Raw genomic sequence first — 57,671 nt, 5'->3', positions numbered from 1 at the left:
GGCTTTGTGTCGCCGAGCATGTATACGGACTTTATGGAGGCGATTGCGGCAACGGGCAACACCTTCGATGTGCAAATGGAACACGGAAGCAAAAAGTACGTGCCGGTTTACGACGACCCGACAAGGCCGGATACGTTTCGGGGCAGCTACGAAGTGCACTACGACCTATTTTACAACGCGCAGATTTTGCCTGTGCTGTTCCCGAACAGCGCGGCCGCAAAAGACGATCCGGCGAGACGCTACAAACTGCGGGTCGGCGATACATTTGCGGTCACGGTTAAAAATACGAACCGGACTCCCGGCACGATCCTGTTCGATTTCCTGAACCAGGCCATCAGTCCGAACGAAAAAATCTTCATTCCTTACGGCGGGGTGGTGCGCAATGAGGCTGATTGAATGGGCCATTGTCGGGGCGCTCATTTTCCTGCCGTTTGCGACCGTGAACCGGATTGAAGTCGAAACGCAGCGGAAGGCGCTACTCTCCGAGCTGCGCTATAACACCGCGCTGGATGCGGCGGTGGATGACGCAGCGCGGATGTTGACCGTCAATGCGAATCAGCAGCGGGAGACGCAATACGAATCGGCCAAGCGGGTGGCGCTGAACAAGGACGAAGCGATTGCCGCTTTTTATCGGACGCTGTACGCAAGCTTCGGCATTGCCGACGATCCCGTTGCCCAAGGCGTACTGGGTCGGTATATCCCGGCTATTGCGGTGATTGGTTACGACGGTTTCTACGTCTATGCCGAGGAGGAGTGGACGGGAGCCGACGGGAGCACGGAACGAAAACCGGTTTGGGGAGCAAAGAGGCCGTATGCCTACGCCGATTCATCGGGTAACAGCCTTTCGTTCACGCTGGACGATTTCGTCCTCGCTTACGATGCGGGCAGCCGGAGCTGGCACGAAGGCTTGCGGGCCGACGTCGGGCAGCAGACGAATATTGCGCTATTAAAGGATGCGGAGCGATTTGAGCAGGTGCGCCGGAGCACCATCGTCCGCGCAATTGAAGACGAACTCGCCTACCGGATCAATAAACACAACGAATCGGTTTCCCGATACGGCTTTTCTTACACCTTCACGCTGCCGACCATTTCGCAGGAGGAATGGCACAATACCGTGAATGATGTCGGGGTGCTTGCCTTTATCCAAGGCATTCCGATGGGAGGCAAGTTTTACAACCATTATGCGCTCGGCGGAAGCCGCGTGCTCAAGAAGCCGGAGATTGTCGGGGCCAGGAAAGGAAGCATGAAGGTGTATTATCGCAGCACATGCGGCTTTGCTTATCCGGTGGAAGAGACGTTTTCCAGCGAACAAGCGGCCGCGCAAAAAGGCTATATGCCGCTGGACTGTCCGGTCCCGCCATCTTAACGAGACGGCGGTGATTTCGGAAAGTGGACACGCCGTCAGATCGGCTCTATGATGAACCTGACAGTAGAAATCTTCCAAACTTGTCATGACCCCTATTAAGAGAGGAGCGAATGGCGTGAGAAAATGGGTAATTGCAGGACTTGTCGCCGCGATGCTTTGCAGCTTGTTCACCGTAACGGCAAGCGCGGCGAGCCGACTTCCGTCCTTTGTCGGCGTCGTCATGGACGGACAAAAAATCTGGTTTCCCGATGCGCAAGCATTTGTCGATGAAAACAACCGGACGCTCGTGCCGGTTCGATTCATCGCGGAACAGATGGGCGCGAAAGTTGGATGGGAGCCCAAAACCATGACCGTTCCGATTGAGCGGGACGACCTGCATATTGTGCTTACGATCGGCGAAAGCAAGACGCTCGTCAATGGTAAAGAAGTGGCCTTCGATTCGAAGGCGATCACCAGCGGCGGCCGGACGTTTGTCCCGCTGCGTTTTGTCAGCGAAGCGCTGGGGGCGGAAGTGAATTGGGATAGCCCGACATCGACCGTCTTCATTTCCACACAAGAAGACGCCAATGCGAAGTACGATGAATGGGGCCGCCTGATTCGCACAACCAACCTGCCCAAGAATGCGCAAGATTATCCTTATATACTTGCCGATGTGCCGAATGAAGCCTATGAGATGGCCTATCCCTACTCGCATCCTACGGACAGCAAGGTTTCTTCGGTGCTCTATTCGACCATACCGGAATTCAATAAGAAGAACGTGGACATTTGGATGAGCCGACTGAAAACGTTTGGTGCACTCTGGCTGAACGTGGATTACAAAACGATTGACGATACGTGGGCGCAGGCGGTATTTGCCACGAAAGTGCAAAGCTCCAATGCGGAATTGAAATATATCCGGCGGTATGCGGAGTGGGTGAAAGAAAACAAGATTCAGATCGAAGGATACCTTGATCCCGAGCCTTCCATGATCTACCGGAATGGATTTGGCGATAATTATGTTCGTGCCAAATTCAGAATTAAATTTGTTTCGTTTAAGGAAAACAAAGACTTAATTTACGATGAAAGGTTCCCCAATCAACAAACTTTTGAAAAAGGAGTTTGGTACGAAGGCTACACCGACATCTCGATGTCTACGAATGTGGGAGGCAACTGGGGACCCACGCTAAAAGTAAGTCCGAGTGCAAGTTTATTCTACAACCATACGATGAAAAGGATGGAGTAGAGATATGAACAAATTGCATAAACGATTCTTGAGCATGCTGCTGGCATGCTTATTTTTGTTTTTCTCCATTCCAACCTCTGTTTTCGCGGGACCTCCCGATGTCAGAACTGAAAATGGCACCATCAAATTTAAGATCACCAGTACGGCTGCAACATCGTCCATTAAATACAGAACCGTGGGTTGGACGGTGCGCCGTGACCAATTATGTACGAATTCGACGCCCAAGCAGTGCGGCGATCCGAGAAGCGGCCAACACGCTTCTTTTTTGGACCAGCAAGTACGGCAAGTCGGCCAAGAACCGAATCCGCCCATCCCCGGCCAGCCTGTCACGACCTATTACGAAGTCAGCGAGGCGCTTGTCACGGAAGGCATGTGGAACGCGGGCATGGGCGACATCAAAGACAACGACGACTTATATTTGTATGCCATCATGGTGTCCATCGACGGAAACGGCAACGTGCGCAAAGGGCCATTTTATACGCTGGATGAGATCAAGAGGGCCGAACCTTGGGCGCATCCGGACGACTTGGACGATTATTTCGGCATTCATGTGCCCTATCGAAGCGCGGAATTTCCCGTCGATGTCATTGCGAAAACCGTAGGTGGAAAAGTCATTGAGCAACCGCAAGTTACGTTTCAAAAGGGCAAGTTCAAAGTCGGGGAAACGATCAATCATGAATTTCCCGAAACGATCGAGGATAACGGGAAAACGTATAAAATCGTTCGTTCCTATTTGTCGCCCAAGCAGGACCCGACGCGGAAAGACTGGCTGCAAGAAGACCCGGACACCAATCCGAAGGTGCGAACGCGAAGCTTTACGGTGCATCTGGGCGGAACGGACGCGGTTGCCGAATATGCGGAGAACAATCCGGTGAAAGCCATATATCAGAAGGAAGACGGCACCAAGCTCAAGGAAATGGACAAAGGCGTTTTCGCTACCGGGGATGAGGCGAATCATACGTTCGAAGAGCAAGTCACATATGGCGGTCAAACGTACGAGATCATCCGATCTTACATTACGAACAATAACAAACCCGACGAGAAGCTGTTCATTCAGGAAAAAGGCGACCCCAAACTCAAAGAGCGTTCCATTCTGGTGGGATCGGGCGGCTCCAACTTTATCGGCATTTACAAAATTCCCTCCTCGGTAACGGTCACGTCCCGGATTGAAGCGCCGGAAACGGTCGACCAAAACGTGACCGAAGTGGACGGGAATTTTGTTTTTGAAGTCAAGTCGTTAAAAAATTTGCAGTCATACGAAATCACGGATATTCGAAATGCCAGGCTCGTTCAAACGGGCGACAAAACCGGAAACCTCTCCGGCACGTCAACGAGTAAAACGATTCCGATCAAAATCCCGTTCACGTCCGGCGACAAAGTGAGCGTGCAAATCACCATCGTCGTGAAGGATGTGGACGGCAATACGGGGGATTCGACATCGGACCATACGGTGCGTAAAGGCGACGGGGGCGGAGAACCTCAACCGGGCGATTCCCAGCAGGACGAAGCGATGGAGCCAAACGTTTCTGCCGTCATTCAGGCGGATGCGCGCGGCGCAGAAAAATTTGATGTGCTGCAAGGCATACCGACTTCAGAGAGCCTGTATGTGAACGCTTTGGCCAAATCGTACTTGTATCGCAACACGTTCACGGAAACGACCGGCACAAAGCAGTACACGATTCAGGTGAGTAAAACATATACCCTTACCTGGACGGAGACGCAATCCGGCCCGCCCGATGCAGATGGGAATCCGACGACCATTACCGTTCCGCGTTCAGATACACAGACGGTCACCAAAAACTATTCGATTGAACGCAAGTACAGCTTCTGGACGATTCAAAATCTCGAAGTGTACGGCATTCAGAAGGCGATTGTCTCCAATTATGCGCTTCCGTCGGGAACGGTGACGCTGGAGCCGAATGGCTATGCGCCGCCAACCGTTTCCGCCGCGCATGATGCGTCGCTCAACGCGCATATCATCGATCCGGTCTATTCGAATGTGACGCTTCCCGGACAAACGATTTCCGGCGGTTCCAGCCGGCCTTCCGTACCGAACGAGGACTGGAGGTCAACTGCAGAAAGCGCCATCGGCAAGATCAAGGTGAAAAACGACTCGTTCATTTTTAACGGAAATACAATCATGGACAACCGAATCGTTGAGGAAAAAGCACCGACGCCGGGAGCGATTCCGGCTCCCCCGATGATCGGTCAGGATGTGCTGTACGGCTCTGGCTATGTCATTGATGCCGGAAAAACGAATAAAGCGAATCAACCGAGCACTGGAACCATCTTTTATACACTGGTTAAGGGCATTGGCGGCGGAGAAAACAAGAGCTATCCGATCGGCGGCATTAATCCGGTGACGGTGCATACGCCGGTGGTGAACTACGCCTCGGTGTCGGACGATCAGGCCCACAACCAGAAAACGCAGCCGACTGCCGGGCGATCAGCGCTCATTCTGGACCGGCCCTTTACCGTGATGATTCCGACAAGCGGCCCGCACAAGGACATCAAGGGCTATGGCAATCGGGATTATGCCAAGTATGTGAGGGACAAGCAGGTACGCTTTCCGTTCGATGTGTACAAAGCGGATCGCACAGCGCTCGTCCCCAAGGACACGTGGGTGTCCATCCCGGTCGGTCAGTTGCAGACGACTTTCTATTTACCCGTTTGGGTGGACGAGGGCAATTACGACGTGTTATTCCGAACGTTTGCCGAGAATAGTCCGGCCTCCTTTACGTCCCAGATGAATGCCAATCTGGACTTGTCCAACCATGTGGCTACGCAGGTGGTTCCAGTGGAAGTGATTGGCCGCCTCTATGATTTCCGCATCACCGACATTGCCGATTTTGCATGGGAATCGGTGTTCCGCACCCAAAAGGGCAGCGCGACGCCGACAGGAAATGCCTATTGGGTCGGCACGAAAGGAATTGACGGCGCACCGCGCGGCAATACCCCACCTTACGTGCTGCCGGTACGGCAAGGCAGTCATCCCGAGAGCGGCAAGAAAAACGTAGCGGTCAAAACGGGTTACCATGTCAAATTCGAAGTCATGACGAAAGGCAACATGTTCGGTTCGGGCGACGGGATTAAAGTCACGCCAACTTTTTACTTCGTGGACAGCAAAGGCCGTAATCGGCAAGAAGTCGATCTTTACTATCATTCAGGCAGTCAGCGGTTTATTCGTATCGGCTCCAGCGACGATGCGGAGAAACGGTATGTGACGCTCGACGCTCGCCTGCGCAATGTGCCGAAGCAGGAGTTGACCGACACCGCCGCAACGCTTTGGGCGCTAAACGGTTCGCCCGGAGCGAGGCAGACGTTTATCGATCAATATGTAAAGGATGCGCAGAAGCCGACCTATGTGGGCGGCTACGATATCATGCTGCTGCCGCCTCGGCTTCGGACGTTTGTCGGAAGCATGCAGGTGCCCTCCGGCATCGATGCGGCCCGCGCCAACGCTTCGGTGCAGAAGTGGTTTGGCGAATACAGCTTGCCCGCCGCGCCGTACGTGGTGCCGAAAGGCTTCAATCTGGCCGAGTACGGCCGCACGCACCGGCTGGACGACCATGCGCCCGTATTTCTGAAGGATGGGTACATCATCGTCAATTTCAACATCGAAACGATCCGCAATCAAGACTTGAACCACCCGCATCTGCAATATAAAAACGCGCCGCTGGACAATCAGTGGCGGATGGAAGGGTTTCAGCGCAGCTTCGTCGATCCATACGGGGCAACGTTCTCCCTGCTGGACGGCGACGTCGTCTTTTATCATGCCGATTTGTCCAGCTACGACGACTTTGGGACGGGAGGCACCCATTAAATTCACCGGACGGGAGGGATAAACATGTTGGAAAAGCTGCAAAGTGCCGCGCCAGAGGATACGGCTTATTTTTATTCCGCCTCTGCCGCAGAGGAGATCGAACGTGGCTGCATCGGCCACCTGCGAGGTTATTTTGGCAGCAGCGGCGAGACATTCTGGGCAAACTGGTTCGAACATTTGCCAACGCTAAAAACGCCGGCTTTCCGGGCGGAACTGGATGCGGTTGTGCAGGCATTGACGGAGCAGGGATGGCTTCAAAGCCGCAGCCGAATGCATCAACTTTGCCTGTCGCATCCGGAGGCCCGATTATCGGGGGCGTGGCATTCCGGCGTATACGGCTTTTGTTTTCAAACCGCACACCATCGGTACTACCTGCGTTGTTTCCCGCATGCGGGAGACTACAATTTCTATCTGTACTGCTACATCCGGCCGGAGCGTTTGTCGGAACGATCGCCGGGGCGATAGCGTCTGCCGAGGAGGAAGTTTATGAACGATCTCACCCGGTATCAACTGCTGGCCAAAGCGAAGGTATCTCCTGCCGCAAAGCTATTGTACAGCTACCTGATGGACCGCGCGGGCGGGCGGCACGGCTGCGTCTTGTTGTCCGGCAAAAAGCTGGCTTTGGAGGTGGGTCTCTCTCCTTCCACTGTCCGCCGAAATCTGCATCGCCTGCAACTTATTGGACTCATTCGGATTACGGCCCGTTATTCGGAGGAAGGCATTCGCCTCACCAATCAAATAACGTTTCGGTAAGGGAGGTGCTCTCGTGACAGCCAAGTTGCAGCGCATCGTCGAACTGGCTGCCGGCACGGCTCGCACGGTAACGAATCAGCCTGAGCGGTGGGCGGATTTTTTGCGGACGGCGGCCTGGAACTATAAATATCCGTTTCAGGATCAACTGTTGATCTACGCCCAACGTCCGGACGCAACGGCCTGCGCGCCGATTGACGTCTGGAACAAGCGGCTGGATCGCTGGGTGAAACGCGGCGCAAAAGGGATTGCCCTGATTGAAGACCGAGGCAACCACCTGGGCCTGCGCCATGTGTTTGACGTATCGGATACCCAAAGCAGACGCTAGCCGCAGGTGTCGCTTTGGCGGTTGCAGGACAGCGACACGGCTCATGTGATCGAAACGCTGGAAAATGCGTTCGGAGCGCCGGACGAGAGCGAACGGCGTGCGGATCTGCCTGCCGCGTTGCTCGCTGCTGCGCGGAATGCGGTGGATGACAACAGCGCCGATTATGTGGCGGAGTTGATGAAAGAGCGGGAGAACAGTTTGCTGGAGGACCTGGACGTTCCGCATGTGGAATTGTTGTTCAAACAAGCGTCTGAAAAAGCCGTCGCTTATATGGCCTTAACCCGCTGCGAGTTGAATCCCGAACTTTACATTAGCACCGAGGATTTGTCTTCCATTGGTTATTTCAATACGCTTCCAGCATTATCCCACTTGGGCGCAGCGATCAGCGATGTGTCCGAGATGATGCTACGGGAAGTGGAATCGACCGTCCGAGCACTGCGTCGGGATGCACAACATGCAAATGAGGGGCAATCGTTTCATACCCTTGCAAGACCCGATTCCTTGCCGCACAATGAAGCTACTCGACAAGAAAGGAAGGATGAACATGGAACTGACGTACTCGCCGCAAGGGGATTATCTGCTGCCCAACCTGACGCTGAGCGAAGCGGAGACGACCATCGGGAAGTACGGGATGATGCGCAAGACGTTCCTGAAAACCGAGCGGAAGGGCATGTACGCCCATCTGATGTTGTCGGGGCAGTTGAACCAACATCTGGCGGAAGTCGACCGGACAGCGCGGGAGCAGATCGACCGGACGATGCAGGAGCTGCTCGCGTCTCACCCGGCGCCGGACAAGGCGAGCGATCCGCTGGCCTGGACGGGACACATGAACAACCTGAAGCAGCAGGCGGAGGAACTGATTCTCGCGGAACTGATTTATCATTAAAATGGTACGACCGGGAAACGGAGGACCGAAGTCTTCCGTTTTTTCACGACCATGCCCTCATTAATGACATGCTCCGAGCCGCGCCGCTGCGGGAGAGCAAGTCGGACATCGCAGCATTTTTCCTTGCCCATGAAGACGAGCGCGAGCGCATGTTGTATGTGCGCGGTTTGTTTCCGTCAGGCATCACCGAACTGACGCTGGATGAAGGCGTACGAGCAGGATTTGAACCGTACCGAAACGTTTTGCATCTGTGGACAGGGACGGCGGAGGAACGCACGGCGCAAAGCTTTTACGATTGGGGCGTCATCGCCGGGCATATCGCCAGCATGATACTGTTGAACGAATTTGACTTGACGCGAAAGTTGGAACCGTCCATCGAGCAACAGACGCTGTGGATGGAACAAGCGGAGGACGCAAAAGCCTCCGCTTTTTTCATGCCGCAAGCGGTCATTGACGCCATTTTGCAAAACGGCAGCGGTTTTGAGAACGGCAAGTATCGCATCGCGCTGCATTTCCAGCAGTCGCTGTCCGCACAGGAGAACGCCGATTTCCTGAAACGGGAATACGGAACCGGCGGGCGTCTTCCCGCGCTGATCGGCACGGATATTCACATGAATTATGACAGCAAAGGCATCACGCTGACCCGCGGCTCCATCATGAACCCGGATACGCAGGTGGTGCTGCCGTGGATGAACGTGCAGAAACGTATCGGCGAACTGCTGGCAGCGGGTCGTTACTTGAACCGGCAGGAAGCCGAGCGATTGCCCGCTTTTGCAGAGGAACAGGAGGAAAAGCGGAGACAGCAGGCGGCGGAAATGGCCAGGAACGATGTGCCTCAGTCGGATGCATCGTCGGGGCTTTCCCCACGAGACGCACAGGTGGAACCGGAACAAACGCCGGTGAACCGGGAACGAGCGCGCTACGGTTTTGATACTGGCAGTATGGTCTGGATTGGTGCGGACGAATATGAAATTGTTGAACTGGCGCAGCGAACGGTGGTGCTGCAAGACCGGCAGTTCCCGCTCTTCATCAAAGAGGTAAATCGCCGGGATTTTGAGCGGATGCTGCGCGAAAACCCGCTGAACGATCATCTGATTACCGGAGAGCAGGAGCCGGAATGGATTGGCGAAACGGCATGGGAAACGGCGGAAGATGCGGTTTTACCGGAAGAGCCGGTGACGGAGGGGCCAGAAACCGTATCGCAGCCAGACACTTCCCTTTCCTCTGATGGTGCGGCCGGCCGCACCGCGCCAGCCCGTCCGTCTGTCCCGGCTGTCAACTACCGGATTACGGATGATGAGCTGGGGCATGGCGGCGCAAAAACGAAGTTCAAATGGAACATGGAAGCGATTCGGCTGCTGAACAAGCTGGAGCAGGAGCAGCGGCAAGCGACAGCGGAAGAGCAGGCGGTGCTGGCTCGCTATGTCGGATGGGGCGGCATTCCGCAGGCATTTGACGAAGCGAACACGCAATGGGCAGCCGAATATGCGGAACTGAAAAATGTGCTGGAGCCGGAGGAATATGCATCCGCTCGCGCGTCAACGCTGAATGCCCATTATACGTCTGCGTCCGTCATCAAGGCGATGTACGACTGTCTAGAATCGATGGGCTTTCGCAGCGGCAATATTTTGGAGCCGTCCTGCGGCATCGGCAATTTCTTCGGACTGGTGCCGGAGTCGTTCCAAGGCTCGCGGCTGTTTGGCGTGGAACTGGACAGCATTACCGGCCGTATTGCCCGGCAGCTATACCCGCAGGCGTCGATTGCGGTCAGCGGCTATGAACAGACGAATTTGCCGGACAGCTTCTTTGATCTCGCCATCGGGAACGTGCCGTTCGGCGGTTATGGCGTGGCGGATAAACGTTACGACAAACACAAGTTTCTCATCCATGATTACTTTTTCGCTAAGACACTGGACAAAGTGCGTCCGGGCGGCATCATCGCCTTTATTACGTCCAAAGGCACGATGGACAAGCAGAACCCGGCGGTTCGCAAATATATTGCGGAACGCGCCGAATTGCTCGGAGCGGTGCGTCTGCCGAGCAATGCGTTTCTGGCCAATGCCGGAACCGAAGTAACCGCCGACATTATCTTTTTGCAGAAACGGGATCGCATGGTCGCCGTCAGCGAGCAAACCGAAGCATGGCTATCCCTTTCCGAGACAGCGGACGGTGTTCCGGTGAATCGCTATTTCGCAGAACATCCCGATATGGTGCTCGGCACCATGGTTTTTGACGACCGGATGTACGGCAACCGGCAGGAAACGTCCTGCAAGCCATTCCCGGACGCCAATCTGGATGAGCTGCTGCGCGAAGCGTTGTCGGGCATCCATGCCGAATGGGTGGAGCTGGAACGGGAAGACCAGCCGGAGGAAGAAGACCCTTCTCTCCCTGCTGATCCGACTGTGCGCAATTTCAGCTTTGCGTTGGTGGATGGACAAATCTACTATCGGGAGAACAGCCGGATGCGGCGCGTGGACACTTCGGCTACGGCGTCAGGCCGCATCAAGGGAATGATTCTGCTGCGGGACACCGTGCGCGAGCTGATCGAGTATCAAACCGAAGACTACAGCGATGAGATGATAGAGCAGCAACAGCGCAAGCTGAATACGCAGTATGATCGGTTTACGGCGCAATACGGCCTGATCAACAGCCGCGCCAACAGCCTTGCTTTTTCGGACGACAGTTCTTACTTTCTTCTTTGCTCGCTGGAAATCATCGACGAGGAAGGGCGGTTGCTGCGCAAGGCGGATATGTTCACCAAACGCACCATCCGGCAGCGCATCCGCGTGGAACAGGTGGATACCGCTTCGGAGGCGCTGGCCGTTTCCATCGGCGCAAAAGCCCGTGTCGATCTGCCGTATATGGCGGAGCTAACCGGCTGGACGGAAGAACAATTGATAAAAGAGCTGCGCGGCGTCATCTTTCCCAATCCCGAAAATTTGGATGAGGAAGGGAAGCCGATCTACGAAACGGCGGATGCGTACTTGTCCGGCAATGTGCGGGAGAAGCTGCGGGTGGCCAGACAGTTTGCCGCATACGATGCCGAACGTTACGGCGAAAACGTCAAAGCGCTTGAAGCGGTGCAGCCGAAAGACCTGGACGCCGCCGAAATCGATGTCCGCTTGGGCGCAACCTGGCTCCCGCCGGAAGACATTCGGCAATTTCTGTTTGAACTGGTGGACACGCCGCCGATGTACCAGACCTACATCAATGTCATGTATTCCGAATATACGGCTGCCTGGAACGTCAAAGGCAAAAGCGATGACCGCAGCAACAATATCAAGGCGAACGTCACGTACGGCACCAACCGCGTTAATGCGTATAAAATTCTTGAAGATACGCTGAATTTGCGGGACGTGCGCGTATTTGACACTGTGTATGAGGACGGCGTGGAAAAGCGTGTGCTGAACAAGCAGGAAACGGCCATCGCTCAGCAAAAGCAGGAGATGATGAAAGAAGCGTTCCGCGACTGGATATGGCGAGATCCGCAGCGGCGTGAACGGCTGACAAGGCTGTACAATGACCGGTTCAATGCCATCCGTCCTCGCGAGTACGACGGCAGTCATATCCGATTCACCGGGATGAACCCGGAAATCCGGCTCCGCCAGCACCAGGTCAATGCGGTTGCCCGGGCGCTGTACGGCGGCAACTCCCTTTTCGCGCATTGTGTCGGTGCAGGTAAAACCTTCGCGATGACCGCCGCGGCGATGGAGAGCAAGCATTTGGGGCTGTGCAACAAGAGCATGCTGGTCGTTCCGAACCATCTGACCGAACAGTGGGCGGCGGAGTTTTTGCAGCTATATCCGTCGGCGAATATTCTGGTGGCGACCAAGAAGGACTTTGAAACGAAAAACCGCAAAACGTTTTGCGCGCGGATTGCCACCGGCGATTATGATGCCATCATCATTGGCCATTCGCAGTTTGAGAAAATTCCGATTTCGACGGAGCGGCAGCGGCAGCAACTGTACGAACAGATTTCGGAGATTACAAGCGGCATCCGGGAACTCAAGGAAGCCAGAGGCGAACGCTATGCGATCAAGCAGCTTGAAAAAACGAAAAAGACGCTATAAACCAAGCTGGAGAAGCTGAACGACACCAGCCGGAAGGATGATGTCGTCACCTTTGAGGAACTGGGCGTAGACCGGCTATTCGTGGACGAAGCCGATTCGTACAAAAACCTGTTTCTTTACACGAAAATGCGCAATGTGGCCGGACTGTCGCAAACCGAAGCGCAGAAGTCGTCGGACATGTTTGCCAAATGCCGCTATCTGGACGAACTGACCGGAGGCCGGGGTATCATCTTTGCGACGGGTACGCCGATCTCCAACTCCATCACTGAGATGTATACGATGCAGCGCTATTTGCAATACGAGCGGCTCAAGCGGCAAGGATTGCAGCATTTCGACGCCTGGGCGTCCACGTTCGGGGAAACCGTCACCGCCATCGAATTGGCTCCGGAAGGAACGGGCTATCGGGCGAAAACCCGGTTTGCCCGTTTTTACAATTTGCCGGAACTGATGAATATGTTCAAAGAAGTGGCCGATATCCAGACGGCTGACATGCTCCAGCTTCCCGTGCCGAAAGCCCACTTCCATAATGTGGCCGTGCCGCCGAGCGACTTTCAGCGCGATATGGTCGCGGATCTTGCCCGCCGCGCCGAGCGGGTGCGGGCGAAGGAAGTAGAGCCGCATGAGGACAATATGCTGACGATCACCAATGACGGACGCAAACTGGCGCTCGATCAGCGGCTGGCTAATCCCCTGCTTCCCGACGACGAAGGCAGCAAAGTCAGCGCCTGCGCGGACAATGTCTTCCGGTATTGGGAGGAACATCAGGAGACGCGGTTGACCCAGTTGGTGTTTTGCGATTTGTCCATTCCGAAACAGGATGGTACCTTCAATGTGTACGACGAGCTGCGGCGCAAGCTGATGGAGAAAGGTGTCCCGGCTGACGAAATCGCCTTTATTCACGACGCTAATACCGAGATCAAGAAAAAGGAATTGTTCGCCAAAGTACGCAGCGGACAGGTTCGGATACTGCTTGGATCGACATTCAAAATGGGCGCGGGAACGAATGTACAAACGAAGCTGATTGCCCTTCACGACCTCGACTGCCCTTGGCGTCCGCGCGACCTGGAGCAGCGCAGCGGGCGCATTATCCGGCAAGGCAATCAGAACAGCGAGGTGCATATTTTTCGCTATGTGACGGAGAACACGTTCGACGCGTATTTGTACCAGACACTCGAAAACAAGCAGCGCTTCATTTCGCAGATCATGACCAGCAAATCGCCTGTCCGTTCCGCCGAGGATATCGACGAGACGGCGCTCTCCTATGCCGAAGTGAAGGCGCTGGCGACCGGCAACCCGTACATCAAAGAGAAAATGGACCTGGACATTCAGGTATCCAAATTGAAGCTGCTCAAAGCCAACCACTTGAGCCAGCGCTATGCGCTGGAGGACCGGCTGCTCAAAGTGCTGCCGCAGCAAATCAAGTCCACGGAGGAACGAATTGCCGGCTATGAACAGGACGTTGCTTTGTATACACGTTCTCTGGCATCCGAGGCGGATGGGGCAGATAAATTCCCCGGCATGACGGTCAAGGATTACACCTATTCGGAGAGGGCGGCGGCGGGCGCGGCTTTGCTCGACGCATGCAAGGGCATGACGTCGCCCGATCCGCAAGCAGCGGGAAGCTATCTTGGCTTTTCCTTGTGGCTGTCCTTTGACAGCTTCCATAAGGAGTACAAGGTCACGCTGCGCGGCGCCCTGGGTCATACGGTGACGCTCGGAGCGGATGCAGGCGGCAACATAAGCCGCATCAACAATGCCTTGTCCGACTTGCCTGTAAAGCTGGAGCATGCCCGCGAGCAGCTTGCCACCTTGCGGCAGCAAATGGAAACGGCGAAGGAACAAATCGCGGCTCCATTTGAGAAGGAGCAGGAACTGCAAACGAAAGCGGCGCGGCTTGCGGAATTGAATGCGCTGCTCAACATGGACAAACGGGAAAACGAAGCCGTGGACAGCGTGCCTGACGATGAACCGGAAGCGCCGGAACGGCGGGTGGTGGGCCGTGAGCGATAACGGTCTGACACCGTCGTTCCTACCCCTGAAAGGGAACTTCTTGCTGACCATTACGGAAAAGAACATGGTATCGGTGCGAGCATTTCACAGATCGAAGATATGCCCGTCCGTTAAAGGTAAAATCACATGATGAATTGGACTCCAGCTTCGGGGTCCTTTTCTTATTTCCGGAGGAATGAACATGTTGTATGCCGTCCCAAGCGGCGGATGCTTTTGTCCGATTTTGCCGCCTTTTGGTTACGGAACCGGCTTGATCGAGGAGGGAGAAACCGTGCCATCGTTGGAGTTGATATCCAAAGAGAAAAACGGATTTGGCGACACGTATTATTACATCCGCGACTCAAACGGGGTGACCAGTCAAGTTCATGAAGGCGATTTAGACGCATTCATGAAAAAGAAAGGCGTTACGAAGTTGAAGGAAGGCAGAGCTTATACGTACCCCAAAAAGAGGGGTAAGGCACGATGAACCATATACCCATCGGATGCTGCCTGGATTTCCAAATGGAGCTGCGGCAATGAGCTACGTAAACAAGGAACAGATCGAACGCGCCAAAAGACTGGATTTGCTCACGTATTTGCAAATGTACGAGCCTGCGGAACTGGTACGCTGCTCCCGCAATGTCTACACCACCCGAACACATGACAGCTTGAAAATTTCCAACGGCAAATGGTACTGGTGGTCAAGGGGGATTGGCGGGCGCTCGGCGCTGGATTACCTGATCAAAGTGCGCGGCATGCCTTTTCTCGATGCGGTGCTGCAAATGGAAGGCGTTCATCCCGGCAACATGCTTACGGTTTCGCAATCGTGCCAACAACGCACATCTACGGCGCGGTTGGAGCTTCCAGAACCGTATGAAAACTCTCATCGCGTCATGGCTTATTTGAGCAAACGGGGCATCCACCGCTCGGTGATCGACTACTGTCTGGAAACGGGAAGGTTGTATGAAAGCCGCCGCTACCACAACGCGGTATTCGTCGGATTTGACCAGGAAGGGACGCCGCGCTATGCGGCGATACGCGGTACGACAAGCACCCGTTATATGGGAGAAGTTGCCGGCAGCGACAAGCGGTATTCATTTTCCATTCCGGCCTCGGAAAACAGTACGGAACTGCATCTGTTTGAGAGCGCCATTGATCTCTTATCCTACTGTACGCTGAAACATCTCGCCGGCCGGGATTGGCGGCAGGCGCATAAGCTGTCGCTGGCCGGAATATACAGGCCCAGGACAAATGGGGAGGACTCTACTCCCCCGTCTGCCCTAACGCATTACTTGCAGTGCTTTCCCCAAGTAAATCGACTTGTTCTGCACCTGGATAATGATGAGCCGGGGCGATTGGCGGCAGCCACGATACAGAGGCTCCTCTCCCCCGCCCTTCTCATATCCGATGAGCCGCCTAAGTTCGGAAAGGATGTAAACAACGAATTGATGGAATTCCGAAGAAGACGCGGTGAACCATCCCGATAGCGGTAGACGCTGAACGGTTGGTGTCTTTTTTTATGGGTTACGGAAAATTTTCGCAGCATGTGGATAAGATGTGAATAGATTGAGGATAAGCGCAACTGCATTGATTGTATAGCATGTAATAGGTATAATAAAATCAATATACAGCTATCAAGGAGTGACCAAGATGATTATCAAGCCTTCCGCCAGTATCCGGCAAAACTATAATGAAATCGCCGATCTATGCAAATCGTCCGGGGAACCGGTGTATCTGACCAAGAACGGTGAAGGCGATCTCGTCGTGATGGACATTGAGACGTTTTCCCGTCGCGAGAAGATGTTAAAGCTGCGCGAAGAACTGCTCGCTGTGCAAGAGGATCGTTTGGCGGGCCGTGTTGGTGTGACGCCGGATGAACTGGACGCTTACCTGGAGGGCATTATAGACGAGGTTCAGCATGGAAAAGATGCCCCGTTATAAGATCGTCGTTTCCGATCGCGCCCGCCAAATGCTGGCGGTTCATGTGCGATTCCTTGCGGAAAAAAATCCGGATGCGGCGCGAAAAACGAAAAACGAATTGCTGCAAGCGATACGTTCCTTGGCGAAAATGCCGGAACGCTATCCTTTTCTGGAAGCTGAATTTATTCCGTCAAACAAGTATCACAAGATGTTCGTGGAAAAATGGTATCTGGTGTTGTATCAGATTCAGGATGAAATCGTGTATGTCGATTTCATTGTAGACTGCCGCCAGGATTACCGCTGGTTGGTGCGATAACAAAAAAGTTCTGAGGAAGACGCTGAGCGAATCGGCGTCTTTTTGTGTTTTTGGGGTCCTCTCTTTTTCCCGGCAGGTGCTTGAAGGCGACGCGAGACGGATGTCTCGTGTTGCAGCAAGCACTGAATTTGGATATCCAAATTCGCTTGTTAGTGGCACAGCCCCTAAGACCCCGTTCGCACGATGCAATTGTTTGATGCTCGATTTGATCCGCGGCGATGAGATTTTCTGTCGGAAGCTCATGTTCGGAAAGGGGTGATGCAAATGAGGAAACGACCAATCTCTTTTCTGGTTCGCTTAAATGAAAGCGAGCATGCTCGCCTTATGACAGAAGTGAAAAAAACGGGACTTTCTCGGGAAGCGTACATTCGGGCATTGATCAATGGGTATATTCCCAAACCGCTACCGCCCCTGGATTATTACGCGATGATGCGTGAACTGAACGCTATTGGGAATAACCTGAATCAACTCACTGTGAAGGCCCATACGACTGGACATCTGGAACGGGCTGCATTTCAGGTGGAAGCCGACCGCTTACGTCACGCAGTCCAGCAGATTCAACAGGCTGTAACCGAACCGGAACGAAGACCACCAGTGCATCCAAATGTGCATCCGCCGTAAGGGGGGGGGATTTCACGTGGCAACGACCGCAATCTGGGGGGTGACCGACAGGCTTAAGCGGGTGCTGGATTACGCCGCAAATCCTGACAAGACAGCAGAACGTAGCGAAGGTGGTTTGGAGCAGGTACTCGCTTATACACAGGCGGATGCCAAAACGGAGAAGCAACTATATGTCAGCGGTGTCAACTGCGATCCGTTAACGGCTTATGAGCAGATGCAGCGGACGAAGCGGCGGTTTTTTAAGACGGACGGCATTTTGGCCTTTCACGCCTATCAAGCGTTTGCGCCGGGGGAGACAACGCCGCAAATCGCTCATACCATCGGTGTTAAGTTAGCGCAGGAGTTGTGGGGGGAGCGCTTTGAAGTCGTCGTATCGACCCATTTGGATAAACAGCATGTGCACAATCACTTTGTGTTAAACTCGGTCTCCTTTGTGGATGGGAAACGGTATTACGACAACAAAGCTTCCTATGCTCTGCTGAGGCAGACATCCGACCGGCTTTGCCAGGAACATGCGCTATCGGTGATTGAGCATCCCGAACCGAGCAAAGCCAAGCATTATGGAGAATGGAAAGCGGAACGTGAGCGAAAGCCAACATGGAGAGGGCTAATCCGGCAGGACATCGATCAGGCTATTGCATCTTCCATGACGATGACACAGTTTTTTGCCCATTTACAAAAGCAAGGTTATGAGCTAAAAACGGCGGTTAAACATATGGCGATACGGCCGCCTGGAAAGACACGCTTTGTCCGTTTGCGCAGTCTAGGCGATGGCTATACCGAGGAAGCGATCAAGCAGCGAATATTGCGAAACCGAATACCTGAACGGGAAAGGCCATCCCATGTCCGCAGACGACGTGCCATGTGTAAGAGCCATGTTCGGTCTGGTCGCAAATTGCGCGGCTTGCAAGCTTTATATATCCGCTACTTGTTTGAAATGGGTGTGCTTCCTAGAAAACGAAAGCCTGTCAAAAAGCCATCCTTTAGACTTCGGGAGGATTTGAGACACTTGTCGGTATTGATGGAGCAAACCAAGCTGCTATGCAAGTATCGCCTCACCCATCAAGAGGAGCTTCTCGCTTTCCGTGACAGGTTGGAGGAACAGATCCAATCCCTGCACCTGAAGCGCAAGTCGTTGTACAACCGAATTCGCCGCTGCAAGGATGCTGGCCAGCGAGAACAATACAAAACGCAAATTGCTGTTTGTTCTAAACGGCTTGCCTCGCTTCGAAAGGAGGTGAAGCTGGTTCAAGGCATTTTGGAGCGATCAGGAGAATTACGAGAGACGTTAAACAGAAGTGGCGCACAGGATCGAAAGGAGGAAATTTTCGATGAGTACCGAAACGGAAGCCGCCAATCAGGTTGTCAACATGAGCTTGAAAAGCATCGAAGTCATGGCCAAGATTTCCGGCGAAGGCGCTAAGCATTTGGCGGTATATTTGTTTGCGGCCTTGCAAGGACAAAAACGAACAAAGGGCAGCATCCGGTTGGAGAGTTTGCTGCGCAGTGGGAAAGAATTAAAGGTATTTGCGGTCAAGAACGAAGACCTGGCAACCTTCTGCAAGGAAGCCAAGCGGTATGGCGTGTTGTACTGTGCTTTGCGCGACAAAAAGAACGTGGACGGGATGTGCGATGTGATGGTCCGGGCGGAGGATGCGTCCAAAATCAATCGGAACGTGGAGCGTTTCCACTTGGCCACTGTGGATACCGCCAAAATTAAGAGTGAAATTGAAAAATCCAATGGAATGTCCGAAGCTCCTGCTGTGGAACAAGGACATGAACCAGGTCACGAGCAAGTTCAGGAACAAGAGCTGTCGAAGGAAATCGCAGAAGAAAGGAATACGGACGACTTGTTGGATGAATTGATGGGAAAGTCCGAACTGCCGGAGCCGACTCCATCGGAGGACGACCATTCAACAGCGGAGAAGGAACCGGCGGAAACGTCCCATCCGTCCGAGAATACCTTCGAGCGCAACGAGGTTACCGCAAGGGATACTGATCCACCTTCTCGTCAAGAGCCGGAGCGAGTGTCCGTCCGTCAATTATTGCGGGAAATACGCGAAGAGAACCGGCAGCAAAGGATATGGGAGAAAGACAGACAGCCGCGGGAACAAGCGGAACCGTTGCCGTCTCGAAAGGAGCGGATAGCCGCCGATAAACAACAAGCCAACAAAGCAAAAGGACGAAAGCGAGGGAAAGCCAAATGAGCGAACTGGATGATTTATTCCGACAGGATGCTGCGGCTTCCTCTTCTTTCCGTACAACCGAACCATCCTTCGATAAAGAAGCATGGGTGCAAAAGAAACAGGAGCTGCGGCAATGGACATATGATACGATTGATGCCACCACCTTGTCGGTGATGCAGAACGGTGAGGCGTTCCAGCAATATTTGGATGTCCAGAGCCGCTTTGACCGCTATAGCGTGGCCAATGCGTTGCTGATTCTGGCGCAGCGGCCAAACGCGACTCGCATTGCCGATTTTGACACATGGAAGGAACAAGGGGTATTCATTCGTCGAAAGGAAACAGGGTTTTACATTCTGGAACCGGACGAAACCTATCAAAAGCAGGATGGCAGCACCGGTATCAGCTACAATCCGAAAAAGATGTTTGATATTGCGCAAACGACCGCCGCGTTGAAACGGGAAGAACCGGCATTCCCGGATGATCGCGCCCGTATTAAAGCGTTAATTGACCTCGCCCCTGTTCCGATTGGCATTGGTGATGCGTTGCCATCGGTAAAGCACGCGTTCTATCAGCCAGATACAAAAAACATTACCATTCGTCGCGGGCTTGAGGCCGGCGATATTTTTCGAGCGCTTGCCCAAGAACTGACACATGCTGAACTGGATCGTGGCGATGGACGGTACAACCGCTCAGATAACGAGTTTGTTGCCTACTCCGCTTCTTATATGTTGTGCAGGCAATTTGGTGTTGCAACCGACACCTTCCGCTTTGATCGAGCGCCGGAGAAGTGGAACGGGTTGGAACCGCAGCAAGTTCGTGCCGAGTTGACGCTCATGAAGGAAGCTTTTCAACAAACATCCCAGAGAATGAACCGGAACCTGTCACAACAGCGCCAGCCTAAACGATACGATCCGGTTCGCTAAGTTTTGTCTGGAGGGAGTGCTATGAAAAAACAGGAACGAATCTTGTCTTTGAATCATTATGAGCACGGGATAGTCGTCCATGCGCTGAATGCGTTACGAAATGACTTAATCGGTGAGAAACGACCGACGGATGCCGTGGATGATTTATTGTTAAAAATGATTGATGCCCCACTTCTAAATAAAAAGCGCTGGAGGCATTATGAAACGCGATGAAGCCGCAAGGAGTAATTTGATACTCTTTGCGGCTTTTTTTATTCCCGTCATCTGGTTGGCACTGTTGGTTGCTCCCGCATGGTCAGAAGGATTGCCGAGTATGTTGGTCCATCTCAGCACGGCGATGCGCCAGCCGCTTAACATAGAGTGGGTGGACGATACGCCCCGCTGCTTGTTGATTTTTGCGCTGATCTATGGGCTTTGCGCTGGGGTTTATTTGGCGACACCACGGAATTATCGTCGGCGGGAAGAGCACGGCAGCGCCCGCTGGGGCCGAGCGAAAACCGTCAATGCCAAGTATCGAGACAGACGGACGGAACAAAACAAAATTTTGACGCAGCGGGTCAAAATCGGTCTGGATGGCCGCAAGCATCGCCGGAACCTGAACGTGTTGGTTGTCGGCGGCTCCGGCGCGGGCAAAACACGGTTCTATGCTAAGCCGAATGTGATGCAAGCCTCGACCTCTTATGTCGTTCTGGACCCAAAGGGGGAAATATTGCGGGACACCGGTCATCTGCTTAAAGCCAAAGGCTATGACATCAAAGTGCTGGACCTGATTCACCCGCATCGTTCGCATGGCTATAACCCGTTTGTCTATTTGCAGGACGACAAGGATGTCTTGAAATTGGTGACCAACCTGATTCGCAATACGACACCCAAAAACAGCAACACGAACGATCCCTTCTGGGAGCGTTCGGAAACAGCGCTGCTGGAGGCGCTTATGTTGTACTTGCTTTATGAAGCGCCGCCGGAGGAACAAAACTTTCCGATGATTATGGAAATGATCGCCGCGGCGGAAGTGCGGGAGGAAGATGAGACCTATCAGAGTCCGCTGGACGAGTTGTTCGAGCGGTTGGAGATGCGCGACCCGGAGCATTTGGCGGTCAAACAGTACAACATTTTCAAATTGGCTGCCGGAAAAACGGCCAAATCCATTTTGATCGGGCTTGGCGTACGGCTGGAGAAGTTTAATCTGACCAGCATCGCGGGCATGAGTACGGTGGATGAATTGGACTTGCCCCGCATGGGTACGAAAAAAACTGCCTTGTTTGCCGTCATCCCCGACAACGACAGCAGCTTTAACTTCATCGTCGGCATGCTGTACACGCAGCTTTTTCAATCGCTCATGTATGAAGCGGATTACCGGCATGGTGGGAGGCTGCCTACGCATGTTCATTTTGTAATGGACGAGTTTGCCAATGTGGCGTTGCCAGATGAATTTGACAAGCTGCTGTCGACCATGCGGAGTCGGGAAATTTCGGTGTCGATTATCCTTCAAAACCTGGCGCAACTTAAAGCGTTGTACAAGGATGCCTGGGAGTCGATTGTCGGCAACTGCGATGTGTTTTTGTACTTGGGAGGCAATGAACAATCCACACACAAATATGTGTCGGAACTGCTCGGCAAGGAAACGATTGACACCAACACCTATGGTGAGAGCAAGGGGCGCAGCGGTAACTATTCGATCAATTACCAGCATTCGGGAAGAGAATTGTTGACCCCGGACGAAGTGCGGATGTTGGATAACCGCTATGCCCTGCTCTTTATTCGTGGAGAACGACCGATACAGGATGACAAGTATGATTTGCTGCGGCATCCGAACATCGAGCTTACAACGGATGGCCAGGCTTCGCCGTTCCAGCATGGAGGTACGGATTATGCCATCGACTGGTTATCGGTGCAGCTTCATGAAGACGGAGATTACGAGCTGTTGGCAGAGGATGAAGTGGAGTCATTATTTTTAGGAAAGGAATGATGAACGTGAAACATCGATGGAAACGATGGATGACGCTGTACATGGTTTGCGTGCTGGTGGGGAGCTTTGCTACACCTGCATACGCGAATGATCCGATGACTACCGTGAATAATTTGTCTGATTTTATTTTTGGCCTGATCCGGGCTGTGGGCATGATTATTTTGGGTTTTGGCATTGTGCAGATTGGTTTGTCTTTCAAGTCTCACGACCCTACCCAAAGAGCTAACGGGTTCTTAACACTCGCCGGTGGCGTGGTCATTACCTTTACGAAGGAAATTCTCAACCTGATTGCCGGATAAGTACGGGTATTCGCATTCGGGGAATAAGCCAGCGGTTTGTTCCCCGAATCTGGGGGGAGGGTGAATGTGTCTAAGAACAGTTGGATCATCGACAATCTCGAAAATGCATTAGAGACCTGGAATGATAAAATGTCGGAGATTTGGGAGTTGGTCACCGAGTCGCCGGCGGATTTTAAAGGCGGTGGTATATGGCGCGTCATCTTAGATATTCACGGTGCGTTGCAAGCTACGGGATTGGCCTTGCTGGTATTGTTTTTTGTGATTGGCGTGATGAAAACGACCGGTAACTTTGCGGAAATGAAACGACCGGAGGTTGCCGTGAAGTTATTTGTTCGATTTATTTTGGCCAAGGCGGCGGTCACGTATGGTCTGGAATTGATGATGGCGCTATTTTCGATTGTACAGGGCATCATTGCCGCCATGATTGGCCGGTCGGGATTTGGTTCATCGGACATGATGACACTGCCGGATACGATTGTCCAAGCGATTCAAGATGTGGGCTTCTGGCAAAGCATTCCGCTGTGGGTGGTAACGCTGCTAGGCAGCATGTTCATCACCGTTTTATCGTTTATTATGATTCTCTCTGTTTACGGCCGTTTTTTTCGTCTCTATATTTACACAGCCATTGCTCCTGTCCCCCTCTCATCGTTTGCTGGGGAGCCGACCCAATCCATCGGCAGGTCCTTTTTAAAGGGATATGCCGCCGTTTGTTTAGAAGGGGCGATCATTGTGCTGGCTTGCATTGTTTTTTCGGCATTTGCTACCGCGCCATCGGTCGTGAACGAAGGCGCACAGGCGGTGACCATGGTCTGGACGTACATTGGCGAACTGATTTTCAACATGCTGGTTCTCGTCGGCATGGTGAAAATGGCGGATCGGATCGTGCGGGAGATGATGGGGCTGTAATCGAAGGCATGCTGACGGGAGGGAAGGCAGTTCGGGGAGTATTACCGGATGGCTGCCAAAAAGAGCCTCAAAAGCGCCAGGGCATCGTTTCGTTGCTTTTCAGTACATTGGTTTAGTGCAGCTAAAATCAGTTCGGTATCATTGCTTTTGCTATTTGTCTCTTGCTCCAGCAACAACTCATTTGGGGATAGTTTCAGCAGGGTACAAATACGAAGCATGGTTTCAATGGACATGCCGGCTTGTCCGCGTTCAATATCGGCACAGAATCTGGGGACTCTCCCAATATACTCGGCCATTTGTTCTCGCGAGATATCCAAAGCTTCTCGCTGTTTCCGAATGCGCTGTCCTACCTTCTTTCTATCGTACACACTCATCATTGGTCACCCCTTTACAATCAGGTTCAGTTTATAACTCCTATTATGGAGGAGCACATAATTGACTGAAATGAGTTTAAAAAGTACTATCAGGGTAGTTTTTCCGATGACAACATGCTAATGCTTCATGATAGAGTTGCAAACAGAATGAGGAAGAGGAGTGCAAATGAGTGGATGATCTAGTAAGAAAACTGGAGAAAGAGATGCAAAAATTAAACGAGCTTGGCGAAAAATCGTTGATGCAATCGATTCCTTTATCCGACAATCAAGAGGTTCAGGAACAGAGTAGGAGGGTAGACGAGTTGATGGTGCAATATCAACGAATGAAGGCCAAGGATAGGCAACCGATACGGTAAAAGAGGGATGAAAGGGGCAAGGTCATGGGATTTCCAACGTGGTTCCGAGGAGCCATTCAAAGGCGATTGGATGAGGTTTCGGCACAAATCGAACATCATCCAGAGCTGAAAAAAATTAGGGATGAAGAAGATGAGGCGTTTCACACTATATTTTCGGGGCTGATCATGGCTCAAACACCTGAGTTTGAAGACTGGGAGGACAAGTATATTCTCAAGCAAGCCATGATGAATGAACGGCTGTACATGCAGGGATTGACAGATGGCATACAACTTGCCACTGCTTTACTGAATCATTCCGCTTTGCCGCCACATGAAACGCCGGTTACATTCAGTCACGAAAAGGGCCAAGCGAAGGCGAAGCCGTAAGAACAGGAAGCAATTGGGAGGGATGACATGTGGAAGTGAAAATCAACCGGGAGATCCGGGAATATACGGAAAGCATCTTTTTTGGACTGTCCTTGCGACAGTTCTTTTTTTCTGTTTTGGCCGTAGGTGTGGCGATAGCGCTGTACTTTATGCTGCGCAGTCGTTTCGGCATTGAGACACTCAGTTGGGTATGCGTCTTAGGTGCGGCCCCCTTCGCCGCCCTGGGCTTTATCCGGTACCACGGTATGAATGCCGAGCAATTGCTATGGGCGTATATCAAATCGGAATTTTTAATGCCGCGGCGCTTGGTCTTCCACTCGACGAACACGTATGCGGCGGCGTTAAGCAAGACCATAGAGCAGTATGAAAAAGGAATGAAGCGCCATGATTAAGACGTTAAGTCGTATCATCAAGCAGGATAAGGAACGATTTGTTATACCGAAAGGCGTACAACAAGTGATCCCGATTCGCTCTATTTGGGCGGACGGGATTTTTTTAGTTGGCAACAAGTTTTCCAAGACGTATCGCTTCGAGGACATCAATTATTCCGTCGCCTCCCGCGAAGATAAGGAAGCGATGTTCCTGTCGTATTCCGAATTGCTCAATTCCTTTGATAGCGGGGCGACAACGAAAATCACCATCCATAACCGGAGGCTGAATCGAGCGGATTTTGAAAGTTCGGTCTTCATTCCGCTTCAGCAAGATGAGCTGGACGAATATCGACAAGAGTATAATCAGATGCTGCTGGAAAAATCCGTTGGGGCCAACGGTACGATTCAAGAGAAGTATATAACGATATCCATTGCCAAACCCAATATCGAAGAAGCCCGGCATTATTTTTCTCGAGTTGGGACCGATCTGATCGCCCATTTTTCTCGTCTCGGCTCCAAATGTACGGAACTGAACGCCACTGAGCGGCTGCGTATTTTTCACCATTTCTTCCGCCAGGGAGAGGAAACGGACTTTCGTTTCGACTTGTCGGAAACGATGCGCAAAGGACATGATTTCAAAGATTATATTTGTCCGGATACGTTTGAGTTTGAAAAGGATCATTTTCGGATGGGGAAGCTTTATGGCCGGGTCATCTTCCTGCGTGAGTATGCCAGCTATATCAAGGACAGTATGGTATCCGAGCTTTGCGACCTGCATCGCAACCTATTTCTGTCCCTTGACATCATTCCGATACCAACGGATGAGGCGGTTCGCGAAATCGAAAACCGTTTGTTGGGCGTAGAGACGAATATTACGAACTGGCAGCGGCGGCAAAACAATAACAACAACTTCTCCGCCGTTATCCCGTATGACATGGAGCAGCAGCGAAAAGAGAGCAAGGAATTTCTGGATGACCTGACGACTCGCGACCAACGCATGATGTTTGGCTTATTGACGATGGTGCATGTGGCCGAAAGCAAGGAGCAACTCGACAACGATACCGAAGCGATATTGACGACGGCCCGCAAACATCTGTGTCAATTCTCGCCTCTTATGTACCAGCAGATGGACGGTCTAAATACCGTGTTGCCTTATGGTTTACGGAAAGTACATGCTTTGAGAACGTTGACGACAGAAAGCACAGCGGTGTTTATCCCGTTTCGGGCGCAGGAAATCATGCATGAAGGCGGTATTTACTACGGACAAAACGTCATCAGTAAAAATATGCTCATTGCCAATCGCAAGCAGTTGCTCAATGGAAACAGCTTTATTTTGGGGGTATCGGGCTCCGGAAAAAGCTTTACGGCAAAAAGAGAAATCGTCAATCAAATACTGGCCAGCGGCGATGACATTATTCTGATTGACCCGGAACGTGAATATTCCGCCCTAGTAGAAGCGCTAGGCGGAGAGACCATTCATATCTCGGCCACGTCACCTAATCATATCAATGCGATGGATATAAACCGGCAATACGGTGACGGAGCAAATCCGATCATTTTAAAATCCGAATTTGTTCTTTCGTTATGCGAGCAACTGATCGGCGGTTATCAGTTGGGAGCGAAGGAAAAGTCGATTATTGACCGTTGCACGGCCAGTGTGTATCGAAAATATCTGCAAAGCAATTACAAAGGGCAACCGCCTACCTTACAGGATTTTCGAGCGGAACTGCTCAAGCAATCCGAGCCGGAGGCGCAGGACATCGCGCTGGCGATTGAACTGTTTACCGCTGGCAGCTTGAATACGTTCGCCCAGCCGACTAACGTCAACGTTCATAACCGGCTGATCTGCTATGATATTTTGGATTTGGGCAAGCAACTGTTGCCGATTGGCATGCTGGTTGTATTGGACAGCATTCTGAATCGAATTACACAAAATCGCGCCAAGGGGAAAAACACGTTTATCTTCATCGATGAAATTTATCTGCTTTTCCAACACGAGTACAGCGCCAACTTTTTGTTCACGTTATGGAAACGTGTCCGAAAGTATGGCGCTTTTTGTACGGGGATTACGCAAAACGTGGATGATTTGTTGCAAAGTCATACGGCCCGAACGATGCTGGCCAATAGCGAATTTATCGTGATGCTGAATCAGGCCAGTACGGATCGCAAGGAGTTGGCGGAACTGCTTAATATTTCGGATCTCCAGCTTTCTTATATTACAAACGTCGATGCCGGGAATGGGCTGTTAAAGGTCGGCAGTTCTCTCGTGCCATTTACAGATAGCTTTCCACGGCATACAAAACTTTACCGTTTGATGACCACGAAGCCGGGAGAATCGCTGTAAACCCTTGGCAAGCGGCTGATGAGATGCTTCATCAGCTGCTTGCCAAGGTATGTAGATTCGACTGGTCACAGCCGTCTGAGACAAGTGGTACTTGCTGGCTAATTGAGTGATGGTTAATTGGAGATGGAAGTCATTCCGGCGTGCAGAAAAAGAATTGACCAGGGCTTAATATGAAGAGTAAAGGTATATTTTACTATTCTATCGCTAGCGCACGACTACAAGACTATTTAAATTACTCTAGTCCTACGACTGTCGGGTTAGTCTGTTTCCCATTGAGAGGAGTTGTTTCATTATCGGTCTTTCAAAATACGGATGGTAGCACCTAATCTGCATACATAACTGAACAACAGGGCTTGCTTCTCATCATGGTGTTGCCATGAGAGCGGGAGTTGATATTGTTGGTTAATATCAAGTCGCGTGCAGCTCGTGCTGCCAGAGAACAGGCCCTAACTAAATTCGCTATCAGGCTCATTGAAGATGTGCCGCTGACAGGATTGCCATGCTTGCGGAATGGTGTTGCACGTTCAGTGGATCAATATTCGAACCCTTTGTGTGTACTTTCGAAGGGTCTTTTTTGTTTTCCTTTATTACGCATTAAGTTTAAAGGCGACACAGGCTGCCGTTCGCCTCCTCCTTGTTTTGGCTTGCTTGGCAATCAAAACAAGGGAGAGGGATGAGAGTGAAAAAAATCAATCTTCGCGATATGTATCCTTTCTATCAAACGGATGTCTGGATCAAGGTGGATGAGGAGATCGTACAGGAGATGCGACGTTTCGAGTTGCTTGAAAGCGCTTATAAATTGCGCGCTCATCGTCATCGGGCATATTACTCTCTGGATCGAAACGATGGCATCGAAAACGATATTCTGTTTCCTTCTCGTTCTACTGAAACAGAGTATGAAGAAATGGCCTTTCGAAGAGAGCTTTACGCAGCGATGTGTCGATTACCGAAAAAGTCGTTTCGACGTATTTACTCACATTATTTTTTAGGGATGAGTAAGGTCGCTATCGCTCGTGTAGAGCAGGTGGATGAAAAGGCTGTACGCAAGTCCATCGAAAGCGGGCTGAAGAAGTTGAAGCAAATTCTCGGGAATAAGTGATTTTGAATCATAGGGTCCGATTTTATTCCCAAAATGAAAGGGCTATTAGAGGGTGATGTTCAAGGCGACGATTGGCGGTTATATGACTAATCGTCGCCTACTATGAAAGGAGTGCCAAAGTTATGTTTCCCGGTATGTTTCGTGATGTAGAACACGAAAAGTTTTACAGCGATATGCTGAGCCGTTTTTATCGCCAAGATGTCTATCATCGTGCGTTGTTTTACACGTTAGGCTTGACGCGAGAAACGAGGACGCATGTTCAGGACTTGTTTGACTTTTCAAACGACAGCATCCGACCGAAAGGTTTAAAGGCTTCCTAGCAAACAGGTACTTCCCTTCGAGCAAGCCGCTTGGCCTTTAATCTGTGGAACGGATGGGCAGAAGAACAGCAGGAACGGGATTCCACGCCGCACGAGTTGTTTGATTGTCGTTATGCGCCTTATTTCTTTGAGGCGATTCGCTTGCGTTATCCGGAATATTGCAGGAGCCATGACCGGGTTCCCCAACGTATGAACGGTCCAACCCGTTAATGGATATGCCAGGAGGGCAACTTTGATGAAGGATATAAAGACAAGGACACGGGTGAAGAACATTAAGAAGCTGGATCGCTTCTCCAACTTGATGGCAAAAGCAAAGTCTGTCGATGTACGTTCCAAACATAAGTCATCTAATCGCCATGATTCGGAATCTACAGGTTCCTCTGTGGTGTACGCGCAAAATCAATCCGTGAGGGCGGCAAAAACCACGCTGCGCAAGGGGATGCGCATCATTCCAGGTGTGAGCAAAGGAGCAATTCGTCTTCTTCGGAAAAAACGGGAGCGCTTGATAGGGACGGCGAAGGAGAAAGAAACCATGCCTCAGCAATCGGGGGAAACGGCGAGCGGTCGGCGTTCACGTAAGCGAAGCGGCATTCAAGTGAGCAAACGTTCGGTTGTTTCTGATAAACAACAAGCGCTGTCCGCCCATTCAACAGGTGCCATACAAGGAAGAGATAATCGTCAGGCTGTACATTCATTTTCCCAAACCAAGCGTCCATTGCGTTTGCGGAAGCCTGTTGGCGGGAAATATCCTTTGTTTTCCGAAACAGTGATAGGGAAGCAACGCTATATTCATCGAATGGTGCGGGCCAGGATTGTCAGTCGGAAACAAGCTCAACAACCCCAAGCTCAAGCTAAAAGTGAAACCCAGTCAAACCCGATGTCAAAACCTGTCGAGAAGCGTGTCACGACCACGAACACCCTATTCAAGACTACCGTGCGTTCTCGTGACAAACGTTCGAGTCTACAACCCGGCGAAATGACAATCGGGAGGAAACGAAATCCCGCCCCCGTTCGTTCTTCCGCTCATAAGCTGGTGAAGCCGCATGCAGGTGTATCCGGGCGTGTCAAAACGGGCGGCAAAGTCATCAAGGTGCTTTCCCATTCAGTAAAACCGATTCATCAGTCTAGCCAAGAAAAAGGACAGGTCCATAATCCAACAGATAGGATGAAACATAAAGCCAGGGAAGCGTAAAAAGCAGCCTTTCGATTGATGACCATGCACCGTTCAAAGCAGCGGCTGCAAGCTGTTGCCAGATGGAACATTCGCATGATTCGTGTAGCGGAGAAAATGACTGCGGTACTCGCCAAAGGCATGATCGCTCTTTTAGGTGTTAGCGGTACGGTGATCATCTTGCTATGCATCATGATGGCTGTTGCTGCGGTTGTATCATCTCCTTTTGGCATCTTTGTCTCCAGTGATAATACGGATAGCGATGTATTGCCGCTTTCTGACATCGTACAAGACATCGACAACGAATTTGCTGTCCGACTGGAGGACATACGTCGGGATGCAGGCTCAGTGGATCGTGTAGAAATCCATTATCTCGGAAGCGCTGATAATACTCGCATCGATAACTGGATGGACGTCATCGCGGTCTTTGCGGTTCGTACCGTAATGGACAGCGAAAACGGCATGGACGTAGCCACACTGGACGCCACTCGGGTGGATGTGATTCGCTCCGTCTTTTGGGACATGAATCAACTGGACTCTTACGTGGAAACGATTGAACACAGGGAAACGATTACGGTGGAACATGAAGATGGGAGCACGAGTAAGGAAACGATAACCTGGTATGAATCGGTATTGCACATTACAGTTGCCAGTCATACTGCTGGGCAGCAGGCCGACATCTACGACTTTACAATCGAACAAAGAGAGATCATGCATGAAATGTTGTCGGCGGAGTTCCGCCCGCTCATGTTCGCGCTTCTCGGTAAAGATATGGATGTTGGGTTAACGACTGAGCAGCTTGAAATCGTTTATCACGATCTGCCGAAAGGGGAATGGGGCGGTGAAGCTGTCCGCTTGGCATTGACTCGCTTGGGCGATCCATACAGTCAAGTTTTGGCCGGGCAAGACCGCTATACAGATTGCAGTTATCTTGTTCAATGGGTGTACCGGCAGTTGAGCATTCAGTTGCCGCGGACGGCGGCTGAACAAGCCAGACATTGTGTCGATAACGGGTGGACAATCCGTTTTGAAGATTTGGCTCCGGGCGATTTGGTCTTTTGGAGCTATGCCAGCAATGGTCGGTTTATGGACATTACCCATGTTGGCATCTATGCCGGAAACGGCAAGGTCGTCGATGCTTCATCCACTCGCGGACAAGTGGTTTACCGGAATTTGTTTGACGCCGATCAACAGGTGCTGTATGGGCGGCCGTTTCAAATGAACGTACAAAATGTTTATAGCTAAAAACAAAGTAACCCCGGGGAAAACTCTCCCGAGGTTACTTTGACCGATGCTTTCGGATTATAATTTCATTATAAACGATTATTGTCTCTACCGCTACTATTGTCTATTTCTAATGGTTCAAATAAATAGTTAGTATTTTACTTGGGCCGAGGTGCTAGTTGCGGTTTCTAAAATTCTGTTCCTCTCTTTGATAGTGGCTGTTGTCACCACTCTGTAGGTGTTGCCCGAGGTAACGTAATATTCTTTTTCAAAACTAATGACAATGTTTGTTCTGTAACGGGCATCCAATCCGCAAAAAGCGACTTCATAAGAATCAGAAAAGATAGTAACATAATAATTTTGATCTCTTCTGTTACATATTCTGATTTCAATCGTCATCATATAGTAGACAACATGATATTGCTTCAGTATCTTTTTCTGATAGCTATGAAATTTAATGGGAGGGAAGGGTTATGTAACTCAACTTTCGCAGCATGAAATGGGCAAACAGGCCTTGATGTAGCTGGGTAAAGTTGCAATCCATTGCTGGAGTTGACGTTGAATCAGAGCCGAAAGCTTTTTTCCTGCTTTCGTAGTGATTTCGTTGATCAGATCGAGCAGTTGCTGCAAGGCGATGGCCCAGTCCAATGTGCCAACTTCGTCGCACAACACATAAAACAGACCGCCGAACGAGCGAGCATCCGTACTTTGCCGATGCTGCCAGGCCAGCAAAATATAGCGGGAGAATACAATCGTCGTATGGCTGATCAGTAAATCATAGGAGCGGCCTTGAAACTCCTTCTGCAAACGAAGCAGCGACTTGGTGCACTTGAAGAAGACCTCGATGCCCCAGCGGATCCCGTAAATACGGATCACGTCCTCCACGGAGAGGGAAAGATCCGTCGTCAGCACCGCGAGCCATTCGTTCTTCTTCGTGCGATGACGGACGAATACCACGTGAACCGGTATGCCGGAGGCAAGCTCGGTTCGAATCGAACGAAGGATGCCTCGTTTCTTGCTTTGCACCGGAGACGCTGCGGTGTATAGTTCTTTGAGCGACAGCTTCCGGCCTTGAACAAGGAAACGCTTATTGTCGTTCTTGACCATGCCGATCACGTCGAGCCCGCGGGAGGCGATCTCGCCAATGAGGGGCGCGTGCGTGAACCAACTGTCCATCAAGACATAGGAGGCCGTGGCTCCGGCGGCAAGCGCGCGATCCAACATCGATACAATCACCTGCGGAGCCGACAGGAGTGCTTCTTGACGTCGCTTATACCCGTTCGTCCGTTTGTCGATCTTCTCGTTCATGCCGTTAATGGCAGATTTGCCGGAACTGAGCAGCGCGAAGTCCAGCGGCAGGAAGGTATGGCCGTCGGACCATCCCATGGTGAGCATACGAAATCCCTTGTAATAAGCGCCGGTGGCATGATCTTTGAACCTGGCCAGCAACTCAACGGCTTTGCTGCGGTTGCGTTCGAACATGGAATCGTCGACGATGAAGACGGTGTCCGATCTGCCGACGTAAGCACGCTGACCTTCTGCACCGTCGCGACGCTGAGCGACGTCAGAAAACGACGCCAGGCAAAGCCTGCATGGTTGAGGAAACGATAGACGGCATCCTTGCCGGGAAAGGAGTCGCCCTTGCTGCTCTCGAGCAGTCGAAACCAATTCTTCTGGTGAAACAGAAGGACAAAGACGAGTTGGAATAGCCGAGCACAGCTAAAGCCAAATCGCTTACGGAATCCGGCTTGTTGAAGATGTTTCATCACTTTCAGTTCTTGAAAAGCAGGCTTTAATTCGTTTGGCAGTTGATTCAGATCGGGCTGATGGTCTATCATGATGGTTCTGTCTGGTAGTGATGGCTTGACACTCTCACTTTACCAAACGAAGTGGTGTTTTTCTATTTTGGCAAGCTGGCTATTCAACAGACCGTAAGACCGTTCTACAACTGGTTTTACATTGATTTTCTAGGTGCAAAAGTTGAGTTATGTAACATAAAAGAAAATCAAGGAACTCCGTTGCCTACTGTAATCGCTTACTCTTTTGTTAAAACAAAAAATGTTAGGAGCTATTCCTGTAATGAATTATATTGAACTTTGAAAAAGAAGAGTACCTCCAGTATTATGGGGTTCGGTCGAGTAAGCACAAGGGATTCGGGATTTGTATGTCGAAATCATATGCAAAGGAATCTTCGGAAAACAGCCCAAAATCCTTGCAGAAGGAGCGATGAAAATGTTCAAGACGACAGCACACCTCGACAATCAATTGATCCTGCCTGGCGATTTCTTTCTTCCCTTCGGCGGAAAACTGGATGAAGGGAATCGCTGGGTTCAGTTGGCTCAGTTGGTGTCGTGGGCGGCGGCTGAACAGAAATACGGTCGTTTCTTCAAAGACACCTTCCGCGGTCAGCAAACGATCAGCCTGCGGATGGGCTCGGCGCGCTGATCATTCAGGAGCGCATGCAGTTGACCGATAGAGAAACCCTGGCGTCGATCAGCGAGAATCCCTATATGCAATACTTCATTCCTTTGCCCGGATTTGTCATGAAGCCGCCGTTCCACCATTCCATGATGACGCATTTCCGCAAACGTCTGACGGACGTGCTGGCCGAGCTGAACGAGATCATCGCCACCGAGGGCGCGAAGGAAATGAGAGACGATGACAACGATCCAAGCAACGTGATCGGCGGCGCCACCGGAAGCGTCCGAACTTGAGACCGATGAGGCCATCGATTCCACCGCGGCGTCGGAAACGCCAGAACAACCGAATCAAGGGACACTGTTGGTGGACGCCACCTGCGCCCCGGCGGATGTGGCGTATCCGACCGATCTGAATTTGCTGAATGAAGCGCGGGATAAAAATCGTTCAGCAAACCCGAATCAGGGCCCCAAATCGCGAATGCTGTAGAACAGTTATTCGAGTACGAGAAAAGAGGCACGGTGTGGCGAGCGGAAGGCATTGCGCCGGTCGACTTTAATATGAGTCCAAAATCGCCCTAATCTGTACAACTTGCTGCCTCGCTTTTATGACACAACGAAAGACAAAATCATCGTTTAAAAAAGCGAGCTCCCTTTCTCTACATGGGGCTCGCTTTTCGAGATTCGCAGCTGAGCAAAGTTCAACGATCGTTATCCGTGAGGAACTTAATGCTGCTACTGTCGCCTGAATATTTGCATCTCCTCGCCCCATGCTTTATTATATTTTCATCGACAAATTTGCAGGTCTAAACAAGGAGGTTCATTCGTCCATGTGCCCCCGTACCAAAGAACAAAATGAGCTGATCCGCATGCAGCGCAGAGAACAGATCCTGGACGCCGCCGCGCACGCCTACTTCCGCACGGGAGGCAGCTTTGATATTCGCGACGTCGCCCGCGAGGCCAAACTCGGTTACGGCACGGTATACCATTATTACCCCAACCGACATTTATTAATCGAAGATGTGCTGGATAGCGGCTTCGAGCGATGCGAGCAAGCCCTGGCAGAATGGGCGAATATCAGAGGCGGAAGCCCGAATGATAGTCAACTGTTGACGTATTGCAAGGCGTTGCTCCGGCTGTGGCAGTCGGATGCCCGCGCATATCTCGTCTACAAAATGGCGGCGGAACATTATGCAGGCTTGCCTGAGAAGGATCGGCACCCCGTCAAGAGACGATTCATGGAACGCTTGTACGTCCCGCTTCAATCGATCGCCCGGCGCGAAGACGACAGCGTCGACCATATGCTTGTCGTGCTGGTCGGCTGCAGCGGGCTACGCTACTATACGGGCGCTTCCGAGTTGGACGTCGATCGAATCGCCCAGCTCGCAATGCAAGCTATTACGAAGGAGTCCTGATACGAACATGATTATCCTAAAAAGCAAGCATGAAATTGAGGCCATCCGCAAGGCATGCCAAGTGGTGGCCGAATGCCATCGCACGATCGCCCCGCTCATCAAACCGGGCATCACGACGAACGAGATTGATCGCATATTCGAGGACATTATTTTGAAGCATGGCGCCAAGCCATACGAGAAGGGCTACAAGGGCTATCCATATGCGACGTGCGCCTCCGTCAACGACGTGATCGCGCATGGATTTCCTAGCGATAAGCCACTTGAGGAAGGCGATATCGTGACGATCGACACGGTTGCGGAGCTCGACGGCTGGCTCGGCGATTCGGCCTGGAGCTATGCGGTCGGGAAGATCTCGCCTACGGCCGAGAAGCTGATGCGCGTCACGAAGGAATGCCTTGACCTCGGCATCGCGCAGGCGCAGCCCGGCAATCGGCTCGGTGACGTGACAAGCGCGATCCAGCGGCATGCGGAGTCGCACGGCTTCGGCGTCGTGCGCGACCTTCTCGCCCATGGCATCGGTCGTGACCTGCACGAGGAGCCGACTTATGTGCATATCGGCAATCCCGGCAAAGGCCCCCGCATCAAGGAAGGCATGGTGTTCACGATCGAGCCCATGATCACCGAAGGCACCTATTACATGACAATCGATCCGGACGGCTGGACCGCGCGGACGCTGGACCGTAAGCTTGCCGCCCAATACGAGCATACGATCGCCATCACGGCTGAAGGTCCACAAATCCTGACGGCGCAATAGAATGATTAGTAGTCGACCAACGGGATGGTCGGCTGCGGAGGCTGCCACAGCTTTGCCTGCCAATGGATGGGTCGAGGAGGAGGTCGAGTTCCATACGCTCGACTCCGCTTGCTCCATTGTGCTCGGTTATGGAAGACAAGCGAAAGCGCTCATGCCCGCCGAGATGAGGGACGCGGTCCGGGCGGAAGCGCAAACCATGTGCCCGTTATACGATGAATCGTGCACGTGATTGGAACCCCAGCTGATCTCCCGTCAAGATCCGGCTTCTCCGATCATCTGCAGTTCAATTTGCTTCATTTCATAACCTTTTTAAAGGTTTCCCTTTTTTCTTCAACAGACGAATGAAGGTGCTCCCACTTGTTATCCAAACGTTTTACCTCTTGGTCGATCTCATCCATCTGAAGGGAGGAGTCACGAAAGGCCTTTTTCGTTTGTTCAATTCGCGGTTTTTGCCGATTCAACCGCTCAAGCCACTCTTTGTAGTAAAAACGGGAAAATTCAATAAGATGATGCTCCTCAAGAGGCGCCCCCTCCCATGTACGACCAATAAAACGAATCATCTCCTGCGGCAGATAACTCGTGTGCAAGCGCGGTTCGACAGGAAGATCCAACGCTTCGGGCAGCCGGCTAATCGAGTGTGTAATGTAGACTAAAAGTACCCCGAAAGAGCAAAGTGAAATCCCCGGAAAAAACAAGCAGAAATCCCCCAATAAATCGTGGGGGAATAGACCGCAACAGAAGACTCCTGTATCCTATTCATAGAGAGAAGCGAAAGGTTATGGGGACGGGGAGATGCTCAAGATGGGACAGATCGAGACGATCAAAGATTTATCCGGGTTTTATTTTTATATTCGACTAATTAAAACTGCTTACCAGTATTCGTTCACACACTGCTCAAGAAAAAATGAGCTCTGCGAAATTATCCAAGCGTAAGAAATCGCCGCCCAGCTCTCGTCAACGAAAGCGAGCGGCGACAACTCGGCTGACACGAGGTCTGTCAAAGAACTGCTGGTCATCCAGGAGCTTTATCGTCATCATCGCGCTGCTGCACGCTAGACCCGTCGTGCACGGCTAAAAAGCGAAATGTTCAGCATGCCCTGCTTAAACGATACGCGCCAATCCTCACCTGTCTCATACCTGTGCCCATGGTGTCTGGGCACTCGACCTCGCCATCGATTGTGGTGAATCAGAAATACGTGGGGTGCTGCACCGTTATCGTCAGGAACAACTGTTTATGCGGTCAGGGGTGAAACTGTCGCGTCAGTCGATAGCGAACTGGCTGATCGCAGACACGAGCAGCGGGTAGTGGCTCTCACCACTGTACGGCTAAATGGACGCCGAATGACTGAAACGGGATATCATGCAGTAGTTATCTTGCCAGATTACCACTACATTGATCTGTTCATTCACTCGTCCTCGGCCAGCCGCCAGTTGTCCATGTTTTCTCCAAGTATCCGACAACCGCCCACGCCATCAGACTGCTCACAATCGTGAACGGTGTTTCCGGGTACAGACTGATCAAAGTAAAACTGACCGTATTGTTCAAGGCATGCAACACCATCACAAGCAGGATGGAGCCTGATCGTTCAAAGATAAAATTGGTGATATAGTTCATGGCGACGATGGACGCTGTAAATCCAATCAGAGAAGGCACAAGAACAGCCAGCCCCGCGTCCACATACAAAATAAAGAGCAACGGATAGTGCCATAATGCCCAGATGAAGCCCCCCTTCCATGCAGCGTGCCAGAAATCTTGTTCCCTTGTCTTCAAATAAGGATACAGATATCCGCGCCAACCAAACTCCTCGGTTCCGCTTGTCAGCACATTTGAAATGAAATATCCGATTACGGATAACGCAACCGCTTGCCATGTTGCATCCGCCAAACTGCTGAGCAGGATGCTGAGTACGAACATCGGAATTGCGATCACGATCGGAATAGATAATGCGAAACGGATATCAGCTCGACCCGGACGTCTGAACAGTATAACTCCCTCTCGGGTACGGACCGCAAGGAATCCGAGCAAAGGACCGAACACGCCTAGTGCGAATAACAGTTGAACAATGGAAAAATTTCCGGCAAGATGAAAAATCGTCATATCCGTTCGTAAAAAATGGTCTGTCGATCTGCTCCACCGATAAGCTGAAATCCAACACCCCCATGTCCAACCGAAAGAAATGATCAGATACACAATCAATGCTGATTTCCGAATCATGTTTATTTCTCCTTTTCTGTTCATCTACAATGAAAAGCTCTCAGGATCTTTTCCCAAGAGCTTCATTGCAATGGTCGTTACCGATGGCAGGAAAATCTCAACCTTTCGGAAATGATTTGTGTTGATTAAGTTATCATAACATGAGCGGAAACTGCGTCCAAGACGGAGGCTCCATGGCTAATTGTAATTCTTTTGGTATCATGGCTTTTCAATCAGGGTATTTGAGGTATGCCTTTTATCTGCTGGCGCTATCCCACAAAGCAAAGAACTTCAGGGGATGTTTCCTTATTGTGATCAGGAAAATTGTCCAGTAACGTTCGTTCTTCGATTTTAGCCTGGGTTAGTTACAGGTATCCAACCCGTTAGCAGCGCTCCGCCTTCCGAATGGTTGCCTGCGGAGAGCTCACCTCCGTGAAGCCTTACAATTCGTTGTGAAATGGTCAGCCCTAATCCGCTACCTCCAGTTGAACGATTTCTAGATGCTTCACCACGATATAGAGGTTCAAAAACTCGATGTAGTTCTTCCGAGGAGAAGCCCGGGCCGGTATCACGGATCATAAACTTTATTTTGTTACCTTCTTTATAACATTGAACAACAATTTCACCATACGAGGGTGTGTGTCTGACGGCATTATCCAACAAATTGTTCATCGCTCGTTCCAATAAATGCACATCACCGTTAATGAAGCAGTCGTCTTCAATATGGGTCGAAATCGAGAGGTTCTTTTGGCGAGCTAGCGGACTTAAACTGTCAATCGATTTCAGGATGATGAATTTAATATCAATCTTCTGATGATGAAGATCCATCTGCACATGCTCCATCTTTGTAAATGTGAACAGGTCCTCTACCAACCGGTCCAATTGCGCCGATTTTTCCTTACAAACGGCCAAATATTTGGTTATTTTATCCGGGGATTGGGCAATGCCTTGTTCCAGACCATCCAAGTAACCTCGTAAAGCGAACAATGGGGTACGCAAATCATGAGCGACAGCTGTAATGACGAATCGGCGCTCTTCTTCCAATTCCGCTTGTTTTTGAAAAGCTTTTTGCATTCCATTCACCATCATTTCGAATGCATCGCGTACCTCAGAGATTTCGGTGATATAGGATCCAGGCAACTCTACGTCCCAATCTCCTGCAGCGACTTTTCTGGCTGCAAAGCTCATCTTTTCGAGAGGCTTAAGAAGAAACCTTCGCATTTCAACACCGACAATAAAAAAAGCTAACAATAGCCCGGTAAATATCGAAATGAACTTAGCCGCATTTGACTTCGGAAGATAAATAATGACCTTTCCGAGCAAATGCCCGTCCTCTATAATGGAGAACCGTTCGGTAGAAGGCAATATGCCATGGCTCTGTGGATTAGAACGGTAAATTTCTTGATCTGATGCAGATAGAATAGCCGCTTCCATTTTCGCTTGTTGCAACTCATGATGCAATTGGTTTTGCCAATTCGGATCCCTCCATTTGTTCGAATTGGTTTCGATCAGCTGTACGATCTTCTCGATCCATTGTCCTTGCAGAATCTCGGCTTGAGCTCCGTTTTTTGCGAAGCTGAGCGTTTTTGTCTCTATGAAGTGTGTTGTCACATAAAAGATCCACGGCACTAACATTAAGAAGAAGAAAAGCAGTATAGTAAACGAACGAATACGAAGTGTTCTCATCTTAACCTCCCTCGAAGCGATACCCTATTCCCCATACGTTGACTAGGTATTGAGGATGGTTCGGATCGGATTCAATTTTCTCGCGAAGTCGACCGATGTGCACCCGAATCGTATGCCTGTCACCTACCCCATTCCAAAATTTCGAAAGTATCTGTTCATATGAAAAAACATGCCTGGGGTGTTCGGCAAATAATCGCAATAATTCATATTCCCTCGGGGTGAGCACTACACTCTTCCCATCCACGAATACTTCTCTTGTGGATAGATTTAGCTTGATGCGGCCAAAATCCAAGATTCTCTCACTCATTTGCAGTTGGGAAACAGAACGTCGTAGTACAGCTTTTATCCTGGCTACAATTTCACCGGGTGAAGCGGTTTTGACAATATAATCATCGCCGCCGAGCGTCAGGCCGCGAATCTTGTCCACATCGTCGCTGCGTGCGCTCAAGAAAAGGATCGGAACGTTACTCTTCTCCCGAATCCGGCGACATAACTCAAACCCGTTTTGACCCGGCATCATGATGTCAAGAACAATACAATGAATGGAATTCTGCTCAAACAATGTCCAAGCTTGAACAGAATCGCAAGCGGTTATAACGCGATAATTTTCATACTCTAAAAAGTCGCTCAATAGTTCAACAATGCTTTGATCATCGTCTACAACCAGTATGGTACTGATTTCACTCATGAATATCCCACCTTTGAAAACTAGTTTATCATTTAACCCCATGCAACAAACAGAACCACCTAATTTGTGATGATTTGTTTATTGTTTTGTGACCTTTATACAACTTCATTTGAGATACTCGTTTGTTACGATACTTCTTGCCGAGTCGGACAGCAAATATCGCGAGTTAGGGCCCGTTCTACGCAAAAACGGATGAAGGAGGTTGACAAACTTGGAATACGGAAGTTTCTCATTTTTTCCATTCGGTGCTCTATTTTGTCTTACGCTTTTTTCTTTTGTCGCAATTCGAATTTATCTGATTCGTCATCGCTACAGAGATTCCAATCCAAAAGACCGTGACATCGCATTGATTCTAAAAGGTCGGATGGCGAGTGGTGAAATCGACGAGAAGGAATATCACAGGCTGAAGGATCTTCTGACAAAATAACTTTTCCCTGATACGATCCGCAGGTTCGAGGATCAATCTATTGACTTTGAATATGAGGAGGTTTATGGATGTTAACGGTTCAAGTCGTGCTTTTTGATGGCTTTGACCTTCTGGATGCCATTGCACCTTACGAAGTTTTTTGTGCCGCGGCAATGTATGCTGAACACGCGTTAAGCGTAGAATTCGTTACCGCTGAAGGGCCGAGATCCGTCACCAGCGGCATCAACGGGTTAAAAATTGAAGCGAGTGGCAGACTGAACCCGGAACGAACAGGCATCATTCTTGTACCTGGCGCGTCGGGCGACGTCGAAGGAGATGGGCCGAATTCGCCCCCAGCCATTCTGTCGCGGGCACTGAATACCGAATTGGTTGAAATGATTGAGCAAGCACTCGGGCAAAATGACATCATCGTTGCCACGGTTTGCGGCGGTTCCCTGTTACTGGCCATGGGAGGGCTCTTGGAGGGCAGACCAGCGGTAACGCATCATCTGGGCATGGATGTACTTGGAGCAACCGGAGCCATTCCCGTTCCTGCACGCGTAGTGGATAGCGGCAACCTGGTCACTGGTGGCGGCGTTACTTCGGGACTCGATGTAGCGCTGTATCTGGTGGAACGCGAGCTTGGACCGCGCATCGCGCACGCGGTAGAGCAACTGTTCGAATACGAACGGAGAGGAACGGTCTGGCGGGAAGAAGGAAGGGCGCCTGGCTCTCACAAGGCAGAGACCGACGAAGAAACGAACGCGACGAACAATATGGGGATGATTTATGATACCCCGGATATAAAATTACCCGGAGAATCTGACTTCGACGGGGATTGGGATACAACAATTGCTACGCCTGTTGGAAAACTGGAGGTCAAGCTCTCCATTTCCATAAGGAATGGGTTGGTCCAAGGCCAGGCTACACAAGGGGATGAGACGGTCGAGTTTATAAATCCCTTACTTCAGGACAATAAGCTCACCTGGTCGCTGCGCGTCACGAAACCTATGCGGTTAAATCTAAAATTCGAAGTTACCGTGCGTGGAGATGACATGATTGGATTCGCCAGGGCCGGCATACTGCCTGCATCCAAATTAACAGGCAAGCGTGTTACCTAACCCATAAATGCGATTTGGCAATTAAAATGAGGGGATGGATCGCATGAAGGAGTGGAAAATATCATACGGCTTATTGGCCTGCATCAGTATTCTATTTATCCTTTACGCTTTGGTGGCCAATTTTATTATCGATCCCGAAGCAAAGGCGTTTATAAGCCATAAAATCGGCCTGAAGCGCGAACTTAATCTTCCGGTCTGGATCAACGTTATGCACGTTCATGTTGCGTTTGCCTGCATCGCCATGGCGACAGGGTTGCTCAACTTCTCCAACCGCGTCCTTGAAAAAAGCCGCAAGTTCCACCGTATAAACGGCTACGTTTATTTAGTATCCGTCCTTCTTGTCGTGATTACTTCCGGATATATGGCTCCTTATGCTACCGGAGGAAAAATAAGCAGTATGGGGTTCAACGCTCTTAATCTAATATGGCTGTTTATCACCATTACGGCGCTTGTACAAATCAAAAAGAAACGCATCATTCGGCACCGGAACTGGATGATCCGAAGTTACGCCTTTTGTTTTACGAACATGACAATTCATCTCATCACCTCCCTTTTTTATCAGGGATTTGGTCTCAACTACGCTACCAGCTATACAATAGGGGTTTACGGCTCTATTGTGCTGCTGTTGATCATTCCTAACATCATTATCAGAAATATCAATCGATCCAGAAAGGCAGTGGTAGGATGAAAAAAATTATAGGAGTACTCATGTCGTTTGTACTAGTTCTATGTCTAGTTACCTCTGCAGCAAGTGCGAATTCAAAAAAAAATAATGATCCATTCAAAGACAAAAGGATGCATGTTCAAATCGTCTTGTTCGATGGTTTCGATCTGCTGGACGCATTAGCACCATACGAAGTATTTGCTGCTGCGGGAATGTACTCAAACGGAGCAGTTACTGTGGAATTGGTTTCCGCGGAAGGCAAGCGTTCTGTCCCGAGCGGTCTGAACGGGCCGGCTCTCGAAGCGCAAGCTGCATTAGACCCCAAGCGTCCTGGAATCATTTTGGTGCCCGGGGCTTCGGGCAAGCCAGCAGGAAATTCGGAAGATACCATTCCGAATATTTTAAAGAAGGCCATGATGACGGGCTTGTCGGAGAAATTGAAACAAGCTTTTAACAATGAGGAAGTTATTGTAGCTACAGTATGCGGTGGTACACTGCTGCCTGCGATGGGAGGTTTGTTGAAAGATAGACATGCGGTTACCAATCAAATAGGCATGGAAGCGTTAGGAGCTCTCGGTGCAATTCCGATTGAAGCAAGAGTCGTTGAAGATGGTCCTCGCTTCGTAAGCGGGGGAGGCGTGACTTCGGGTCTTGATGTGGCCTTGTATTTGGTTGATCGTGAGTTAGGTCCTCAAATCGCAAATGCTGTAGAACAGTTATTCGAGTACGAGAAAAGAGGCACGGTGTGGCGAGCGGAAGGCATTGCGCCGATCCATTTTGACGAAAACTAATACCGATCCGATAAGAGCAACAGCGGCAGACTAGGATGATGCAAAACACCCTGGCCTGTCCGCTGTTGTTGGCTCGATCACAGGCCAAAAGAATACAACTGGCCTGGGTTTGGCTAAATTTTCTTGGGACTGACTTGCATCTTATCCAAAACAAAGTTATCATAGATACGTGAAGTCTTTAATTCGAATGGAGGAGTGCTATGAAAACTCACAAGCCACTGATTATGCGTTTGAGGTGATGTTCCATTTACTGGCAACAACGCCGGACAAGATTACTAGACCCATCTTATGACAAATTAAAGATATTATATATCCATAGTATATTTAATCGAAAGGAAGATCACGATGGCTATTCAACATGCGAAAGATTCTACTTTTAATGAGATGGTGCAAACGGAAGGTATAACAGTAGTGAATTTTTGGGCCGCTTGGTGCGGTCCATGCAGAATGTTTGCACCTGTATTAGAGGAGTTTGAAAGGGAAGCAAATGATTCCATTAAAGTCGTTAAAGTTAATGTAGACGAAAATCCGGTAACCTCTTCACAATTTCAGATTATGAGCATCCCGACAACCATTATATTCAAAGATGGACAGCCTCTATATAAAGAAATAGGCATATTGTCGAAAGGTGAACTGCAGCAGCTTGTTGGCTCCAAATAAATCAACAAAAAAGGGGAGATTCTTTTGATTTATGATTGTGCTATTATCGGCGGAGGCCCGGCAGGACTCAATGCGGCTCTGGTACTTGGGCGGGCCAGACGCAGTGTTGCGTTATTTGATAACAGCCAGCCCCGAAATGCGGTTACACATGCCTCTCATGGATTTATAACAAGAGACGGTGTGACACCCGCCGAGTTTAGGCGTATTGCATATGAGGAGGTTCTGGGGTATCCCTCCGTTGAACTTTTACCTTGGGAGGTAACCGAGATTCACCGGACTGATCACAGGTTCGTCGCCGTGGCGTCAACCGGAAAACGGATTGAAGCACGCAAATTACTGATCACCACTGGACTTAGGGAGATTTTCCCGGATATTCCAGGTTTGCGTGATTGTTATGGAACAAGTTTGTTCAGTTGTCCCTACTGCGATGGTTGGGAGCTTCGAGATCAGCCGCTAATTGTTGTTTCCGAGAACTCTGGAGTGTTTCATATGGCCAAGCTGCTCTATACCTGGAGTAAAGATCTTGTGGTTTGTACAAATGGGCATGCGGTTCTGGACAACGATCAAAAACAACTGTTGAAATCCAGAAACATCGAAGTGGTTGAACAAGCAGTAACGATGTTTATCGGTCATGAGGGGAAATTGCGGCAGGTGGAATTTGCAGATGGCACGCGAATCGAGAGAACGGGAGGATTCATTACACCGGAATGGAAACCGAAGGCGTCTTTTCAGGGTTCGCTTGGTTATGAGGTAAATGAGTTTGGCGGTATCGCCACAAATGAGTGGGGCAAAAGCTCGGTTCCAGGTGTGTATGCCGCCGGGGATGCAGCTTACGTCATGCCTTCCCAGTTGATTTATGCCGCAGCAGGCGGAAGCAAAGCGGCGATTGGCATCAACATGGAGCTGACCGAAGAGGATTTCGTTTAGCTCTAAGTGGACATGTCCTTCTCTTGGGGAAAAGTTTCTTAGAGAGAAGGACTTTTTTCAAAAGTCATAAGTGTAATGACTGCATCAAACAGAAAGGGATGAAGAGGATGATGACGAACGATTTTTTTAATGATGCCGTTTGGGAAGCAGCTTGGAAGAAGGATCCAGATACAGCGATTAGCAAAATGAAAAAAGTTGGAATTGATCCAGCACATACTTTTGACCATAGGGCAAAGTCATTTAACGAGCAGGCGTTTAGCGAAGAAGGCAGGCGAAGAACAAAACGGATAATGAATTGGCTGGAAAGTCAGGGTGTGACATTTAAAGATACCTCCATATTAGACATTGGAGCGGCCTCAGGCGGATTTACAGTGCCGTTTGCGGAGAGAGGGGCTAGTGTTACTTCTGTGGAGCCTAGTCTTCCATTAGTTGAGCTCTTGAAAAGTAATATAACGGGATTAAAGAACGGGAATGTAGAGATTGTGGCTGAGCCTTTTGAAGACATTGATATTCAAGCAAAGGGGTGGGAAAAAGCCTTTGATTTCGTATTTGTCTCCATGTGCCCGGTTATTGCCGACTGGGAGAGTGTGGAGAAAGTGCTGAGCTGCGCACGACAGTATTGCTATATCAGCCTGTCTGTCGGCTCCAGGGAGCACAGTCTGGTAAAAGAGATTTGGCCTTTGGTCACTGATCAGCCCATGAAAACGGAACATTTGGAAATGGCTTATTTGCTCCATTTACTGTATCTCAAAGGGTATTCCTATCAGTCGCTCGTAACCCGGGAAATGAAATCTACAGAGGTACCTAGAGACACGGCGCTCCAGGAGGTGATGGAATGGCTGAGAATCTTCGGTTTGCCTGCGGACGACCAGAACAGGAAAATCATAGCCAATTATTTGGAACGGACCTATCCGACGGATAAGGTTGTCATCCAGCAGGGTGGGCGTTTTGGCAAGGTGCTTATTCAGTTGAAGGATCAGAGCATGTACACCGGTGTCCAAGAATTTTCCCATAAGTAATTTCTTTAACTATATAATGGACAAAAAATATCTGTAATATCTACAAACTGGAGTGTCTGTAGTAAATTGAGGAACGTTATGAAAAGAAAACCTGTAATCATTGTCGCATCTCTAATCGTCGCGAATTTTTTGGCACAACTCATGCAAACCATGCTGAACACGGCTTTGCCACAAATGATGCTTGACCTTGGAATCCAGGTCAATCGGGCGCAATGGCTGATCACCGTCTATCTTCTGGTTTCTGGAATTGTCATCCCTGTGACGGGATTCCTGATCGGAAAATACTCGACGCGAACCCTGTTTTTCGCATCCGCTGGGGCCTTTACGACAGGGACGCTAATTGCCGGCTTCTCCGTCGACTTCACATTGATCCTAAGCGGACGAATTATTCAGGGGATTGGCGCCGGATTGCTGGTACCGGTGTTCCTGAATACGATTATCCTAGTGTTCCCAAAGGAAAAACTCGGGGCAGCGATGGGACTGGCCAGTCTCATTGTGGGACTCGCCCCTGCACTGGGGCCGACGATTTCCGGCTTCGTGATTCAACATCATTCTTGGAGAATCTTATTCTATGGGGTGGCGCCCATAGCGATCGCGAACCTGTTTGTCGCCTATTATTGCTTGGAAAACGTTTGGGATACGCATAAAGCGAAATTGGACTGGAGATCGATTCTTTATTCAAGTTTGGGCTTCGGCAGTCTGTTGTATGGATTTAGTATCCTTAGCGATCAGGGAAAAGGGATTCAGCTTGCGCTGACCTTCCTTATCGTGGGATTCGCACTGTCGTTTCTGTTTGTGAAGCGCCAATTCAAACTGGCCGTCCCTTTGCTTGATTTCAACGTATTTCGTTACCCGAGATTTACTTATGCATCGATTATAGGCGTAGTCCTGTTCATTGTGATGGCCGGGGTGGAACTGCTGCTCCCGATATATGCACAAAATGTCAGGGGACTACTGCCTAGAGAATCGGGGCTAATGCTGCTCCCAGGTGCATTGCTGATGGGGGTGTCCGGAGTGGTATCGGGTAAAATCTACGACCGTTATGGCGGTCGCTATTTGATTCGGATCGGCTTCTTCGGGATAGCCGCCGTAACGGCTCTATTAACGATAGCGCTATCGATTCACGCTCCGTATGGTCTGTTGGTAGGGTTATATGCGTTGCTTATGACCGGGGTCGGTTTTATGATGACCCCAATTACTGCTTTTGCCATGGCGAGCTTGCCGAATTCGATGATGAATTACGCTTCGCCGATGACCACGGCCATACGTACATTGGGCATGTCAATGGGCGGGGCACTGCTCATCACCCTGGTGACAATTACCGCAGATTATAGCTCATTCTCTTTTCCGATCAATATGCATCAAGGAATTCAAGCCGCGTTTTGGTCACTAGCCCTCGTTGCAGCGAGTGGTTTTCTTCTTACTTTCTTTGTTCCATATGGTAAAGGTTCAGTGGAATCGTAGGTCTTGGAGTGTTGCCAGTTACAACGAATAAAGGAGTAATAAGGGAGGCGATATTTGACATAAGCCAATATAAAAAGTTATTATGGGCACATAAAGTCCATAATTGAGGTGAACATCACGTTATGAAATTTTCTAAAGCGACAAACTATGCTCTTCATACGATGCTCTTTCTTGCCGCATTCCCGCCGAACAAACTTATCGGCGTACAGCAATTGGCGGAGAGACAAGAGGTTTCTCCAACGTATTTATCCAAAATCCTTACCAAGCTGGTCAAGGCAGGAATGATTGAATCGACTTCAGGAGCCAATGGTGGATATCGCTTAAAACGGAATTGGGAAGAAATCTCGTTTCTCGACGTGATTCATGCCATTGAAGGCTCCGCCTCCTTATTCGACTGTGAAATGAATCATGGATCAGAGTGTTTAGTTCAGAAGGTGATGGTATCGGCTGAAGAGAAAATGGAGGACTTTTTAAAAAACCAAAAATTATCTGAGATTGCTAAGAAAATGACGGTAGTTCTTTGAAGAAAAACTGTTTTTATGAGAATGGTTTATTTTATTAAACCGTTTGGGAAAAGCATGAAAGGAAGATATACAAACGGCATTGAACAAGATTGTGCTGCGTTAGATTGATACCATTGTCCTCTCGACCGCATCGATGTCGCGAAGAAGAGCTCTCGATATACCTTAATGGTGAATCGAGAGCTCTTCTTTTGCATATTCGGAAACTTGTCGAATGCAGGAGCCTGGAGGGTCTGGTTTAATTCGTGAAATGATGGGTCAGGAATCGGGATGATGGACTGAAAAATAAAGTATTAGACGGGAAAGCACTCGTCCCTATTCTTCCTCCGCAGGATAAATTGCCGACGTTCGGACAATATCGTTACTGGTTCAAGACTTGGAAGATACCTTAAAAAGGCGGATTAGTTTGCGTTCTCAATTGACAAATATAATAGTATTTGTTACCGTGGATTTTTCTCGGGAAGTCATCACCAGTTCAAGCACCCAACCCAAAAGGGACGAACAACCGTCAAACATCCTGACAAAGACATTCCCGTTCCTACGCTCAAAAGCATTGAACGGCGGTCGGGGTTAAAGTTTGAATAGCCCCGGCTCCCTCCCGACCATTCAAAGGAGGTATCCGACATGAAGAAGCCGGAGCGATATTTCTACCCTGCCGTTTTCACTTATGACCCCGGCAAGGAAATCGCTGTTGTTTTCCCTGATCTGGATTGCGCGACAAGCGGAACGGACGATCACGATGCGCTTTTGTCCGCGCGGGAACTGCTCGGCATTGTCCTGTACGGGCTGGAAGAAGATGGCGAACCTATTCCCGCTCCAACGCCGCTTTCCCAGATTCAAACCACGCAAGCGAACGAACGCGCTGTGCTGATTGATGTCTATATGCCATCTATCCGCAGGCGCAAGTGAACCGTTCTGTCAATCGGACGGTCACGCTTCCGGCTTGGCTGAACGCCGCCGCGCTGGAGAAGGGCATTAACTTTTCACAGGCACTGCAATCCAAGCTGATGCAGGAATTGGGCATTGATCGCGTGAACGATGCGAAGTGCTTCCTACACAGTCACATTCGCACTCCCGGCGCAACCTTTCCCGGCTTGGACGTTTTCTTGAATGTCTCGTATGGATTTCACCTCACGATAATTTGCAACAGCATAACTGCCAATGGAATAAGAATCCACCCAATAGGAAACAATGATAATGATGAGATGTGAGAATCTGGAGGTTCGTCGATGGCAGGAAAAAAACAAAATCAATCGATCAAGAATGATTTTTTCGGAGACATTCAATCAGCCCTCGGGTTCCCTCCAGACTTGGTCTGCCGATCCTTGTTTGCCCAAGGGGAACAAACCGTGCAGTGCCTGTATCTGGAATCGATGGTCAATAAAAAATCGATTGACGAATACATTTTGAAATCGTTCACGGAACATACGTTTTCCGAAGGGGAAGCGTCTCGTTCCGCCGAGAGCGGTTTTTTGCGTGAATTTTCCTTTTTCGATCCATATGAACAGTTGCGGGAACATGCCGTACAAGCTCTCCTTGCAGGCCATTGCGCACTAACCGATTTTGCAAGGGAGCGCGTTTGTCTCATCAATGTGACTGAACCCAAACAACGCTCCGTTGAAGAACCGAAGACGGAATCGACCATTCGCGGCCCGCACGAAGGGTTTACGGAAAGCATTCTGACCAATGTGGGGCTTGTCCGCAAACGAATCCGCAACCCATTCCTCCGGTTTGATAAAATGAACATCGGCAATCAAACCGGGACGACTTTGCTTATGGTGTACATGGAGAACCTCGCCCCGGAATCGCTGGTCCGGGAAGTGCGCGGCAGATTGTCAGCCATCCGGACGGACAGTGTGCTGGAAAGCGCTTATGTGGAGGAATTCATCCAGGACCGGATTTGGTCTCCTTTTCCGACGCTTACCAACACCGAACGCCCTGATATGGTAGCTGCCCAGTTGCTGGATGGTAAAGTGGCCGTGATGGTGGACGGAACGCCCAACGTCCTGCTTGCCCCCATGACGTTTTTCGAGTTTTTCAGTTCTCCTGAAGATTATTATCAGCGAGCGGACATCGCCACGTTTATTCGCTGGATTCGGTTGATTTCCTTTTTTACGGCCGTGTTCGTCCCTTCCTTGTATGTCGCGGCCACGACGTTCCAACAGGAACTGATCCCGACCCAACTCCTGATCAGTTTGTCCGCCCAGCGGGAAGGGGTCCCCTTTCCCGCCATCTTCGAAGTGTTGTTAATGGAAGTCGTGTTTGAAATTATCCGGGAGGCGGGGCTGCGCATTCCGCGGGCGGTCGGACAGGCGCTTTCGATCGTGGGGGCGATTGTACTGGGGCAGGCGGCGGTGGAAGCCGGTCTCATTTCCGCCGCGATTGTCATTGTCGTTGCCATAACCGGCATCACCAATTTTGTCGTTCCGGTTTACAGCTTCGGCATGTCACAACGCCTGCTTCGCTTTTCGTTCGTGCTGTTGGCCGGCTTTATGGGCCTTTTCGGCATTTTATGCGGTGCCCTGTTTCTGGTTGCCCATCTGGTGTCGCTTAAGTCATTTGGCGTTCCTTACTTCACTCCCGCTTCCCCGTCCATAGGAACCGATTGGAAAGATGTGTTGGTGCGGCTGCCCCGGCCCTGGCTGGATCCGAACGGTCTGCCCGGATATATTCGGAATATGAAGAGAAAAAGGTAATCTGGAGGAACAAACATGACCAACCGGTATGCAGCGGGTCTGTTCATCCTGATGATGTTTACCGCCCTGCTTACGGCTTGCTGGGACAGGACGGAGATGAACGAACTGGCGCTGGTCAGTATGATGGGGGTGGACAGCGATCCGGAGAGCGACAAAATAACCGTGTATTACCAGATCATCAACCCGCTCAGCGGCACTTCCGCCAAAGGTACGCCGGGAGGCGAACAAGCCCCTGTGTACACTTACGAAATCAGTGGATCGTCTTTTGGAGAAATCAAATCTAGGATTTACAAAATGTTGCCGCGCAAGTTATTTATGGCCCACTGCAAGGTGCTGCTCGTTTCCCAGCGGGCCGCCAAACAAAACATGCGCGATATTGTCAACTTTATCGAAATGCAACCCAACGGCCGCTCGTCGGTCCCGATGCTGATCGTCGACGGACCGTTATCTCAGGTCATGAGAACATTAACTCCCCTGGAGCGGGTGCCGTCTGACACGATCGATTCCAGGGTCGACCTGCTGATCCGGAATTCGCTCCTAGTGGGAAAACAGATCAAGGTCAGTGATGTGATTGAACGGATGGAAAAGTTGGATACGATCGTATTACCGTTGATCACCGGAATGACAGAGGCACCTTCTTCCAACAGCGGGGAAAGGTCGGCGGATATCGACGCCAATCAAAACAACTTTATCATCCGAGGCGGGGCGGTTTTCCGTGATTATCGCATGGCGGGCAAACTGAATGATACGCAGCTGGTCTGGTACCATTTGCTAAATGGCGATCGAGGTCGCCACGTGCGACAGTTTCAGGTGGAAGGAAAACAGGTATCCGTGGAATTGAGACTGGTTCGCATAAAACGTGAGGTCTTCTGGAAATCCGATCAACCTGTCGTTCGGATCCGCTTGGACCTCGAACTTTCCACTGCCTATACAATCGAGTTCGTCCCGAAGTCTCGGAACGAGGTGGAGAGACTTGAAAACAGACTGAATCAGATCATAGCAGACGAGTCGCTTGCTTTCTATCAAATGATAAGGGAGCGTGGCTGGGATCTGTTAAGCATCAACGACTTGTTGCGCAAACAAACGCCAAATCATCCGGATATCGACCAAGCGGCGAAAAATGCGCAAATTGAGATTCGTGCAAATACCCGGCTGCTCCGAACGGGAAGCATGAGTCAACCTTATGGAGGAACAGGATGAAGCCAATGATTTCCCGATTCCAGTTTTATCTGCTGACAATCAATTATATCCTCGGAACCACCCTTTTCGTGCTGATCGGGCGGCTGGTCGTACAGGCGGGACAGGATGCCTGGCTCATGCCCTTGTGGGCAGGAAGTTTTGGCATACTCGTCGGTCTGTTCTGGATTTTTCTTTTCCGATATTACCCGGGCAAAAGTCTGGTGCAAATCCCGCTGGAAGCTTGGGGACGTTCTCTGGGAACGCTTGTTTCCGTCCTGTATTTTCTTTATTTCTGTATTTTGGCTGGATGGGCTCTTCGAAATTTAAGCGATTTTTTAAATGGAACCATCATGCCGGAGACGCCGAAAACCGTTTTTCACGTCATGTTTTTGCTTGTCGCCTTTTACACGGTCGCTCAGGGGACGGAAGCCATCGGACGATTAAATCAAATCATCACTCCGTTTTTGTTCTTCCCGTTCTGGTTTGTTCTGTTGCTGGCAATGGTGAACTGGGATTGGGGAAGACTTCAGCCAGCTTTCCATTCCGACCTGGGAGCCATCCTGCAATACCATTCCTTTTTGGGCTTTCCCTATATGGAAACTATTGCGCTCACGATATTGTTTCCGCTGGTCAAACAGGGGGCAACACGCCCCTTTTTGCTTGGGTTGATGACCGCTTCCCTTTCTCTTAGCATGACCTTGTTTATGATTATCGGTTTATTAGGAGTGGAGAGGGCGTCACAACTTACCTTTCCAGTGTATACGACCGTGCAGGAAATTTCCATCGGAGAGGTGATCGTCAACATCCATTCCATTATCTCCGTTATTTTACTGATTCTGATTTTTATCAAGCTGTTGGTACTCGTTTACGGAGCTTCCGAAACGCTGCGTCAAGTATTTCGTCCAAAAACCCGGTGGCCTCATTTTCTGGGTTTGACGATTTTGTTGTCGGCGACCGCCTTGTCCATCTATGAAAACCCGATCCAAAACGAGGAATGGGATGAAAAATATACATTCATATATGACAGTTTCTTTGTTCTACTGATCCCCTTTTTGTTGCTAGTGACAACATGGGTCAAACGCACGTTCGAGAAGCGAAAAGGAGGATGAATTGAACATGTTGATGCTTCACATCCTGCTGGCGCCTTTGATAGGTTTGCCGATGTTGGGATTGCTTCGAAAGAGACTTTATCGGGATGCAGCAGTTTTTGGGGCTGTATCTGTTATTGGATACGGATTATGGATTTGTATCGTGAATCATCGTCCTTTTATCATTACGATTTTTATTGAAAGAATGATTGAAATGTTAAAATCCATTTCAACGACGATGATATGAACGCAGAAGGGGCAGTTTCGCGGGTTCTTCCCGGTTCTGTACTACTATGATCCGCCAATCCTTGTGAATAGTCAACATCATAACTTTTCCGCGTTGTGTAACCAGGGATAGCCCCGCCAAAATAAAAGATTTTTGGTAAAATGGTAAGGAAAATGTTCATTCCTGATGCTTATAGTCAAAGGGAGGGGCTAACCATGATCATAGCCACGAAACTTCATATTCCCCGATCGCGAAGCTCGCTTGTTGCGCGTTCCCGTCTCACCCGGCTTTTGCATGAAGGGTTGGATCGCACGCTTACGTTGATCACAGCTCCAGCCGGCTATGGCAAAACGACATTGCTCGGCGAGTGGGTGATGACGCTGGAAAATCCCGTCGCCTGGGTCTCGCTTGATCAAGGGGATAATGATCGCATGCGCTTCTGGGCACATACCCTTGCAGCGTTAAAACAAGCTTATCCGTCTTTTAACGAACAGGCCGTGCTTCGTCATGCCGTGGAAGATCCATCGGGAGTTTCACTGATTGCCGCGCTCGTCAACGGGCTTCATCGTATCTCGCAAACAACGGTGCTCGTTTGGGATGACTTTCATCATATCGAAGAAGAATCAATCTTGAAGGGGGTCACTTATCTGCTGGAACGTTTGCCGCCACATGTCCATCTCTATCTCGCAAGCCGAAATCCTCCAGCGCTTCCTCTTTCCAGACTACGAGCAGAAAATAGGCTGATCTCGTTGGATGCGAGCGATCTCCGGTTTGCGCCGGACGAAACGACCGAATTTTTTGCGAAGTGCGGTGGCATACAATTATCCAATGAAGACGCGGCTGTCGTACAAAAAAAGACGGAGGGATGGGCAGCTGCGATGCGACTGGCGATCTTGTCGTTACATGAACATGCTGATCCCGCGTCGCTGGTCTGGAAGATGGCGGGAACGGAACGTGATATATCGGATTACTTCTTCGATGAAGTGTTTTCCCTTCAATCCGAAACGATGCAGCATTTTTTACTCTATACATCGATTTTGGATCGGATGACGGGCGAACTTTGTCAAGCGGTAACCGGTATAGCCGAAAGTGATGCGTATCTGCAACAATTAGACAAGGAAAGCTTGTTTCTTGTCGCTTTGGACCAGCGGAGGGAGTGGTACAGGTATCATCATTTATTCCGGCAATTTTTGACAGCGCAGTTGAAAATACGCGAGCCGCGGCAATGGAAAACCTATCATATGACAGCAGGAAAATGGCTTGAAAAGAACGGTTATCCACATGAAGCGGTGGATCATTACCTTGCGGCTGCCGGTTATGAACATGCGCTATCATTGATAGAGAAAATTGCACAGGAACTGATGGACAAGGAATGGACGACGCTTTGCACGTGGTTGAGCGCAATTCCCGACACGCTGTTATTTGCCAGGCCGATGATGCTGTTGACAAAGCTTGCCTCCCAATACATGTCCGGGCATGTCGAAGCGGCCACAGACGGGTATTGGCAAGCGGTTCGCTGGCTGGAAGAGAACACCGCTTCCCTTCCTTCTTCGGCAACCGAAACATTACATGCCGGACTTGCTTTTCTGGCCGCATTTCGCACGTTTATGGAGCGTGAATTTGAATATGCCGTTCAATTTTCAAAGGAATATGTCGAGAAACATGCGGAAGGCGAATTTTTGATCGGGTTCGGGAGCGACCGGGACGGTTATCATCCGGTGTTTGACATCTACGTGTCGGATGACAGCCTTCAACTGGCGGAACAGGTACTGACTCCTCTGCTTTCGATTTGGTCCGAAACCCGAAATATTTATTTTGTCGCTCATCTCTATATCGACTTAGGCAAAATGCAGTACGAACGAAATCGCTTGGTCGAAGCGGAAAAGGTGATGCGCCAAGCCTATGATATTGGAAGAACGCATCATAATATAAGCCTGATGACCATCGCGGCGCTATGGCTCGCCCGTATTGCCGCTGTACAAGGAGACGAGGAGACGTCAAATCAAATATTACGCGAGTTAGCCCGGCTCACGTCCGAGACGACGAATTCCCGTTTGTCCGGGAAAATCGCCTTGTTTCGAGCCATGCTGGGCCGGATGAAAAGAGACGAGAAACCGGTGAGACAATGGCTGAGAAAGAGCGGCCTCCGATTCCGTGATGAAATTCCGCTATCCATGATCAAGGAATATGATGTACTCGCTTCTATATTGGCGGAGCAAGGAAAAATGGAAGAAGCCGCAGCATTGACGGAACGACTGCTCCAGCTGTCAATAGAAGAAGGACGGCAAAGCGACCGAATTCGTCTGCTCGTTCATAAGAGTATGATCCTGTCCTTACAAGGAAGGATTTCGGACTCCATGGACGTACTGGAAGAAGCGCTGGCATTGGCGCGGCCGGAAGGGTATATCCGGACCTTTGTCGACGAAGGGGCACCTCTTGGGCAATTGCTGGATCACTATATCCGATTGCGCCAACATCAGCATCGCCGCCCCAGCCATAAGGTGTCTTTATCCTATGTGAAACGGCTGCGAAGACTGATTCCGCAAGTCGAAAGGGAAGCCGGTACTCCCCATGAAGGAACGGTGGTTGTTTTAACAGCCAGAGAACAAAGAGTGCTTCGGTTGATGGAAACGGGAATGTCTAATAAAGAAATCGCGCTCAAACTGAATGTTTCCCTGGCGACCGTAAAAACACATATTAACAATATCTACGGCAAATTACAGAGCAAAAATCGATTACAAGCGTTGGAACGTGCCAGAACACTGCAGTTGTTCTGACTCGTTCCTCTTTTTTTGCATAAATCATCTCCACCTCCCTGCTCAACCTTTTTGATCTTTTGTGCCAGGCAGGGTTGATCACAAAGGGATTGGAAGTTTGTATAATAAATCGGATGAAGCTATGAAGAGATTAACCTGAAGGAGGATTTGTTAGAGATGAATCCATGGGGAAAAAGCATGAAACCATCATATACAAGCACTAGGGGGAACGGCTTGGTGAAGCTGTGCATCGCTGTGCTGCTCATCCAGTCGTTTCTGATTTCAGTCCCCTATGGCAACGTGTCTGCTAAAGAATCAGAGACAAATGCAAACTTGGTCAGCGTATTTTCGTTCGGAATGGGTATGTATGGCAAATTAGGACATGGCGATACGGCCAATCAACTCGCGCCAAAGAAAATCGAAGGTTTGTCGGACATTCAGGCGATCGCTGCCGGGACTAATCATTCCCTTGCTTTAACGAAGTCAGGAGATGTGTACTCGTTCGGATTGGGGCTGTTTGGCCGATTAGGCCATGGCGATACAGATAGTCAACTCGAGCCGAAGAAAATCGAAGGTTTGTCAGACATTCAAGCGATTGCGGCTGGCGATTTCCATTCCCTTGCTTTAACGAAGTCAGGCGACGTATACTCGTTTGGAAACGGTACGTCTGGATTAGGACATGGCAATACGGAAGATCAATCCACGCCAAAGAAAATCGAGAGCTTGTCGGACGTTCAGGCGATCGCTGCCGGGGGGAATCATTCCCTTGCTTTAACGAAGTCCGGAGAGGTGTACTCGTTTGGAATGGGTAATTCTGGCCGATTAGGCCATGGCGATACGGATAGTCAACTCGAGCCGAAGAAAATCGAGGATTTGTCGGACATTCAGGCGATCGCTGCCGGGGGGAATCATTCCCTTGCTTTAACGAAATCAGGCGACGTGTACTCGTTTGGATGGGGGCTGCATGGCCAATTGGGACATGGTGATACGGAAAATCAACTCACGCCGAAGAAAATCGAGGATTTGTCGGACATTCAGGCGGTAGCTGCCGGGGCTAATCACTCCCTTGCTTTAACGAAGTCCGGAGAGGTGTACTCGTTCGGAAGGGGTAATACTGGCCAATTAGGCCATGGCGATACGGATGATCAACTCACGCCGAAGAAAATCGAGGGGTTGAAGGACATTCAGGCGATTGCGGCAGGCGATTTCCATTCCCTTGCTTTAACGAAGTCAGGCGACGTATACTCGTTTGGAAACGGTACGTCTGGATTAGGGCATGGCGATACGGCCAATCAACTCGAGCCAAAGAAAATCGAAGGTTTGACGGACATTCAAGCGATAGCTGCCGGGGCCAATCATTCCCTAGCGCTTGCCGTTGAAGAGCAAGACAGCACCATTGATCCGGACGAGGCGTCGTTCGACAAGAACATCCTGAATCAACGTGATATCACTGTCACGATGGAGTTGAATGGCAATACGCTCATAGATATTACGAATGGTACAACATCGTTATTGAAAGGCACGGATTACAACGTAACTGACAATATCGTCACCATTACAAAAGAATACCTGGTTAACCTGCCGATCGGTACGACTAAATTGGTCTTTACGTTCAGTGCAGGAAGCGATGCAACGCTCAGCGTAACGGTGAGCGAGAGCACACCTGTCCCCGGCGTATTTTCGTTCGGACTTGATGATTATGGCCAATTAGGACATGGTGATAAGAAAAATCAACTCGAGCCAAAGAAAATCGAGAGCTTGTCGGACGTTCAGGCGATCGCTGCCGGGAGTAAACATTCC

The 57,671-nt window shown here is 50.3% G+C and carries 54 protein-coding genes and 5 pseudogenes (2 of these 59 only partly in view); 53 read left to right on the top strand and 6 right to left on the bottom strand.

Features of this window, described 5'->3' with window-relative positions:
- From DYE26_RS08170 to DYE26_RS08080, 22 genes are all read left to right on the top strand, one after another.
- Positions 1–396, top strand: partial view of a hypothetical protein gene (locus DYE26_RS08170; RefSeq protein ID WP_036623510.1) — the 3' portion only. The gene continues 153 nt to the left of window position 1, outside the view; 396 of the gene's 549 nt are visible here — the last part of the coding sequence; its start codon lies beyond the left edge, outside the window; its stop codon occupies positions 394–396.
- Positions 383–1,366 (top strand): hypothetical protein, encoded by a 984-nt coding sequence (locus DYE26_RS08165; RefSeq protein ID WP_036623508.1) that lies wholly within the window; start codon positions 383–385, stop codon positions 1,364–1,366. Before DYE26_RS08170 ends, DYE26_RS08165 begins: the two co-directional genes overlap by 14 nt.
- 115 nt (positions 1,367–1,481) lie before the next feature.
- Positions 1,482–2,588, top strand: a complete 1,107-nt coding sequence (locus tag DYE26_RS08160; protein ID WP_051985483.1) for a copper amine oxidase N-terminal domain-containing protein — start codon at positions 1,482–1,484, stop codon at positions 2,586–2,588.
- Positions 2,589–2,592: 4 nt separating this feature from the next.
- Positions 2,593–6,411 carry a DUF5704 domain-containing protein gene (locus DYE26_RS08155; protein ID WP_240534145.1) on the top strand — a complete coding sequence of 1,273 codons (3,819 nt, stop codon included), beginning with the start codon at positions 2,593–2,595 and terminating at the stop codon, positions 6,409–6,411.
- A gap of 24 nt (positions 6,412–6,435) precedes the next feature.
- Positions 6,436–6,876 (top strand): hypothetical protein, encoded by a 441-nt coding sequence (locus DYE26_RS08150; protein ID WP_051985482.1) that lies wholly within the window; start codon positions 6,436–6,438, stop codon positions 6,874–6,876.
- Positions 6,877–6,897: 21 nt separating this feature from the next.
- Positions 6,898–7,164, top strand: a complete 267-nt coding sequence (locus DYE26_RS08145; RefSeq protein WP_036623507.1) for a helix-turn-helix domain-containing protein — start codon at positions 6,898–6,900, stop codon at positions 7,162–7,164.
- Positions 7,165–7,177: 13 nt separating this feature from the next.
- Positions 7,178–7,489: a hypothetical protein gene (locus DYE26_RS33885; RefSeq protein ID WP_082207805.1), complete on the top strand. Its 312-nt coding sequence runs from the start codon at positions 7,178–7,180 to the stop codon at positions 7,487–7,489.
- A 544-nt stretch (positions 7,490–8,033) separates the two neighbouring features.
- Positions 8,034–8,375, top strand: a complete 342-nt coding sequence (locus DYE26_RS33880) for a TnpV protein (protein ID WP_227872724.1) — start codon at positions 8,034–8,036, stop codon at positions 8,373–8,375.
- A 149-nt stretch (positions 8,376–8,524) separates the two neighbouring features.
- Entirely contained in the window at positions 8,525–12,445 is a 3,921-nt protein-coding gene (locus DYE26_RS33875; protein ID WP_082207803.1) for an N-6 DNA methylase, read from the top strand.
- An 81-nt stretch (positions 12,446–12,526) separates the two neighbouring features.
- Entirely contained in the window at positions 12,527–14,455 is a 1,929-nt protein-coding gene (locus tag DYE26_RS33870) for a helicase-related protein (RefSeq protein ID WP_240534144.1), read from the top strand.
- 181 nt (positions 14,456–14,636) lie between these two features.
- The gene (locus DYE26_RS08135; RefSeq protein WP_036623505.1) at positions 14,637–14,921 is read left to right on the top strand and encodes a hypothetical protein; all 285 of its coding nucleotides are present in this window, start codon (positions 14,637–14,639) and stop codon (positions 14,919–14,921) included.
- 49 nt (positions 14,922–14,970) lie between these two features.
- Positions 14,971–15,921, top strand: a complete 951-nt coding sequence (locus tag DYE26_RS08130) for a DUF3991 and TOPRIM domain-containing protein (protein ID WP_036623503.1) — start codon at positions 14,971–14,973, stop codon at positions 15,919–15,921.
- A 163-nt stretch (positions 15,922–16,084) separates the two neighbouring features.
- Positions 16,085–16,375, top strand: coding sequence for a type II toxin-antitoxin system Phd/YefM family antitoxin (locus tag DYE26_RS08125; RefSeq protein WP_036623502.1), 291 nt, complete (start codon positions 16,085–16,087; stop codon positions 16,373–16,375).
- Complete coding sequence (locus tag DYE26_RS08120; protein WP_036623500.1) at positions 16,353–16,670, top strand: type II toxin-antitoxin system RelE/ParE family toxin; 318 nt, start codon at positions 16,353–16,355, stop codon at positions 16,668–16,670. Before DYE26_RS08125 ends, DYE26_RS08120 begins: the two co-directional genes overlap by 23 nt.
- A 264-nt stretch (positions 16,671–16,934) precedes the next feature.
- Positions 16,935–17,291, top strand: a complete 357-nt coding sequence (locus DYE26_RS08115; RefSeq protein ID WP_036623498.1) for a plasmid mobilization protein — start codon at positions 16,935–16,937, stop codon at positions 17,289–17,291.
- Positions 17,292–17,307: 16 nt separating this feature from the next.
- Positions 17,308–18,714, top strand: a complete 1,407-nt coding sequence (locus tag DYE26_RS08110; RefSeq protein ID WP_036623496.1) for a relaxase/mobilization nuclease domain-containing protein — start codon at positions 17,308–17,310, stop codon at positions 18,712–18,714.
- Positions 18,623–19,498, top strand: coding sequence for a PcfB family protein (locus tag DYE26_RS08105; protein ID WP_036623494.1), 876 nt, complete (start codon positions 18,623–18,625; stop codon positions 19,496–19,498). Before DYE26_RS08110 ends, DYE26_RS08105 begins: the two co-directional genes overlap by 92 nt.
- Complete coding sequence (locus tag DYE26_RS08100; RefSeq protein WP_036623492.1) at positions 19,495–20,400, top strand: hypothetical protein; 906 nt, start codon at positions 19,495–19,497, stop codon at positions 20,398–20,400. The genes DYE26_RS08105 and DYE26_RS08100 overlap by 4 nt, the downstream gene beginning before the upstream one ends.
- 21 nt (positions 20,401–20,421) lie before the next feature.
- Complete coding sequence (locus tag DYE26_RS08095; protein ID WP_007130974.1) at positions 20,422–20,613, top strand: hypothetical protein; 192 nt, start codon at positions 20,422–20,424, stop codon at positions 20,611–20,613.
- A gap of 100 nt (positions 20,614–20,713) precedes the next feature.
- Positions 20,714–22,369 carry a VirD4-like conjugal transfer protein, CD1115 family gene (locus DYE26_RS08090; RefSeq protein WP_227872722.1) on the top strand — a complete coding sequence of 552 codons (1,656 nt, stop codon included), beginning with the start codon at positions 20,714–20,716 and terminating at the stop codon, positions 22,367–22,369.
- Entirely contained in the window at positions 22,369–22,668 is a 300-nt protein-coding gene (locus DYE26_RS08085) for a glutamyl-tRNA amidotransferase (protein WP_036623488.1), read from the top strand. Before DYE26_RS08090 ends, DYE26_RS08085 begins: the two co-directional genes overlap by 1 nt.
- A gap of 66 nt (positions 22,669–22,734) precedes the next feature.
- Positions 22,735–23,574 carry a VirB6/TrbL-like conjugal transfer protein, CD1112 family gene (locus tag DYE26_RS08080; RefSeq protein ID WP_036623486.1) on the top strand — a complete coding sequence of 280 codons (840 nt, stop codon included), beginning with the start codon at positions 22,735–22,737 and terminating at the stop codon, positions 23,572–23,574.
- A 41-nt stretch (positions 23,575–23,615) separates the two neighbouring features.
- Here DYE26_RS08080 and DYE26_RS08075 read toward each other — a convergent pair whose 3' ends face one another.
- Positions 23,616–23,948, bottom strand: coding sequence for a helix-turn-helix domain-containing protein (locus DYE26_RS08075; protein ID WP_036623484.1), 333 nt, complete (start codon positions 23,946–23,948; stop codon positions 23,616–23,618).
- Positions 23,949–24,118: 170 nt separating this feature from the next.
- On the opposite strand from DYE26_RS08075, the gene DYE26_RS08070 reads away from it, so the two are divergent.
- The 8 genes and pseudogenes from DYE26_RS08070 (at position 24,119) to DYE26_RS08035 (ending at position 31,220) form a co-directional block, all read left to right on the top strand.
- Positions 24,119–24,304, top strand: coding sequence for a hypothetical protein (locus DYE26_RS08070; RefSeq protein WP_036623482.1), 186 nt, complete (start codon positions 24,119–24,121; stop codon positions 24,302–24,304).
- Positions 24,305–24,328: 24 nt separating this feature from the next.
- The gene (locus DYE26_RS08065) at positions 24,329–24,670 is read left to right on the top strand and encodes a hypothetical protein (RefSeq protein ID WP_036623481.1); all 342 of its coding nucleotides are present in this window, start codon (positions 24,329–24,331) and stop codon (positions 24,668–24,670) included.
- 29 nt (positions 24,671–24,699) lie between these two features.
- Positions 24,700–25,062, top strand: a complete 363-nt coding sequence (locus DYE26_RS08060; RefSeq protein ID WP_036623479.1) for a PrgI family protein — start codon at positions 24,700–24,702, stop codon at positions 25,060–25,062.
- A complete protein-coding gene (locus DYE26_RS08055; protein ID WP_036623477.1) occupies positions 25,055–27,385 on the top strand; it encodes a VirB4-like conjugal transfer ATPase, CD1110 family in 2,331 nt (776 codons plus the stop codon). Before DYE26_RS08060 ends, DYE26_RS08055 begins: the two co-directional genes overlap by 8 nt.
- Positions 27,386–28,064: 679 nt before the next feature.
- Positions 28,065–28,484, top strand: coding sequence for an RNA polymerase sigma factor (locus DYE26_RS08050; RefSeq protein WP_036623475.1), 420 nt, complete (start codon positions 28,065–28,067; stop codon positions 28,482–28,484).
- A 122-nt stretch (positions 28,485–28,606) separates the two neighbouring features.
- A pseudogene (locus DYE26_RS34820) lies at positions 28,607–29,014 on the top strand (DUF6075 family protein).
- A gap of 25 nt (positions 29,015–29,039) precedes the next feature.
- On the top strand, positions 29,040–29,996 hold the full coding sequence (locus DYE26_RS08040; RefSeq protein WP_036623473.1) for a hypothetical protein: 957 nt from the start codon (positions 29,040–29,042) through the stop codon (positions 29,994–29,996).
- Positions 29,997–30,014: 18 nt separating this feature from the next.
- Positions 30,015–31,220, top strand: a complete 1,206-nt coding sequence (locus DYE26_RS08035) for a C40 family peptidase (protein WP_051985481.1) — start codon at positions 30,015–30,017, stop codon at positions 31,218–31,220.
- A 459-nt stretch (positions 31,221–31,679) separates the two neighbouring features.
- On the opposite strand, the pseudogene DYE26_RS08030 reads toward DYE26_RS08035, so the two are convergent.
- A pseudogene (locus DYE26_RS08030) lies at positions 31,680–33,037 on the bottom strand (IS4 family transposase).
- Between the two features lie 394 nt (positions 33,038–33,431).
- Here DYE26_RS08030 and DYE26_RS08025 point away from each other — a divergent pair.
- From DYE26_RS08025 to DYE26_RS08005, 6 genes and pseudogenes are all read left to right on the top strand, one after another.
- A pseudogene (locus DYE26_RS08025) lies at positions 33,432–33,862 on the top strand (transposase); the annotation flags it as partial.
- A gap of 27 nt (positions 33,863–33,889) precedes the next feature.
- Positions 33,890–34,058 (top strand): annotated as a pseudogene (locus DYE26_RS34815) (IS5/IS1182 family transposase); the annotation flags it as partial.
- 17 nt (positions 34,059–34,075) lie between these two features.
- Positions 34,076–34,198, top strand: a pseudogene (locus tag DYE26_RS34810) (DJ-1/PfpI family protein); the annotation flags it as partial.
- A 248-nt stretch (positions 34,199–34,446) separates the two neighbouring features.
- Entirely contained in the window at positions 34,447–35,031 is a 585-nt protein-coding gene (locus DYE26_RS08015; RefSeq protein WP_036623471.1) for a TetR/AcrR family transcriptional regulator, read from the top strand.
- Between the two features lie 7 nt (positions 35,032–35,038).
- Complete coding sequence (map, locus tag DYE26_RS08010) at positions 35,039–35,785, top strand: type I methionyl aminopeptidase (protein WP_036623469.1); 747 nt, start codon at positions 35,039–35,041, stop codon at positions 35,783–35,785.
- A 52-nt stretch (positions 35,786–35,837) separates the two neighbouring features.
- Positions 35,838–36,014: a WCX domain-containing protein gene (locus tag DYE26_RS08005; protein ID WP_240534143.1), complete on the top strand. Its 177-nt coding sequence runs from the start codon at positions 35,838–35,840 to the stop codon at positions 36,012–36,014.
- A 64-nt stretch (positions 36,015–36,078) separates the two neighbouring features.
- On the opposite strand, the gene DYE26_RS08000 is transcribed toward DYE26_RS08005, so the two are convergent.
- The 4 genes from DYE26_RS08000 to DYE26_RS07985 all read right to left on the bottom strand — a co-directional run bounded on the left by DYE26_RS08000 (position 36,079) and on the right by DYE26_RS07985 (position 40,353).
- Positions 36,079–36,480, bottom strand: coding sequence for a hypothetical protein (locus tag DYE26_RS08000; RefSeq protein WP_036623467.1), 402 nt, complete (start codon positions 36,478–36,480; stop codon positions 36,079–36,081).
- A 707-nt stretch (positions 36,481–37,187) separates the two neighbouring features.
- On the bottom strand, positions 37,188–38,000 hold the full coding sequence (locus DYE26_RS07995; protein WP_036623465.1) for a CPBP family intramembrane glutamic endopeptidase: 813 nt from the start codon (positions 37,998–38,000) through the stop codon (positions 37,188–37,190).
- 330 nt (positions 38,001–38,330) lie between these two features.
- The gene (locus tag DYE26_RS07990; protein ID WP_036623462.1) at positions 38,331–39,665 is read right to left on the bottom strand and encodes a sensor histidine kinase; all 1,335 of its coding nucleotides are present in this window, start codon (positions 39,663–39,665) and stop codon (positions 38,331–38,333) included.
- A gap of 1 nt (position 39,666) precedes the next feature.
- A complete protein-coding gene (locus tag DYE26_RS07985; RefSeq protein ID WP_036628261.1) occupies positions 39,667–40,353 on the bottom strand; it encodes a response regulator transcription factor in 687 nt (228 codons plus the stop codon).
- 211 nt (positions 40,354–40,564) lie between these two features.
- Between DYE26_RS07985 and DYE26_RS07980 the strand changes: the two genes are divergently transcribed.
- The 17 genes from DYE26_RS07980 to DYE26_RS07900 all read left to right on the top strand — a co-directional run.
- Positions 40,565–40,780 (top strand): SHOCT domain-containing protein, encoded by a 216-nt coding sequence (locus DYE26_RS07980; protein ID WP_115311194.1) that lies wholly within the window; start codon positions 40,565–40,567, stop codon positions 40,778–40,780.
- Between the two features lie 68 nt (positions 40,781–40,848).
- Entirely contained in the window at positions 40,849–41,880 is a 1,032-nt protein-coding gene (locus DYE26_RS07975; RefSeq protein WP_036623458.1) for a DJ-1/PfpI family protein, read from the top strand.
- Positions 41,881–41,923: 43 nt separating this feature from the next.
- Positions 41,924–42,568, top strand: coding sequence for a DUF2306 domain-containing protein (locus tag DYE26_RS07970; RefSeq protein WP_036623456.1), 645 nt, complete (start codon positions 41,924–41,926; stop codon positions 42,566–42,568).
- The gene (locus DYE26_RS07965; protein ID WP_051985478.1) at positions 42,565–43,335 is read left to right on the top strand and encodes a DJ-1/PfpI family protein; all 771 of its coding nucleotides are present in this window, start codon (positions 42,565–42,567) and stop codon (positions 43,333–43,335) included. The genes DYE26_RS07970 and DYE26_RS07965 overlap by 4 nt, the downstream gene beginning before the upstream one ends.
- A 345-nt stretch (positions 43,336–43,680) precedes the next feature.
- Positions 43,681–43,995, top strand: a complete 315-nt coding sequence (gene trxA / locus DYE26_RS07960) for a thioredoxin (protein WP_036623452.1) — start codon at positions 43,681–43,683, stop codon at positions 43,993–43,995.
- A 24-nt stretch (positions 43,996–44,019) separates the two neighbouring features.
- Positions 44,020–44,922 carry an NAD(P)/FAD-dependent oxidoreductase gene (locus tag DYE26_RS07955; RefSeq protein ID WP_036623451.1) on the top strand — a complete coding sequence of 301 codons (903 nt, stop codon included), beginning with the start codon at positions 44,020–44,022 and terminating at the stop codon, positions 44,920–44,922.
- Between the two features lie 110 nt (positions 44,923–45,032).
- Complete coding sequence (locus DYE26_RS07950) at positions 45,033–45,941, top strand: class I SAM-dependent methyltransferase (protein ID WP_036628257.1); 909 nt, start codon at positions 45,033–45,035, stop codon at positions 45,939–45,941.
- A gap of 78 nt (positions 45,942–46,019) precedes the next feature.
- Positions 46,020–47,405 (top strand): DHA2 family efflux MFS transporter permease subunit, encoded by a 1,386-nt coding sequence (locus tag DYE26_RS07945; RefSeq protein WP_036628256.1) that lies wholly within the window; start codon positions 46,020–46,022, stop codon positions 47,403–47,405.
- Positions 47,406–47,527: 122 nt separating this feature from the next.
- Positions 47,528–47,929 (top strand): Rrf2 family transcriptional regulator, encoded by a 402-nt coding sequence (locus DYE26_RS07940; RefSeq protein WP_036623450.1) that lies wholly within the window; start codon positions 47,528–47,530, stop codon positions 47,927–47,929.
- Positions 47,930–48,343: 414 nt separating this feature from the next.
- Positions 48,344–48,511, top strand: coding sequence for a type II toxin-antitoxin system HicA family toxin (locus tag DYE26_RS07935; RefSeq protein WP_074048767.1), 168 nt, complete (start codon positions 48,344–48,346; stop codon positions 48,509–48,511).
- Between the two features lie 39 nt (positions 48,512–48,550).
- Entirely contained in the window at positions 48,551–48,835 is a 285-nt protein-coding gene (locus DYE26_RS07930) for a type II toxin-antitoxin system HicB family antitoxin (RefSeq protein WP_213509925.1), read from the top strand.
- 320 nt (positions 48,836–49,155) lie between these two features.
- Positions 49,156–50,622 carry a spore germination protein gene (locus DYE26_RS07925; protein WP_036623449.1) on the top strand — a complete coding sequence of 489 codons (1,467 nt, stop codon included), beginning with the start codon at positions 49,156–49,158 and terminating at the stop codon, positions 50,620–50,622.
- A gap of 15 nt (positions 50,623–50,637) precedes the next feature.
- Complete coding sequence (locus DYE26_RS07920) at positions 50,638–51,822, top strand: Ger(x)C family spore germination protein (RefSeq protein ID WP_036623441.1); 1,185 nt, start codon at positions 50,638–50,640, stop codon at positions 51,820–51,822.
- The gene (locus tag DYE26_RS07915) at positions 51,819–52,910 is read left to right on the top strand and encodes a GerAB/ArcD/ProY family transporter (RefSeq protein WP_036623439.1); all 1,092 of its coding nucleotides are present in this window, start codon (positions 51,819–51,821) and stop codon (positions 52,908–52,910) included. Before DYE26_RS07920 ends, DYE26_RS07915 begins: the two co-directional genes overlap by 4 nt.
- A 7-nt stretch (positions 52,911–52,917) precedes the next feature.
- Complete coding sequence (locus DYE26_RS07910) at positions 52,918–53,136, top strand: hypothetical protein (RefSeq protein WP_007130946.1); 219 nt, start codon at positions 52,918–52,920, stop codon at positions 53,134–53,136.
- Between the two features lie 152 nt (positions 53,137–53,288).
- Entirely contained in the window at positions 53,289–55,892 is a 2,604-nt protein-coding gene (locus tag DYE26_RS07905; RefSeq protein ID WP_244927434.1) for a winged helix-turn-helix domain-containing protein, read from the top strand.
- A 156-nt stretch (positions 55,893–56,048) separates the two neighbouring features.
- A protein-coding gene (locus tag DYE26_RS07900) for an RCC1 domain-containing protein (protein WP_051985477.1) crosses the window boundary here: on the top strand, positions 56,049–57,671 show its 5' portion. 3,213 nt of this gene lie beyond the right edge of the window; the window shows 1,623 of its 4,836 coding nt (coding positions 1–1,623); the start codon lies at positions 56,049–56,051; the stop codon falls past the right edge of the window.

It is taken from the genome of Paenibacillus macerans, assembly GCF_900454495.1.
GTDB lineage: Bacteria > Bacillota > Bacilli > Paenibacillales > Paenibacillaceae > Fontibacillus > Fontibacillus macerans.
The sequence above is the reverse complement of the archived record's forward strand: the minus strand, read 5'-3'. Positions and strand labels throughout refer to the sequence as shown.

What these genes read in the sequence shown, in the direction of transcription:
- DYE26_RS08165 (WP_036623508.1), top strand. Translation starts at nt 383, where the DNA reads ATGAGGCTGATTGAATGGGCCATTGTCGGGGCGCTCATTTTCCTGCCG.
- DYE26_RS08155 (WP_240534145.1), top strand. Translation starts at nt 2,593, where the DNA reads ATGAACAAATTGCATAAACGATTCTTGAGCATGCTGCTGGCATGCTTA.
- DYE26_RS08150 (WP_051985482.1), top strand. Translation starts at nt 6,436, where the DNA reads ATGTTGGAAAAGCTGCAAAGTGCCGCGCCAGAGGATACGGCTTATTTT.
- DYE26_RS08145 (WP_036623507.1), top strand. Translation starts at nt 6,898, where the DNA reads ATGAACGATCTCACCCGGTATCAACTGCTGGCCAAAGCGAAGGTATCT.
- DYE26_RS33880 (WP_227872724.1), top strand. Translation starts at nt 8,034, where the DNA reads ATGGAACTGACGTACTCGCCGCAAGGGGATTATCTGCTGCCCAACCTG.
- DYE26_RS33875 (WP_082207803.1), top strand. Translation starts at nt 8,525, where the DNA reads ATGTTGTATGTGCGCGGTTTGTTTCCGTCAGGCATCACCGAACTGACG.
- DYE26_RS08135 (WP_036623505.1), top strand. Translation starts at nt 14,637, where the DNA reads ATGTTGTATGCCGTCCCAAGCGGCGGATGCTTTTGTCCGATTTTGCCG.
- DYE26_RS08130 (WP_036623503.1), top strand. Translation starts at nt 14,971, where the DNA reads ATGAGCTACGTAAACAAGGAACAGATCGAACGCGCCAAAAGACTGGAT.
- DYE26_RS08125 (WP_036623502.1), top strand. Translation starts at nt 16,085, where the DNA reads ATGATTATCAAGCCTTCCGCCAGTATCCGGCAAAACTATAATGAAATC.
- DYE26_RS08120 (WP_036623500.1), top strand. Translation starts at nt 16,353, where the DNA reads ATGGAAAAGATGCCCCGTTATAAGATCGTCGTTTCCGATCGCGCCCGC.
- DYE26_RS08115 (WP_036623498.1), top strand. Translation starts at nt 16,935, where the DNA reads ATGAGGAAACGACCAATCTCTTTTCTGGTTCGCTTAAATGAAAGCGAG.
- DYE26_RS08105 (WP_036623494.1), top strand. Translation starts at nt 18,623, where the DNA reads ATGAGTACCGAAACGGAAGCCGCCAATCAGGTTGTCAACATGAGCTTG.
- DYE26_RS08100 (WP_036623492.1), top strand. Translation starts at nt 19,495, where the DNA reads ATGAGCGAACTGGATGATTTATTCCGACAGGATGCTGCGGCTTCCTCT.
- DYE26_RS08095 (WP_007130974.1), top strand. Translation starts at nt 20,422, where the DNA reads ATGAAAAAACAGGAACGAATCTTGTCTTTGAATCATTATGAGCACGGG.
- DYE26_RS08090 (WP_227872722.1), top strand. Translation starts at nt 20,714, where the DNA reads ATGTTGGTCCATCTCAGCACGGCGATGCGCCAGCCGCTTAACATAGAG.
- DYE26_RS08085 (WP_036623488.1), top strand. Translation starts at nt 22,369, where the DNA reads ATGAACGTGAAACATCGATGGAAACGATGGATGACGCTGTACATGGTT.
- DYE26_RS08075 (WP_036623484.1), bottom strand. Translation starts at nt 23,948, where the DNA reads ATGAGTGTGTACGATAGAAAGAAGGTAGGACAGCGCATTCGGAAACAG.
- DYE26_RS08065 (WP_036623481.1), top strand. Translation starts at nt 24,329, where the DNA reads ATGGGATTTCCAACGTGGTTCCGAGGAGCCATTCAAAGGCGATTGGAT.
- DYE26_RS08055 (WP_036623477.1), top strand. Translation starts at nt 25,055, where the DNA reads ATGATTAAGACGTTAAGTCGTATCATCAAGCAGGATAAGGAACGATTT.
- DYE26_RS08040 (WP_036623473.1), top strand. Translation starts at nt 29,040, where the DNA reads ATGAAGGATATAAAGACAAGGACACGGGTGAAGAACATTAAGAAGCTG.
- DYE26_RS08035 (WP_051985481.1), top strand. Translation starts at nt 30,015, where the DNA reads ATGACCATGCACCGTTCAAAGCAGCGGCTGCAAGCTGTTGCCAGATGG.
- DYE26_RS08015 (WP_036623471.1), top strand. Translation starts at nt 34,447, where the DNA reads ATGTGCCCCCGTACCAAAGAACAAAATGAGCTGATCCGCATGCAGCGC.
- map (WP_036623469.1), top strand. Translation starts at nt 35,039, where the DNA reads ATGATTATCCTAAAAAGCAAGCATGAAATTGAGGCCATCCGCAAGGCA.
- DYE26_RS07995 (WP_036623465.1), bottom strand. Translation starts at nt 38,000, where the DNA reads ATGATTCGGAAATCAGCATTGATTGTGTATCTGATCATTTCTTTCGGT.
- DYE26_RS07990 (WP_036623462.1), bottom strand. Translation starts at nt 39,665, where the DNA reads ATGAGAACACTTCGTATTCGTTCGTTTACTATACTGCTTTTCTTCTTC.
- DYE26_RS07985 (WP_036628261.1), bottom strand. Translation starts at nt 40,353, where the DNA reads ATGAGTGAAATCAGTACCATACTGGTTGTAGACGATGATCAAAGCATT.
- DYE26_RS07975 (WP_036623458.1), top strand. Translation starts at nt 40,849, where the DNA reads ATGTTAACGGTTCAAGTCGTGCTTTTTGATGGCTTTGACCTTCTGGAT.
- DYE26_RS07970 (WP_036623456.1), top strand. Translation starts at nt 41,924, where the DNA reads ATGAAGGAGTGGAAAATATCATACGGCTTATTGGCCTGCATCAGTATT.
- DYE26_RS07965 (WP_051985478.1), top strand. Translation starts at nt 42,565, where the DNA reads ATGAAAAAAATTATAGGAGTACTCATGTCGTTTGTACTAGTTCTATGT.
- trxA (WP_036623452.1), top strand. Translation starts at nt 43,681, where the DNA reads ATGGCTATTCAACATGCGAAAGATTCTACTTTTAATGAGATGGTGCAA.
- DYE26_RS07950 (WP_036628257.1), top strand. Translation starts at nt 45,033, where the DNA reads ATGACGAACGATTTTTTTAATGATGCCGTTTGGGAAGCAGCTTGGAAG.
- DYE26_RS07945 (WP_036628256.1), top strand. Translation starts at nt 46,020, where the DNA reads ATGAAAAGAAAACCTGTAATCATTGTCGCATCTCTAATCGTCGCGAAT.
- DYE26_RS07940 (WP_036623450.1), top strand. Translation starts at nt 47,528, where the DNA reads ATGAAATTTTCTAAAGCGACAAACTATGCTCTTCATACGATGCTCTTT.
- DYE26_RS07930 (WP_213509925.1), top strand. Translation starts at nt 48,551, where the DNA reads ATGAAGAAGCCGGAGCGATATTTCTACCCTGCCGTTTTCACTTATGAC.
- DYE26_RS07925 (WP_036623449.1), top strand. Translation starts at nt 49,156, where the DNA reads ATGGCAGGAAAAAAACAAAATCAATCGATCAAGAATGATTTTTTCGGA.
- DYE26_RS07920 (WP_036623441.1), top strand. Translation starts at nt 50,638, where the DNA reads ATGACCAACCGGTATGCAGCGGGTCTGTTCATCCTGATGATGTTTACC.
- DYE26_RS07915 (WP_036623439.1), top strand. Translation starts at nt 51,819, where the DNA reads ATGAAGCCAATGATTTCCCGATTCCAGTTTTATCTGCTGACAATCAAT.
- DYE26_RS07910 (WP_007130946.1), top strand. Translation starts at nt 52,918, where the DNA reads ATGTTGATGCTTCACATCCTGCTGGCGCCTTTGATAGGTTTGCCGATG.
- DYE26_RS07905 (WP_244927434.1), top strand. Translation starts at nt 53,289, where the DNA reads ATGTTCATTCCTGATGCTTATAGTCAAAGGGAGGGGCTAACCATGATC.